Raw genomic sequence first — 55,470 nt, 5'->3', positions numbered from 1 at the left:
GCGTCCTTGCGGCCGAAGGACGAGAACATCACCATCTCGGGATTGTCCCCGATGCCGTTGAAGAACGAGTAGGGCGACAGGTTGAGCGCGCCCGAGGCGCTCAGCGCGCTGACCCAGCCGATCGGGCGCGGCGCCACCAGGGCCTTGAACGGGTTGTGCGGCAGGGTGCGGGTCTCGGCGTCGTAATGCATCGGCGGCCCCGGGATGCTCGAAGATGGATGCTCGTCGGATCGGCGGCCCGTCGTTGCGGGCCGCCGCCGCCAGTTAGAGCAAGCGCGGGGCCCGGCGCCAGCCCGCCGGCGCCGACCGGCCCGTGCTCAGTACCGCGTCACGATCTCAGTCAGCGCCGGCCGCGGCCGGTCGGGCGGCACCTCGCCGGCCCGGCCGACATGGACGAAGCCCGCCAGGCGCTCGGCCGGGTCGAGGCCGAGCGCGTCGAGCACCCGGCGGTCATAGGCCATCCACTCGGTGAGCCAGGCGGTGCGGAAGCCCAGCGCATTGGCGGCGACGATCAGGTTCATCGCGACGGCGCCCGCCGACAGCACCTGCTCCCAGTCCGGGATCTTCACGTGCGGGCCGGCCCGCGACACCACGGCGATCACCAGGGGGGCGTGCGCCAGGCGCCCGGCCTCCAGGGCGAGGCGCTTGTCGTCGGCCTCCGGATGGTCGGACCGGTAGGCCTCGGCCACCACGCGGCCGATGCGGGCCTGCCCCTCGCCCTCGATCACGATGAAGCGCCAGGGCGCGAGCTTGCCGTGGTCCGGTACCCTGGAGGCGGCGGACAGGATCGCGTCCAGCTCCTCAGAGGAAGGGCCGGGGCCGGCGAGTTGGACCGGGGGGACCGAGCGGCGGGTGCGGAGGAGGTCGAGGGTTGCGTTCATCTCGGCTTCAGTGGCTTGAGCTATCACGAGCGGGGCAGGATGGCGGGCTGCCGACGTGGCGAGACGCCGGTAGGGCGGATTGCCATCCTGGCGCCCCGATATCCCCTTTAAGCACCATTCCGCCCCGGACGGCCACGTCCGGGCGCGACGAGAAGCTGAGCGCCGGCGGAGCCGGTGCCGAGGACGCCGACCGCACGATGACGCGCTCCCCCGCCCCCCTCGCCCATCGCTGGACTCCCCGGGAGTTCTGGCTGGCGCTGGCCGCCGTGATGCTGTTCTGGGCCGCCGCCGCCGCGATCTGGCCGCTCACCGGCACGGTGGTGCCGTGGGATTCCAAGAACCATTTCTACCCGATGCTGCGCTACCTCGGCGCCGCCCTCGCCAACGGCGAATTGCCGCTCTGGAACCCCTACCACTTCGCCGGCCACCCCTCGGTCGCCGATCCGCAATCGCTCCTCTTCACCCCGACCATGCTGCTCTTCGCGTGGCTCGACCCGTCGCCGTCGATGGAGCTGTTCGACGCGGTGGTGTTCGCCCACCTGATTCCCGGCGCGGTCGCGATGCTGCTGCTGTTCCGCCGCCGCGGCTGGCACGCCGCCGGCGCGGTCGCGGCCGCGATGGTGTTCGTGCTCGGCGGCTCGGCCTCGGCGCGGCTGCAGCATACCGGCATGATCATCTCCTACGGCTTCGTGCCGCTGGCCTGGTGGCTCCTGGAGGAGGCGCTGGCGCGCCGCTCCTACGCCTACGGCCTCGCCTTCGCGGTCGTGGCCGCCGTGATGACGGTCGGCCGCGACCAGGTGGCGTTCCTGTGCGGCCTGAGCCTGATCGGCGTCGCCGTGCACGCGATCCTGACGGCGCCGGCGCCGCTCTCGTACCTGCGCGCCCGAATCGGCGTGCTCGCCGTGATGGCGCTGGTCGGGGGTGCGCTGCTCGCCGTGCCCTCGCTCCTGACCATGCAGTTCCTGATGACCTCGACCCGGCCGTCCTTCGGCTACGGGGCGGCGATCATGGGCTCGCTGCCGCCCTCGAGCTTCGCCACAGCGCTCTTCGCCGACGTGTTCGGGTCCCTGCGCTGGACCTACGATTACTGGGGGCCGGACTGGCAGTCGATGGACGGCAACACCTGGACCGACCGGGCGGTGAACTACCTGTTCGCCGGAACCCTGCCGGCCGTGCTGATCCTCTGGCACGGCATCGCCGGAGGGCGCCTCGCCGCCCGGGAGATCCGCTATCCGGTCATCGTGCTCGGCGCCGCGATCCTGTACGCGCTCGGGCGCTACACCCCGCTCTTCGCGCCGGTCTTCGACCACATGCCGGGCGTCGACCTCTACCGCCGGCCCGCCGACGCGACCTTCCTCATCAACATCGGGCTCGCGCTCACGGCGGGCTACCTCGTCCACCGCTACGTCACCGAGGGCGCGCCGCGCCTTCCGGCCGGGAATGCGGGGCTCGTACGGGTCCTCCGCCTCGCCCGGCCGGCCGTGGCGCTCGCCATCCTGGCGGGGATCGCATGGGTCTCCTACCGCTACGCAGCCCGGGCCCATCACCTGCCCGACGCCCTGCGCGACGGGCTGATCGGTAGCGGGATCGCGCTCCTCGCCGTCCTCGTGATGCTGCGCGCCGGCCCGCGCCGGCGGGTGGTGGCCGCCTCCTGCCTCGTCGCGCTGCTCGGCGCCGAGCTGGTCTGGCGCAATGCCGGCTCCTCGCTCAACGCCGAGCCGGCGGGCCGCTACGCGGTGTTCCAGCACCTGCCGCCGGAGCAGCTCCAGGGCCTGACGCTCCTGAAGGCCGAACTCGACGCCCGCCACGCCAAGGGCGAGCATCCCCGCGTCGAGATCCTCGGCCTCGGCGGCGCCTGGCAGAACGCCTCGATGGTGCTCGGGCTCGAGGACACGATCGGCTACAATCCCCTGCGGCTCGCCGATTACGAGCGCGCCGTCGGCCCCGGCGAGAACGCCGCCGACCCGAACCTGCGCCAGTTCCCCGGCCTGTTCCGCGGCTATCGCTCGCGGCTGGCGAGCCTGCTCGGCCTCGAATACCTCGTCCTCGACCGTTCGGCCGAGCGGCTGCCGAAGCACTTCCCGCAGCTGACCGGCGCCAAGCTCCTCTACGGCTCGGGCGAGATGTGGATCTACCGCCTCGATCCGGCCAAGCCCCGCGCCTACCTGGCGACCCGCCTGGTCCCGGTCGATTCCGAGAGCGTGCTGAACCAGGACGAGCTGCCCGAGTTCGAAGGCACCGAAACCGCGCTGGTCGACCAGGACAGCGTGCCCAAGATCAAGGGCGAGTTCGGGCTCAAGGACCCGGCCGCCCCGGTCACCGCCGCCAAGGGCACCGCGACGATCCTCGCCTATCGCCGCAATGTCGTCACGGTGGAGGTCGAGACCGACCGCGACAGCGTGCTGGTGCTGCACGACATCTTCTATCCGGGCTGGCAGGCCCGGGTCGACGGCGCCCGCCGCCCGATCCTGCGCACCAACCTGCTCTTCCGCGGGGTCGAGGTGCCGGCGGGCAAGCACGTGGTCGAGTTCAAGTTCCGCCCGCTCTCGGTCGGCAACCTGATGGCGGCGGCGAGTGAGCTCCTGAAGAGGGACGACGATGATGCGGGCGAGACGGCGGTTCGGTAAGGCCCTGGCGCTCGTCGCGCTCTCGGGCGGGGCGGCACTCGCCCAGACCCCCGGCCAGCCGCCGGCCGTCGTATCCCAGGGCGAGCCGCCCCAGGGGATCGCGCCTCAGGGGGTCGCGCCGCAGGGCGTGACCCAGGGCCCTCCCCCGGCGCCGGCCCCCGCCGAGGCCAGCCTGTCCTTGCGGGCGGTGCTGACGAGCGAGGCCAAGCCGCTGCGCGGCGGCCTGACCTGGCGGATCTACGAGGACCGGCCGGAGGGCGGCAAGCCGGTGGTGCTCGCCCGCTCCGAGGAGGCGCAGCCGACCTTCCGGCTGCCCCCCGGCAGCTACCTCGCCAACGTCACCTACGGCTTCGTCAGCACCTCGAAGCGCGTGACCCTGAATTCCGGTGCGGGCAGCGAGCAGCTCACCGTCAATGCCGGGGCCTTGCGCCTCGCCGGCGCGGTCGGCGAGACGAAGATCGCCCCCGGCCAGCTCGCCTTCGCGGTCTTCGTGCCGATCGGCAACAACCCGGAGGGGCGGCTCGTCCGCGACGGCGTCAAGGCCGGTGAGGTCGTGCGCCTGCCGGAGGGCACCTATCACGTCGTCTCGACCTGGGGCGATTCCAACGCGATCCAGCGCGCCGACCTGAAGGTCGAGAACGGCCGCCTCACCGACGCGACCCTGAACCACCGCGCCGCCACCGTGACTCTGAAGCTCGTCGCCTCCCCGGGTACCGAAGCCTTCGCCGGTACCGCCTTCAGCGTGCTGACGCCGGGCGGCGACACGATCCGCGAGGCGATCGGCGCCTTCCCGCAGGTGACCCTCGCGGAGGGCGAGTACCAGCTCATCGCCCGCCACGACGGCAAGGTCTACACCCAGGACTTCAAGGTCGAGAGCGGCGTCGACCGCGACATCGAGGCGATCGCCAAAGATCCGTGACAGCTGGAGCGGCGATGGTGGGACGCACCGTACGCCAAGGCCTCCCGACCGGGCCGAATCGTCGGTGACCGAGAGGTTTCGCCGTCACGGAGCAGCATCACGGCGGATCCCCCGAGTCTCCAGGATCCGATTACCGGGTCTTTAACCGGCTGACCCTACGTTGCCGGCATGCGGTGCGTGCCTAGCCTCATTCGTGACGAGAAGGGATCGACGACCGTCGAGTTCGCCCTGGTCGGCATGATGTTCATCGCGACCATCCTGTTCACGATGGTCGTCGCCGAGATCCTGTACTTCAATCAGAGGTTGGATAACGCCATCGAGCAGGCGTCGCGACAGGTCATCGTCGGCAAAGCCCAGACGACGAACCCGCCGCCGAATCTCTCGACCTTCACCCAGGTGCTGTGCAGTGCCCTGCCGTCGGCGATGTCCTGCGGCGATCTCATCGTCAACCTGTATGTCGTGACCCCGAGCCAGGGCTATTACGCCTTCGTGGCCTCCGACCAGAGCGGGTTGACGCTGCCGGCGCTGACGCCGGGCAACGGCCAGTTCACCCTCGGCACGCAGGGGCAGTACCAGTACCTCCAGGTGATCTATCCGATCACCTTGCTGCCGTCGGTGCTGACGTCCTGGCTCGCTCCCGCGGTGACCTACAAGGGCAAGGCGGCCTACCTGCTGGTCTCGACCGCCGCCTTCCGCGTCGAGCAATACTGATGCGCCGGGCACTCATCCGTCGGATCCGCGCTTTTCGCGCCGCCGAGGACGGTCTCGCGGCCGTCGAACTGGCGATGATCCTGCCCACGCTCCTGATCGTCATGCTCGGCGGGCTTCAGGTCATCTCCTACATCAACGCCGTGCGCAAGGTCGAGCGGGTGGTCGAATCGATCAGCCAGATGATCTCGCAGGCCAGGCCCGTCGGCAATTCGACCATCGCGACCGTGAACGCGAGCGACCTGCATTTCAGCTTCGACGCGGCGATGGTGCTGTTTCCGTACCTGATGGCCGAGGGCAAGCGCCAGAACCGCGCCTGGTCGCAGGTCATCACGATCAACTACGCCGGCATCACCTTCACCCAGACCGCGACCAACTGCGCCGACTCCACCGACCAGAGCGCCTGCTACCGCGCCGACGTGGCCTGGACCAGCACCGGCACCCAGCAGCCGGATGCCGGGCCGGCCTACCGGCCCTGCGGCACCCCCCAGATCGCGGCGGACAACAAGGCCCCCCCGAGCCGGACGGCCCTGCCGCGCTCGCTGTTCGGGCCGGCCGCGATGGTGGTGATCGACGTCCTGTTCACCTTCACGCCGACCTTCGGCGCCCGCTACCTGCCGTCGATCACGATCGCACGCTCGGCCTACGTCCAGCCGCGCTACGCCACCCGCGTCGACTACGACACCACCAACAACGACTGGATCGCCACGAAATGCTGACCTGCGCATCCCGGTTCGCCGCGACCGCGGCGTCGTTCGTCAAGGCCCGCGACGGCAGCATCAACGTGCTGTTCGGGCTCAGCCTGATCCCGATCGTCGGCCTGATCGGCCTCGGCGTCGATTACGGCATGACCGTCACCAACCGGGCGCGGCTCGACCGGGCGGCGGATGCGGCGGCGATGGCCGCCATCGTCACCGCCAAGGCCTACATCGCCGCCCATTCCGGCGAGACCAACGTGGCGGCGGCGGCCAAGAAGGCGGGCGAGACCCAGGCGACCAACACCTTCAACGTCAATGCCGGCAGCGTCCCGCTGTCGACCGTGAGCCTCACGGCTCCCACGGTGACGATCAACGGGCAGACCATCAGTTCGTCCATCTCCTACACGGCGACGATCCAGAACAGCTTCTCGAAGCTGTTCATGGTGGCGACCTCGACGGTGGCGAACACGATCACCGCCTCGGTCGACCTGCCGAGCTACTTCGACTTCTACCTGATGGTCGACGTGTCGGGCTCGATGGGCCTGCCCGCGACGACGGACGGCATGGCGAATCTCGCCAAAAGCAACACCGACATGGTGGGTGACTACAAGCAGGGCTGCCAGTTCGCCTGCCACTTCAAGAGGGATGGACATACCTCGACCGACTTCATCGGCTGGACCTTGGCGGCCGGCAAGATCCAGCTGCGCTCGGATGCCGTGAACAACGCGGTGTGCGACGTGCTCAAGCGGGCCTCGTTCCCGACCGTGCCGAACCAGTATCGGGTCGGGATCTATCCGTTCATCAACCAGTTGGCGACGCTGGCCAGTCTCACCAGCGACATGAATTCCCTCAAAACGTCGGCGCAGTGCTCCGCGACCTGGCCGCTGGCCTTCACCAACCTTCTGGATACCGGGGCGACGCAGCTCTACACCTCCGGCGACCCGACCACCGGCACCGGCTCGGGCGGTACCCATTTCGAGACCGCGTTCCCCCAGATGAAGGGAATCGTCGGTGCGAACGGGTTCGGCGACGGATCGAGCGCCACGAACCGCAGGCCGTTCGTGTTCCTGGTCACCGACGGAATGCAGAACGGCCAGCACTTCTACACGATGAGCAACGGCAAATATGCCTATCCCGGATGGCCGTCGAAGTTCAAGGGTTACGCCAATGCCAACTGGGACGGTTCCCAGCCGTCCGCGATCGACCCGAAGACCTGCGACGCACTGAAGGCGGCCGGGGCGACGATCTCGATCCTCTACATTCCCTACAACCAGATCAGCTTCGTCGACAGGGGCGGCGGCGTGGCCTGGGAGAACAACCGGGTCAACGGCATCAGCCCGACCTTGGCCAAGCCGCTTCAGGATTGCGCCTCGCCGGGCTACTTCACCACCGCCGACGGTCCCGACAAGATCACCGCCGCCCTGAACGCGATGTTCGACCAGGCGCTCAAGATGGCGAGGCTCACGCAGTAGCGGGACGCACGTCCGCGAGAAAAACGCTACGGCGGCCCGGCGGCGCGCGTCCCGCGCCGCCGGGACGATCGACGTCGCATCGACGCCGTGTTCCACGAACAAGAGCGTCTCGCCGCCCTGGCGGCGGGCCTGCACGGCGATATCGCCGATCCGCTCGCCGCGAAGGCCGCGGCAATGGGAATGCTCGCGCAACAGGTCCGGCGGGAGGCCGACGTGATGGCCTGTGCCGACGGGGTCTGGCCCGTCGGGGTGAGCCTGGCGTCGGTCGCGGTGCTGAAGACGCCGCAGAGAGGGTCGGGGCCGGTCGAGGCGCATCGATCCTCCGACCGGTCGACCGGATCGTGCGGGTGTTTCGGGCGGCGCCCGTCATGACGGGCGCGACCTGTCCGGACGCGGTATCCCCTCTCCCGCCCCGCGCACGCGTGCTTTGCACTCGCAGCGGGCCACCCTCCCCGGCATAGGGGGAGGGTTCAGGCATGCCTACGGCACCGGCGTTTCCCCGTGCTGCCCGTCGAGCGTCACGCCCTCGCTCGGCACGCTGTCGGCCACGGCCTCCGCGCGGCGCAGGTCCGGGAAGGTCGCCTCGGCCACCAGCTCGGCCAGGGCCTGGTCGAGCGGCAGGGTGCGGCTCTGCGGGCTGCCGAGGCGGCGGATCGAGACGGTGCGCTCCTCGCCCTCCTTGCGGCCGACGACCAGCATCACCGGCACCTTGGCGTGCGAATGCTCGCGGACCTTGTAGTTGATCTTCTCGTTGCGCAGATCGGCCTCGGCCCTGAGCCCCGCCGCGTCAGCCGCCTTCAAGACCTCGCGGGCATACGGATCGGCCTCGCCGGTGATCGTCGCCACCACGACCTGGAGCGGCGCCAGCCAGAGCGGGAAATGGCCGGCGAAATGCTCGATCAGGATGCCGGTGAAGCGCTCCATCGAGCCGCAGATCGCCCGGTGGACCATCACCGGGGTCTTCTTCTGCCCGTCGGCATCGACGAAGAAGGCGCCGAACCGCTCCGGCAGGTTGAAGTCGACCTGCGTCGTGCCGCATTGCCAGTCGCGGCCGATGGCGTCGCGCAGGACGTATTCGAATTTGGGCCCGTAGAAGGCGCCCTCCCCCGGATTGATCGCGGTCTTGATCCGCCCGCCCGATTGCTCCTCGATCTGGGCCAGCACCCGGGTCATCACCTCCTCGGCGTGGTCCCACAGGGCGTCCGACCCGACCCGCTTCTCCGGCCGCGTCGAGAGCTTCACCACGATCTCGTCGAAGCCGAAATCGGCGTAGGTGCTCAGGATCAGGTCGTTGATCTTCAGGCACTCGGCGGCGAGCTGGTCCTCGGTGCAGAAGACGTGGGCATCGTCCTGCGTGAAGGCGCGCACCCGCATCAGGCCGTGCAGCGCGCCCGACGGCTCGTAGCGCGAGACCGAGCCGAACTCGGCCAGCCGCAGCGGCAGGTCGCGGTAGGACTTCAGCCCGTGCTTGAAGATCTGCACGTGGCCGGGGCAGTTCATCGGCTTGATCGCGAAGACGCGGTCGTCCTCGGTCTTCGTGACGAACATGTTCTCCCGGTACCAGTCCCAGTGGCCCGAAGTCTCCCACAGCGCCTTGTCGAGGATCTGGGGCGCGTTCACCTCGGCATAGTCGCCCTTCAGGCGCCGGCGCATGTAGGCGATCAGCGACTGGAACAGGGTCCAGCCCTTCGGGTGCCAGAACACCACGCCCGGCCCCTCCTCCTGGAAATGGAAGAGGTCCATCTCGCGGCCCAGGCGGCGATGGTCGCGGCGCTCCGCCTCGGCCAGGCGGTGGAGATAGGCGTCGAGATCGGCTTGGTTCGCCCAGGCGGTGGCGTAGATCCGGCTCAGCATCGGCTTCGTCGAATCGCCGCGCCAATAGGCACCGGCTACCTTCATCAGCTTGAAGGCGCTGCCGACCTTGCCCGTCGAGGTCATGTGCGGGCCGCGGCAAAGGTCGAACCACTCGCCCTGGCGGTAGATCCGCAGGTCCTCGCCCGGCGGGATCGCGTCGACCAGCTCGACCTTGAAGGCCTCGCCCTTCTCGGCGAACAGCGTGCGCACGTCGTCGCGGGCCCAGACCTCCTTGGTGAAGGGGGCGTCCCGCGCGATGATCTCGCGCATCCGCGCCTCGATCGCCGGGAAATCGTCCGGCGAGAACGGGGTTTCGCGGTGGAAGTCGTAGTAGAAGCCGTTCTCGATCACCGGGCCGATCGTGACCTGCGTCTCCGGCCACAGCGACTGCACGGCCTCCGCCAGAACGTGGGCGCAATCGTGCCGGATCAGCTCCAGGGCCCGCGGGTCGGTGCGGTCGAGGAACTCGATGCGGGCATCCGCCGCGATGGTGTCGTCGAGGTCGCGGACGGTGCCGTCGAGGGCCATCGCCACGGTGCGCTTGGCCAGCGACTTGGCGATGCCCTCGACGACGGCGCGGCCGGTCACGGCGCCGTCGAAGGACCGCGTGGCGCCATCGGGAAATGTTAGGATCGGCATGGTCTGATGAAGACTCCTCGGGGCTCACTCCTGCGCACGGTGCAGGTAAGCCGGGTGGTGGACGGCGTCCGGCGGGCTTCGCCGCGCACCGGACGGCGCCGTCATAGCAGCCGCGAGGCGAAATGACAGGGGCCTTCAGCCCTCGACGCCCTCGCAGAGCGGCGGCGGCGCGTTGACGCCGCGCCAGCGGGCATAGGCCCAGGGGCGGTGCCAGGCGGCGCCGGCCGGCGGCACCTCCGGCACGAGATCGATGCCGTGGGTGCCGAACGGTCCGCAGCGGCAGATCCGGGCGAAGCCCATCCAGCCGCCGGCCCAGAGGCCGTGGCGCTGGATCGCCTCGTCGGTATAGGCCGAGCAGGAGGGCCAGTGCCGGCACTGGCGCCCGACGAGGCCCGACAGGGTCAGCTGGTAGCCGCGAATCGCCAGATGCGCCGCGCGGCGGGCCGGTCTCACGCCGGCACCGCCTCGGTCTTGGCCTCAGTCCTGGCGGCGATCTGGTCGAGGGCGTCGACCACCGCGTCGAAGGTCAGGAGCGTCGAGGCGTGGCGCGCCTTGAAGTCCCGCACCGGCTCCAGCACCGCGAAATCCGCGAACTTGCCCTCGGGCGCCGGCCCGCCCTCCTTCAGCATCCGCCGCACGGTCTCGCGCAATGCGCGCAGCTCCTCCACGCGCGAGCCGACGACGTGGCGGCCCATCAGCGAGGAGGCGGCCTGGCCGAGCGCACAGGCCTTCACGTCGTGGGCGAAGTCGGTGACGGTACCGCCCTCGGTGACGAGGTCCACCGTCACGGTCGAGCCGCACAGCTTCGAGTGCTTGGACGCGCTCGCCTGCGGGCTCGGCAGCCGGCCGAGGCGGGGGATGTCCGCCGCCAGGGAGAGAATGCGGGCATTGTAGATGTCGTCGAGCATGGCATTCGTACTTTGGACGAGAGGGGCCGCGGGACGGACGAATCGGGCTTGACCGGACGGGTCGGACTTGGGTTTGTCGGGCTCGGGATTGACGTAGGGACGGGCGAGAGAACGCGGTGGCCTGCTGCGCGCCCGGCGCATTGCGTGCCCGGGCTGGATTCCCGATATAGGCAGCATTGCCCGGCTGTGCGAGGCGCGGCCCGACAGGGGCGCATCTCCGGTCCCGGCATGGCTGTCCCGGTCGGACGGTTCTGAGTGGTAGTGGCCGTGATCTTGGAGGCGTGATGGACGCGGTGCTGAAGTCCTTGTCGGTCCGGGCCCCGGAGGCGGCCGACAAGCGCAGCGACGCCCCCCGGCCGGAGCGCGTCACCGAGCGGCCGACCCGCCAGGAGGCCGAGGCCGCCGTGCGCACCCTGCTGCGCTGGGCCGGCGACGACCCGGAGCGCGAGGGCCTGCTCGAGACGCCGCAGCGGGTGGTGAAGGCCTACGAGCAGATCTTCGGGGGCTACCGCCAGGACGCCGACGCCATCCTCGACCGGGTGTTCGAGGAGGTCGAGGGCTATTCCGACATCGTGCTGGTGCGCGACATTCCTTTCCACTCCCATTGCGAGCATCACATGGTGCCGTTCATGGGGCACGCCCACATCGCCTATTACCCGAGGCGTGGCGTCGTCGGCCTGTCGAAGCTCGCCCGCGTCGTCGACGCCTTCGCCCGCCGGCTCCAGACCCAGGAGACGATGACCGCCCAGATCGCCGACACCATCGACTCGGTGCTCCACCCTCGCGGCGTCGCCGTGATGCTGGAGGCCGAGCACCTGTGCATGGCGATGCGCGGCGTGCAGAAATCCGGCGTCTCGACCATCACCACCCAGTTCACCGGCGTGTTCAAGCAGGACCCGACCGAGCAGGTCCGCTTCCTCACCCTGGTCCGCGACCGGCGATGACTGCGCTTCCGGTCTTCGCCCCACCCGGCGACAAGCGGGCGCTGGAAGAGGGCGAGGCCTTCACCCCGCGCTTCGGGCCCGACGGCCTCATCACCGCGCTCGCGGTCGATGCCGATACGGGCACGGTCCTGATGCTCGCCCACATGAACGCTGAGTCGCTCGCCCGGACGCTGGCCACCGGCGAGGTCTGGTACTGGTCGCGCTCGCGCGGTGAGCTCTGGCACAAGGGCGCCACCAGCGGACAGATCCAGACGCTCGTCGAGATGCGGGTCGATTGCGACCAGGATGCCCTGCTGCTGCGGGTGCGCGTCGGCGGCGATGGCGGCTGCTGCCATACCGGGCGACGGGACTGCTTCTATCGCGGCGTCGCTTACGACGCGCAGAGCGGGGCGGTGAGACTGGTTCCCCGCGCTCCGTAAAGCACCGCGGCTCACCCCTTTCCCCTCTGCGGGAGAGGGGCAGCACGACGCTGATCCAGGGAACGCCCTTCACAAAGGTCGCGACCTTTCCGAAAGCGGCGTCCCCTCTCCCGCCCCCCTCCGGCGGCCACCCTCCCCCGCAGACGGGGGAGGATTCGGGCGTCGCGGGTCATCAGCGCTTCAGCGCCGCCAGCCCCTTCAGATACATCTCCGGCAACCCGTTCTCACGGCCCGCCGCGATCACGCCCTCCAGGTAGCCCGGCCGCGGCACCCCGCCGTTGCCGCGCCCGAGATAGACCAGCGCCCGCCGCACCCCGCCCTCGGTCGAGATCGGCTGCTGCGCCTTGACGTAGAGCCCGCTCGCGACGCCCTCGTACCGGTCGAGGGCGGGCACGTCGCTCAAGCTCAGGTCCCAGAGCACGCCCCAGACCGTCCCGGTGGGGAAACGCTCCACCGAGGCGTAGCCCTCGCGCATGATGACGAGGCGGTGGCGGTTGAGCCGGCCGAGGCCGAGCACCCGCGAGGCGGGGCAGCGCCGGGCCATGGCGGCCCGGTCCATGTTGGAGCCGTAGGCGAAGTAGAGCGGCACGGACCGTCGATCCGCCTCAGGCGAATTCGAGGATCACCGCGTCCACCGCCAGGCTGTCGCCCTCCTTGGCCTGGATGGTCTGGACGGTGCCGTCGCGCTCGGCGCGCAGCACGTTCTCCATCTTCATCGCCTCGACGACGGCCAGCGGTTCCCCGGCCTTCACCTCCTGGCCGGGGGTGACCATGATGCTCTTCACCAGGCCCGGCATCGGGCAGAGCAGCTGCTTGCCCGACCCGCCGACCTCCTTGACCGGCATCAGCGCGGCCAGCTCCGCCTCGCGCTTCGTATAGACCCGGGCCTCGGCGGCCGCGCCCGCATGCTGCAGGAACACGCCGTTGAGCAGGGCGCGGACCTGGATCGCCGCCGGCTCACCGTCGATCAAGCCGGTCCAGACCGGCTCGCCCGGGAGCCAGTCGCTGTCGACCTGCCACTCGGTGCCGTCCGCGAAGGCGACCGAGACCCCGTCATTGGTGGTCTCGACGATCGCCTCGAACCGCTGGTCGCCGAGCATCACCACACGCTCGTGCTCGAAGCGCAGCAGGAACGGCTCGCGCATTTGCCCTGAGATACCGCGCTTGCGCTCGTTGAGCAGGTGGTCGATCGCGGCGGCGGCCGCCGCCATCCGGCGTGCCACCTCGCCCGCGGGCTTCGGGGCCTCGAACCCGTTCGGGAATTCCTCCGCGATGAAGCCGGTCGAGAGCCGGCCCTCCTGCCAGCGCGGATGGTGCATCAGCGCCGAAAGAAACGGGATGTTGTGGCGGATGCCGTCGATCGCGAAGGCGTCGAGGGCCTGGGCCTGCGAGGTGATCGCCCCCTGGCGGGTCGGCGCCCAGGTGACGAGCTTGGCGATCATCGGGTCGTAGTGGATCGCGATCTCGCTGCCCTCCTCGACGCCGGTGTCGTTGCGCACGATCGCCTCGCCGAACTCGCCCTCCTCCGGCGGCTGGTAGGTGGTGAGCCGGCCGATCGAGGGCAGGAAGTTGCGGGTCGGATCCTCGGCATAGACGCGGCTCTCCACCGCCCAGCCGTTGAGCTTCACGTCGTCCTGGGCCAGGGGCAGCGTCTCGCCGGCCGCGACCCGGATCATCAGCTCGACGAGGTCGAGGCCGGTGATCATCTCGGTCACCGGATGCTCGACCTGGAGCCGGGTGTTCATCTCGAGGAAGTAGAACGACTTGTCCTGGCCGGCGACGAACTCGACGGTGCCGGCGGAATCGTAGTTCACCGCCTTGGCCAGAGCCACGGCCTGCTCGCCCATCTTGCGCCGGGTCGCCTCGTCGAGGAGCGGGGAAGGCGCCTCTTCGATGACCTTCTGGTTGCGGCGCTGGATCGAGCATTCGCGCTCGCCGAGATAGACGACGTTGCCGTGCTTGTCGCCGATGACCTGGATCTCGATGTGGCGCGGATCGGTGATGAACTTCTCCACGAAGACCCGGTCGTCGCCGAAGGACGAGGCGGCCTCGGAGCGGGCGCGGGCGAAGCCTTCCGCCACCTCGCCGGCCGAGTGCGCGATGCGCATGCCCTTGCCGCCGCCGCCGGCCGAGGCCTTGATCATCACCGGATAGCCGATCTCGTCGGCGATGGTGACGGCGTGTTCCGGGCTCTCGATCACGCCGAGGAAGCCCGGCACGGTCGAGACCTGGGCCGCGGACGCCGCCTTCTTCGACTCGATCTTGTCGCCCATGGCGGCGATGGCGCCCGGGTTCGGGCCGATGAAGACGATGCCGGCGGCTTCCAGCGCCTTCGGGAACGCCTCGCGCTCGGAGAGGAAGCCGTAGCCGGGATGGACCGCCTGCGCGCCGGTCTGCCGGCAGGCCTCCACGATCTTGTCGATGACGAGGTAGGACTGCGCCGCGGCGGCGGGGCCGATATGCACCGCCTCGTCGGCCATGGCGACGTGGAGCGCGTCGCGGTCGGCGTCGGAATAGACCGCCACCGTCTTGATCCCCATCCGGCGCGCCGTCTTGATGATGCGGCAGGCGATCTCGCCGCGGTTGGCGATCAGGATCTTGTCGAACATCGGAGCGCGCACTCGAGCCTTGAGGGGGAAGCCTGGCCGGGGTGGGTCACACCCAAGCTCATCCCCGTTAAAGCATGGCGCGCGCGCCGCAAAGCCGGCTGTTCTCGGCCAAACGGTCGAAACCGGCTCTCATGCGGCCACCGCGTAGGAGAGGATCTCCTCGACCGCGTCCTCGGCGCCGGCCCGGGCCCGGTTGGCCCTGAGGGCGAAGCCGATCAGCGCCGGATCGTTGGTCGCGGCCTCGCGCACCACCTCGACGGCGATGCGGGCGCCCGTCGCGGTCGGGCCGCGGCCGCAGCCCAGCGAGGCGGCGAGCCAATGGGCGGTATCGGCGTCGATATGGCCGGTCGGACGCTCGCCCCATACCGCGAAATCGACGGTCGCGGCGACCAGCCAGTCGCCGAAGGCTTCGTCGGCCGCGTGGATCGCCCGGTCGAGGCCGAACAGCATGTCGGCTTCCTCGCGGTGGGTGAGCCCGTCGGGCAGCACGGCGCGGTTCAGCTCGCGCACGTCCTCCAGGCTGATGGCGCCGGCGGTGAGGATACGGTTGCAGAAGTGTTGCAGCGAAGCGGTGATCATCTGTCTCTGCCTCCCCGGCTTTTGTTGTGCCGGTGCTTGTCCCTGTGTGAGAAGGACTATGCGGGACCGGGGACCTGCGACAGGTTAATGGCGAAATCTGAATCCCGGTTCAGGTTAAAGCCTGGCAACGGGACGGCGTTGCCAAAGGGTTGCCGCGATCCGTCAAAGGCACCGTCGAAGGCTCGGTGCAGGGCCGGTGCGTGAAGGCGGCTCCCGGGCGCCTCGGCCCGCCCCCCCGCCGGCCCGAAAGGCATCGGCGGAAGGCTGGCGGATGGCCGCCGCTTCTCGGCCCGGCGGCATGGCACGAGGGGGCGGGATCCGCTTATTGCGGGAAATAACCGTCGACGCAGATGATGTATTTCATCTGCTTGTCGAATCCTTCTGGAACCTTGTCGCGCAGGTCCGGCAGCCTGAATGTCTTCTCCCCGTCGCCGCCATAGGTCGTGTAGATGAGATTGAAGAGTGCGTAATGATCCCAAACATTCAGCTCCTGGCCTTCGCAGGGCATCCATTTCGACGGGATGATGCTGCCGCTCCAGAGCATGATCATCGAGATATAGGCATCCATAGGATATCCCTTCTGCTCGCTGCAAGGGCGAGGTCGGCTACGGTGCTGATGATGAAAAGCGCAACTATCACCATCCGCATGCCGCAAAGGGTGATCCGACCTCATTGACTATCACGTAAAATGGGGTCTTCGTGTCAAACGATTCGCAATCGTATTTGGACCGCAACTGAAAAATGTGGATCCTTCATAGACTTCCGCCTGCGTTGACACGTCGATGGAGTGAATGTCGAATCGGCCGGCAGCAGCCGATGCGGGCGGCTCCGATCGCCGAGGATGACGAAGCCGGTGGCCGGGCGGGCGGAGAAGCTCGGTCCCCTCGCCCGCGGTCGCCGGCCCTCACGCGGCGACGGCGTAGGACAGGATCTCCTCGACCGCGTCCTCGGCGCCGGCCCGGGCCCGGTTGGCCCTGAGGGCGAAGCCGATCAGCGCCGGATCGTTGGTCTCGGCCTCGCGCACCACCTCGACGGCGATGCGGGCGCCCGTCGCGGTCGGGCCGCGGCCGCAGCCCAGCGAGGCGGCGAGCCAATGGGCGGTATCGGCGTCGATATGGCCGGTCGGACGCTCGCCCCACACCGCGAAATCGACGGTCGCGGCGACCAGCCAGTCGCCGAAGGCTTCGTCGGCCGCGTGGATCGCCCGGTCGAGGCCGAACAGCATGTCGGCTTCCTCGCGGTGGGTGAGCCCGTCGGGCAGCACGGCGCGGTTCAGCTCGCGCACGTCCTCCAGGCTGATGGCGCCGGCGGCAAGGATACGGTTGCAGAAGTGTTGCAGCGAAGCGGTGATCATCTGTCTCTGCCTCCCCGGCTTTTGTTGTGCCGGTGCTTGTCCCTGTGTGAGAAGGACTATGCGGGACCGGGGACCTGCGACAGGTTAATGGCGAAATCTGAATCCCGGTTCAGGTTAAAGCCTGGCAACGGGACGGAGTTGCCAAAGGGTTGCGGGTCGCCTTGGCCTCGAGGCGTCGCAGGCCCGTGCAGGAGACCCGTGAGACGGATCCAGACCGGCAGATCGGCCGTGGACGACGCCCGGCCCCCACGCCGACGGCACCGGCGATCCCGAAGCCGGCCTGGCGGCACCCGCGACGGAGTTGCCGGCGGCTCTCGCGACGCTGGAGCCGACCGAGGAGGAGTCCCCGGATCGCGACGAGGGGCTGCCGCCCTCGCGGGACGATGTCTTGTCGGGGGATCAGGGCCGAGGGAGCGAACCCGCCCGCAGATAGCCGACCATGTGCGGCACGTAATCGGCTTTCCCGAGCGGGACGCCCTGGTTGCGGAGGATCGCGTAGGCGGTCACGAGGTGAAAGTAGAACTGCGGCAGCGCCCAGTCCCGCGCATAGCCGTCTCCCACCATGTCGAAGGTCAGGCCGGGAAGTTCGAGCGTGACGGCCGCGTCCGCCCCGGCATCGAGCGCCTGCGGCTCCAGGGCGTCGAGCCGGGCGAGGGCCTCGGCGATGCAGGCTTGCGCCTCCGCGAGGGAGCCCGGTCGCTCGCCCGCCTCCCGTCCCGCGCGGGCCAGGTCGTCGAGGGCTTGCGGCAGGGGCTCGCCACGGAGCCGGCAGGTCGCCTCCCGGGCCTGCAGGCAGGCGAAGCGCACCTGCGACGCCAGCGGGAACATGTCCGGCGCGAGACGCCGGGAGATCAGCCCGTCGGCCTCCGCGCCATGATGCTCGCGCGCCTTGTCGAGCCACCCCGAGAGGGCCCGCAGCATCTGCGCGTAGGCGGGGACGAGTTGCTGCGTCAGGGACATGGGAGTTCCTCGGGAAGCCGGCTTCCCCGAGACTGCCCCGACGGAATCGTGCCCGGAATGCGACCCGTGGCGCCCTCCTACCGCACGATCACCTTCGCATCCGCGCCGACCCGGTTGTACAGGTCGACCACGTCGATGTTGCGCATCCGGATGCAGCCCGAGGATGCCGCCTGGCCGATCCGCTCCGGCTCGTTGGTGCCGTGGATGCGGTAGAGCGTGTCCTTGCCGGTGCCGTCCGCCAGGTAGAGGGCGCGGGCGCCGAGCGGGTTGGCGGGGCCGCCCTGCATGGCGTGAACGTGGGGCCAGCGCTTGATCATCTCGGCCGGCGGGTGCCAGTCGGGCCAGGCGGCCTTGCGGAAGATCCGCGCCGCGCCGCTCCAGCCATAGGCCTCGTCACCGACGGTGACGCCGTAGCGGATCGCCTTGCGGTCGGGCAGGACGTAGTAGAGCTGGCGCTCGCGCGTCTCGACCACGATGGTGCCGGGGGCCTCCCCGGTCGGATCCTCGATCATGTAGCGGGCGAAGCGCCGGTCGACCTCGGGCTCCGGCACCATCGCCATCCACTCCTTGTCCTTGGCCGACAATTCGGGATCGGGCGTGGCGCGGTACAGGCAGCCCGGGAGCGCCAGGAGGGTCCCCGTGAGAACGGCCCCCGTCAGAACGGTCTTGAGGGCGTGACGGGGGCGGCGCATCGGGGAAGGACCTTGCAAGGCGGCGGGCGGACCCGCGAATCAGTCGTCGTCAGAGCCTAGAGCGTGGCCGTAAGCGCGCGAAGCCGGTGATGACGCTCCCATGCGAGTTGCGGCGCCTGTGTTGCGTCCGGGCCATGGCCCTGCCACGGTGCGGGGTGGGGACGGGCCCGACGGGCCCGACGGGAACGCTTGAAGCGGGCACGATGACGACGCTGTATCTCTGCCATCCGGCCTCCCTCGATCACGACACGCCGCCGGGGCACCCCGAGCGGGCCGACCGCATCCGGGTGATCGAGCGGGTGCTGGAGGACGAGCGCTTCGCCGCCCTGGTGCGCGAGCAGGCGCCCCTCGCCGACCTCGCGGTCGCGGGGCTGGCCCATCCGGAGAACTACGTCGCGGCGATCACCGCGGCGGCGCCGGACGAGGGATTGACCGTGATCGATTCCGACACGGTGATGTCCCGGGGCTCCCTGGAAGCGGCGCGCCGCGCCCTCGGGGCCGCCGTGCGGGCGGTCGACGAGGTGATGGAGGGCCGCGTCGCCAACGCCTTCGCGGCGATGCGGCCGCCCGGCCACCATGCCGAGCGCGAGCGCGCCATGGGCTTCTGCCTGTTCAACACCGCGGCCGTGGCGGCCCGGCACGCCAGGAAGCACCACGGCGCCGCCCGGGTCGCCCTGGTCGACTGGGACGTCCATCACGGCAACGGCTCGCAGGATATCTTCTGGGACGATCCGAACGTCCTCTACGCCTCGACCCACCAGATGCCGCTCTTTCCCGGCACCGGGGCCGCGTCGGAGCGCGGCGACCACGACACCATCGTCAACGTGCCGCTGCATGCGGGCGACGACGGCGACACGTTCCGCGAGGCCTTTTCGCACGGCGTGCTGCCGCGGCTCGACGCGTTCCGGCCCGACCTGATCGTGATCTCGGCCGGATTCGACGCCCATTGGCGCGATCCGCTGGCCAACCTGAAGCTCACCGAGGCCGATTTCGCCTGGGCGACCCGGGAGGTGATGGGGATCGCCGACCGTCGCTGCGGCGGCCGGGTCGTGTCGCTCCTGGAGGGCGGCTACGACCTGATCGGGCTGTCGAAGTCCGTCGCCGCCCATGTCGAGACGCTGATGGGGCGGTGAGGGCCCGGTCGCGAGGGACCCGAGGCGAATTCCGATCCTCACGGTCGTTCCGGAGCCGCGGAAGCGGAGCCCGGACTTCGTCTCACCAGCCCGCGCGGTGGAGCCGGAGGCTCCACACGCCTGAGCGACGCCGATTTCCGCGTGGCGAACGCGATTGCGCAGCAACCGCCGGGCAATCGACCGGAAGTCGTATGGCGCGGCGGGATTCAGCGCCGTCAAGCCAGCGCCGTCGAAGGTACGGCGCGCTGAGGTGGGGCTCGGCGCCCCCTACCCTTCCAGCGGCTCGTCGCCGACCATCTCGATGCCGAAGCCCGACAGGCCGACATAGGAGCGCGCCGCGCTCGAGATGTTGCGGATCGAGACCACGCCGAGGTCGCGCAGGATCTGGGCGCCGAGGCCCACCTCGCGCCACTGGCGCACGCGGGCCGCCTCGGCGCCGTCCTCCCCGGCGCCGTCGGGCAGTTGCGACAGCGGCACGCCGGCGGTGCCGTCGCGCAGGTAGACGAGCACGCCGCGGCCTTCCTGGGCGAAGCGGCGCATCACCGCCTCGATGGTGCGGCCGCCCTCGATCACGTCCGCCACCACGTTCGAGCGGTGCAGCCGCACCAGCACGTCGCGGCCTTCGCCGATGCGGCCGTGCACGAAGGCGAATTGCTGCATCGGCTCGAACGGCGTGGTGTAGGCGTAGCCGGTCATCTCGCCCCACTCGGTCTTCACCGGGAAGGTGCCGACCCGCTCGACCAGCTTCTCGCGCGCCTGACGGTAGGAGATCAGCTCGGCGACCGAGATCTGCTTGAGGTCGTGCTTTTCCGCGAAGGCGGTGATCTGCGGCCCCTTCATCACGGTGCCGTCGTCGTTGGCGAGCTCGCAGATCACCCCGACCGGCGGGAGCTTGGCCAGCCGGCACAGGTCCACCGCCGCCTCGGTATGGCCGGAGCGCATCAGCACGCCGCCATCCTTGGCGATCAGCGGGAAGACGTGGCCCGGGCGCACGAAGTCGGTGGCGCCCATGTTGCCGTTGGCGAGCGCCCGCACGGTGTTGCAGCGCTGCTCGGCCGAGATGCCGGTGGTGAGCCCGTGCTTGACGTCGACGGTGACCGTGAAGGCGGTGCCGAGCGGCGCGTCGTTCGAGGCCACCATCGGCTCGAGGCGCAGGCGCTTGGCTTCCGCGACGGTGATCGGCGCGCAGACGATGCCGCAGGTGTTGCGGATGATGAACGCCATCTTCTCCGGCGTGCAGAGCGAGGCGGCGACGACGAGGTCGCCCTCGTTCTCGCGGTCGTCGTCGTCGGTGACGACCACGATCTCGCCGCGGGCGAAGGCGTCGAGGGCCTCGATGATCGATGCGTGGGTCACGGGCATCTCCTGTCCCGAGGCGAGCGCCAAAAGCTCTGTCCCCAGGAAGTCGTTGGGGGTGACGGCGCCGCCGGTCACGCGCGCCACGGCGGCAGCCGTCTCCCGCGAGAGCCAGGGTTCGGGATTGTTGCACAACCCCGTCACCGCTGCCGGCGAGAGCCCGCAGCGCCGCGCGAAGTCGAGGCGGGTCACGCCCTGCTGTCGGAGCCAGTCGCCGAGTTTCACGCCCCCGTCATAGCCGACCGGCGAATTCAGTCAAACTGAACCGGCCAAGTCATTCATTCGGCCTGAAAGCCGCCCCCTTCCCCGATCTGGCCGCGGTGGCGCAGCCAGTGGTCGGCGAGCACGCAGGCCATCATCGCCTCGCCGACCGGCACCGCCCGGATGCCGACGCACGGGTCGTGGCGGCCCTTGGTCATGACGTCGACCGGCCGGTTGTCGCGGGAGACGCTCGCCCGCGGGGTCAGGATCGACGAGGTCGGCTTGACGGCGAAGCGGCAGACGAGAGGCTGGCCGGTCGAGATACCGCCGAGCACGCCGCCAGCGTGGTTGGCGAGGAAGATCGGGCGACCGTCATTGCCCGGCCGCATCTCGTCGGCATTCTCCTCGCCGCGCAAGGCGGCCGCCGCGAAACCGTCGCCGATCTCGACGCCCTTGACGGCGTTGATCGACATCATGGCCGCCGCGAGATCGGCGTCGAGCTTGCCGTAGACCGGGGCGCCGAGGCCGACGGGCACGCCCTCGGCCACCACCTCGATCACCGCGCCGACCGAGGATCCCGCCTTGCGGATACCGTCGAGATACTCCGCCCACAAGGCTGCGGCGGCGGCGTCCGGGCAGAAGAACGGGTTGTTGTGCACCTCGTCCCAGTCGAGACGGGAGCGGTCGATCGCGTGCGGGCCGATCTGCACCAGGGCGCCGCGGATCGTCACGCCGGGCAGCACCTTGCGGGCGATCGCGCCCGCCGCCACCCGCGCCGCGGTCTCCCGGGCCGAGGAGCGCCCGCCGCCGCGATAGTCGCGGATGCCGTACTTGGCGTCGTAGGCGTAGTCGGCGTGGCCGGGCCGGTAGCTGTCGCGGATCTCCGAGTAGTCCTTCGAGCGCTGGTCGACGTTCTCGATCATCAGCGTGATCGGCGTGCCGGTGGTGAGCGGGCGCCCGCCGGTGCGGTCGTCGGAGAAGACGCCCGAGAGGATGCGGACCTGGTCCGGCTCCTGGCGCTGGGTGGTGAAGCGCGACTGGCCAGGCCGGCGGCGGTCGAGCTCGGCCTGGATCTCCGCCGCCTCGAGCGGGATCCGCGGCGGGCAGCCGTCGACGACGCAGCCGAGGGCCGGGCCGTGGCTCTCGCCGAAGGTGGTGACGCGGAAGAGGTGGCCGAAGCTGTTGTGGGACATGAGTACGACGTGGGCCCTACGAGAGAGAGGGGCGCGACGAGAGAGAATGCCGCCGCTCTAGAGCATTTCGCGCCGGACGGGAAATGCTCTCGCGGGCTCTTCGCGGCCTCTTCGCGGGCTCGTGGCCGGCTCCTGGCGGCGCGGCGCCGGCGGGCCCGGACGGCCCCGGTGGCTTGACATTGGCGCGTTGCGGCTCGTAGATCCCCATGTTTTTGCGCTTGCAATGAAATATTGTTGTCCGACCTCGCGTCGGGATGCCGGTGTGTCGGTGCTTTTGAGTCGCGGAACATCAATCCGACACACTATTCTCGATATCTTTCAAGGCGCGGCGGGCAACGGCGAGGGGTGATATGAATTTTTTCCGGCTACCGCGGCGCCGTATGCGTCGGAAAGACGCCTCGCTCGATATCGTCTTCTACCGGAACTTTTACGACGACATGAGCCGCGCCAGCGACGAGGAGATCGTCCGGCACTGGGAGGAACACGGCCGGTCCGAGGGCCGGTTCGCCAACGAGGCACTCGGGCGCGCGGCGGCGGCGGCGGCGAGCGACGAACTGCCGAGGGATTTCGATGCCCGGGCGTATCTGCGCCTGAATCCGGACGTCGCGGCCGCGATCCGGTGGGATTTCCAGGCAGCCCTGCATTACATCGCGCATGGCCGGGCGGAGGGCCGTGCCTATGCCGACCCGTCTCAGGCCGTCTCGTCCGGGACCGACCTTCCCCGCGGCTTCAACCTGGCGAGCTACCTCGCCTGCAATCCCGATATCGCCGAGGCGATCACCGCGACGTCCGACCGGCTGACGCACTACATCGAGCACGGCCGCGCGGAGAAGCGCAATTACGCGCCGGTCTTCTACGATCCGACCTTCATCTCGCAGCTCTACGGGATCACGGTCCCGTACGGACTGACCCCGGCCGACGCGGTCGTCGCCGTCCGGCAGCGGCTGCGACCGTCCGACGACCAGCTGATCTTCTTCAATGAAGACGAGATCGTGCGGCTCCACGACATCAACATCCCGTATTTCTCGAAATATTTTGATCACAACCTCTACCAGTACCGCTACATCCGAAAGAGCGGAAAATTCTTCAACCGGGCGGAGTGCATCCGACATTTCTGTGAGGTCGGACAGCACGAGCAGTTCGACATCTCGATCGACGGCGCCTTCGACGATGCGTTCTTCTGCGCCGAGTACGGCGACGACGGCGCCCTGTGCGGCCCGACGCGGCGCGACCGCTACGAATCCTGGTTGAGGAGCGACGAGGACGAGCCGCTCTTCCCGAACCTGCGGGTGCTCGCGCACGTCGTCCACAAGGCTTCGCTGCCGCGGGTGGTCGAGGATTTCGTCACGGCCCGCGTCAGGCAGGCGGCAGACGGTGCGGACCCGGTGAAGCCGAGCCGGGTCGTGACGGATCTGCTCGAATGGACGCTCGACCTGGCCGATCCGGCGGTCGCCCCTCTCTTTCTCGACGTTGCCGATGCGCGCGCGGTGGAGGGGCGGAGCGCCGAGGCTGCCGAGCTCTATGCCCGCGCGCTGATCCACGCGCCCGGCCATCCGCGCGCCCTCAACCACCGGGCGGACATGATCCACCGGGGCGGCAACCTCGAACTGGCGACCAGCCTGCGGCGCCACGTCGTGGCGATCGATGCCGGCAACGAATGGACCTTCCGCCACCTCGCCGAGGGCCTGCTGGAACTCGGCGAGCCGCAGGCGGCGAGCCGCGCCATGGCGGCGGGCGTGCGGAAGTACCCGAGCGACGTCGGCCTGCGCCGGCGGCTGCGCGAGATCCAGGAGAAGGCCTTCTACGACGTCTGGGAGCGGAGCACCGACATCGCCCTGGAGGCGGGCTACGACAGCGCCCGCGCCCTCGTGACCGAGGCGGCACGATCCCTGGTCCGCGACGAGGAGCGCCCGGTGAGCGCCGGCCGGGTCCGCCGCGTCGCCCTCTACGCCAATTGCGACCTGATGCAGTGCCGCTTCTACCGCGTCGACCAGCGGGTCGACCAGCTCGCGGCGGCCGGGTACAACGTCACAGTCTACGATTACACCAAGGATCACGACGCCTACATGGCCGACCTCATGAAGATCGACTACACGATCTTCTATCGGGTTCCGGCCTTTCCGAACGTGGTCGATGCCATCACCAAGACGGCCGAACTCGGCATCTCGACAATCTACGACATCGACGACCTGGTGTTCGATCCGGATTATTTCCCGCCGGGGCTCGACACCTATGTCGGCCTGATCGATGAGCGCCAGCACGCATCGATGGCCTGCGGCGTCAGCCTGTTCGCGGAGGCCGCCGCCCTGTGCGACTACGGCATGGCCTCGACGCCGAGCCTCGCCGGACACCTGGAGCGCCGGGTGCGGACCGGCACGGTGTTCCACCAGCCTAACGCGCTGCACGGCGCGCATCTCGCCAGCATGATGCCGGAGCGGGCGACGGCGCCCGGCGACGTCGTCACGATCTTCTACGGCTCCGGCACCAAGGCCCACAAGCTCGACTTCGAGCATCTGATCGAGCCGGCCCTGGCGCGCCTGTTCGAGACCCACGGCAAGCGGATCCGCGTCGTGGTGGTCGGCGACATCGCGGTCTCCGACCGGCTGCGCCCTTGGGCCGAGCTCATCGTCGCGTCGCGGCCGATCGCCAACGTCTCCGCCTTCTGGGACCTCCTGCGCGAGGCCGACATCAACATCTCGGTGCTGGTCCCGGACGCGTTCAACGACTGCAAGAGCGAGATCAAGTGGCTGGAGGCCGCGATGTTCGGCATCCCGTCCGTCGTGAGCAGCACGCAGACGCATCGCGAGGTCATCGTCGAGGGCGAGACCGGCTTCCTGTGCACGTCGAGCGAGGAGTTCTACGTCGCCCTCGATCGCCTGGTCCGCTCAGCCGACGAGCGGCGGCGGATCGGCGCGGCGGCCAAGCGCGCCATGCTCGAGACCTACGGGCTGGAGCGGCAGGCGCAGGGCCTGCGCCGGGTCATCGAGCGGACGATGGCGGGCCAGCTCGCACCGCGGCGCAAGCTCGTCATCGTCAACGTGTTCTACCCGCCCCAGGCGATCGGCGGCGCGACCCGGGTCGTCTACGACAACGTCCGCTCGCTGCGGACGATCCTCGGGGCCGAGTGGCAGATCGACGTGATCTGCACCCTCGAGGGCGGGCCGGTGCCCTACGCCCTCGACTGGTACGCCCGGGACGGCATCCGGGTGTTCTGCATCACCGCCGGCAACCATCCGGCGATCGACAGCCTCGTCGAGGATCCCGAGATGGCGCGCGTCTTCGAGCGCGTCCTCGACCGGATCGAGCCGGACCTGATCCACTTCCACTGCGTCCAGCGGTTCACCACGACCTGCGTCGCCGCCGCGTTCCGGCGCAAGATCCCCTACCTGATCACGATGCATGACGGCTGGTGGATCTCGCCGAACCAGTTCCTAACCAACGGCAACCGCGTGGTCGAGACCTACGACTTCAGCGGCGCCTCCCTCGATGCCTTCATGGGCGAGGATTACGCCCGTGCCCGGACGCTGCTGCGCTGCCTCAAGGGCGCCGCCCGGGTGCTGACCGTGTCCGAGCCGTTCGGCGCGCTGTGCCGCAGCGTCGGCCTCCCGCAGGTCGAGGTGGTCGAGAACGGCGTCTCGCGCCTGCCCGAGGTCGTCCGGACCGCGAGCCCCGACGGCCGGGTGCGCCTCGGCTTCATCGGCGGGCTGGCCGACCACAAGGGCTACGGGCTGATCCGCAACGTGCTCCTCAACGAGCGGTTCGCGAATCTGAGCCTGCTCCTGATCGACCACGCCATGCATCCGAGCGAGCGGGTGACGGAGGAGTGGGGCAGCGTGCCGGTCACGATCCGCGGCAAGTTCCCGCAATCGAGCGTCGGCGGCCTCTACGCCCACATCGACGTGCTGCTGGCGCCCTCGGTCTGGCCGGAGAGCTACGGCCTGGTGACCCGGGAGGCGCTCGCTTCCGGCTGCTGGGTCGTCGCCTCCGACCGGGGCGCGGTGGGCGATTGCGTCGTCGAAGGCCGGAACGGCTACGTCGTCGACGTCGCCGACGAGGCCGGCCTCCTGGCGGCCTTGCGCCTCATCGACGAGAACCCGGCCCGCCACCGGCAGGCGCCCGACCATACGGCGCCGATCCGGACCGCGCACCGCCAGGCGGAGGACCTGGCGGTGATCTACGGCGAGGTTCTCGACGCGGCCGAGGCTTGAGGCACCCGGATCGCCGGAGGTCCGCGGGGGATTTCGCAGGACCCGGGTCGGGAGGGCGCGGGGCGCTCACCCGCCGAGGCAGGGCTCACCCGGGGAAATCGAAGCGCGGGCTTTCCCGCGGACAGCCTTCGTGACGCCGAGCCGTCGCATCAAACGAAGAGGCCCGGCCATCGATCCCGCGATGCCGGGCCTCGTCGTCTCGGCGTGATGAGGAGCGGACGCCTCAGCGCCGCGGCTGGAACAGCGGCTGCGCCAGGGCTTCGGCTCGGGCCATCCACAGGTCGCGCTCGGCGCGCAATTCCTCGGCCTTGTCGACCTCCTGCTGCACGTGGGAGCGCAGTGCCCGCAGCTCCTCGGCGAGCAACGCCTGCAACTCGTCGTAGCGCCCGTGCTCCTGCCGCAGCCGGGCCTTGAGCATCATGTTCTCGGCCATCAGGGCGGCGAGGTCGTCGTCCTCGGCGCGGGGCGCCAGCGGCGCCTCGGGCTGAGCCTGCATCTGGGGCTGGGGCTGAGTCTCGGCCGGGGCGACGATGCGCGGCTCCCAGGCGGCTTGCGGCTCCGTCCGGCGCGGCGCCGCGCGGGCCTGGTCGGCGGCGTCGATCCGCGACAGGGTCGCGAGCCAATCCTGCAGCGGGCCGGAGGGCTGCCGTGCGGCGGCGGGGGTCTGCGTCTTCAAGGCGGGATCGGACACGCCGCGTCTCCTGCGAATCTTGACCCCGAGTTAACACGCCGCATGGTTAAGAACGGGTAAACATTCCGCCGCGCCTGGGTGCGGAGCCGGGCGCGCATTGACAATCCGTTCACGGACCGGTAGGCCCCGGCCTCTCAAGACGAGGTCTCGTCTCGACGCCGACCGGCCCGTGAGGCCGGAGGTCAACGCCCGATAGCGCGATGCGCCCTCGGGCGCGACTTGCGTTGGGCGGATCCTCGCGACCCGCCGCCCCGACGGGTGGCCCGCAGGAGACCGGATGACCAGGATCGACCACGCGCAACTGCGCATCGAGGACGCGGTGAACGAGCTCTGCCCCTGGTCGGGCAAGCCGATCGCGGCCGACTCGCTGACGCTCTACAACGGCGCGGTCGTCGGCTTCTGCAATCCCGGTTGCCGCGACAAGTTCGAGCGGGCGCTGAACCACTTCGAGGGCGCCCTCCAGTCCCGGCGCGCCGCGTCCGCGGGCGTGGACGAGTAGCCTTCCGGAGACGACACGCATGTTCGAAGGCCTCTCCGACCGCCTCTCCGGCATCCTGTCCGGGCTGACCCGCCGCGGCGCCCTGACCGAGGCCGACGTCACCGCCGCCCTGCGCGAGGTGCGCCGCGCCCTGCTGGAGGCCGACGTCGCCCTCGAGGTCGTGCGCTCCTTCACCGAGAAGGTGCGCGAGCAGGCCGTCGGCGCGGTCGTGCTGAAGTCGGTGACGCCCGGCCAGATGGTCGTGAAGATCGTCAACGACCAGCTCGTGGCGATGCTGGGCGGCGAGGCCGGCATCATCGACCTCAATGCCCCGGCCCCGGTCGGCATCCTGATGGTCGGCCTCCAGGGCTCGGGCAAGACCACCACCACGGCCAAGATCGCCCGGCGCCTGACCCAGCGCGACAAGCGCCGGGTGCTGCTCGCCTCCCTCGACACCCGCCGCCCGGCCGCGATGGAGCAGCTGGCGGTTCTCGCCAAGCAGGTCGGCGTCGAGTCGCTGCCGATCGTCGCCGGCCAGTCGGCGGTGCAGATCGCCAGGCGCGCCATGGAGGCCGCCCGCCTCGGCGGCTTCGACGTGGTGATGCTCGACACCGCCGGCCGCGTCACCCTCGACGAGGCGCTGATGCAGGAGGCCGCCGATGTCAAGGCGGCCACCCACCCGCACGAGGTGCTGCTCGTCGCCGACGCGCTGACCGGCCAGGACGCGGTCAACACCGCCCGCGCCTTCGACGACCGGCTCGGCGTCACCGGCATCGTGCTCACCCGCATGGACGGCGATTCCCGCGGCGGCGCGGCGCTGTCGATGCGGGCGGTCACCGGCAAGCCGATCAAGCTCGTCGGCACCGGCGAGAAGGTCGACGCGCTGGAGGAGTTCCATCCGGCCCGCGTCGCCAACCGCATCCTCGGCATGGGCGACATCGTCTCGCTCGTCGAGAAGGCGGCGGAGACGATCGACCAGGAACAGGCCCTTCGCGTCGCCGAGAAGATGCGCAAGGGCAAGTTCGACCTCGACGACCTGTCGATGCAGCTCGCCCAGATGGAGAAGATGGGCGGCATCGGCGGCCTGATGGGCATGCTGCCCGGCATGGGCCAGATCAAGAAGCAGGTCGAGGGCGCCAACCTCGACGAGAAGATGTTCAAGCGCCAGCGCGCCATCATCTCGTCGATGACCCCCGAGGAGCGCCGCAATCCCGACGTGCTCAAGGCCTCGCGCAAGAAGCGCGTGGCGAAGGGCGCCGGCGTCGACGTCTCGGAGATCAACAAGCTCCTCAAGATGCACCGCACCATGGCCGACATGATGAAGGCCATGGGCTCGGGCAAGCGCGGCATCGGCCAGGCGCTCGGCAGCATGTTCGGCCTCGGCGGCGGCGGCATGGGGGGCATGGGCGGCCTGGGCAAGATGATGGGCGGCGGCATGCCCCAGCCCACCCCCGAGATGCTCGCCGAGCTGCAGAAGGCCCTGCCGCCCGGCACCACCCTTCCGCCGATGCCTCCGGGCCTCGGCGGTCCCAAGGCGCCGAGCCCCGGCCCCGGCAAGCCGCCGGCAGGCCCGGCCAAGGCGCCCCCCGCCGCCCCCGGCCTGCCGGGCTTAGGGGCCAAGCTCCCCGGCCTGCCCGGCCTCGGCGGCCTCCCCTTCGGCAAGAAGAAGTAGGCGGGATGGGCCCCAGAAGCCCCTCCCCCGCCCGCATCGTCGAACGATCCTCGAACCCCCCAACAGGAAGAGACCCATGTCCCTCAAGATTCGCCTGACCCGCGGCGGCGCCAAGAAGCGTCCCTACTACCGCATCGTCGTCGCCGACGCCCGCGCTCCCCGCGACGGCCGCTTCATCGAGAAGGTCGGCGCCTACGACCCGATGAAGCCGAAGGACGATCCGGCCCGCGTGATCCTCGAGACCGAGAAGGTCCAGGCCTGGCTTGCCAAGGGCGCCCAGCCGACCGACCGCGTCCTGCGCTTCCTCGACGCCGCCGGCCTCGCCAAGCGTCCGACCCGCAACAACCCGCAGAAGGCCGAGCCCGGCACCAAGTCCAAGGAGCGCGCCGCCGCCCGCGCCGAGAAGGCCGGCGCCGCCGCCGACTCGGCCGAGTAAGCCCAAGACCGTGGCGCGCCGCCCCGACGCCCGCCCCCCAGGCGGCAAGACCCCTCCGGGTCTTGCCCGTGGGGGCCCCGATCAGCGCCGGGGCGCGGGCGCGGGCGCGCCCGCGCCGCTTCGCGCCAACCCAGCGCCCGCGCGCACCGAGACCGGGATCGCCACCGATCCCGCTTTCGTGCTGCTCGGCGAATTCGGTCGCCCCCACGGCCTCAACGGCGAGGTGCGGCTGAAATCCTATACCGCCGACCCGGCGGCGATCGGGTCCTACGGCCCGCTCACCGGGGCCGACGGCCGCGTGATCGAGATCGCGTCCCTGCGCTCCGCCGCGGGCGCCGGCGACATGCTGATCGCCCGCGTCGCGGGCGTGTCCGGCCGGACCGGGGCCGAGAGCCTGAACCGGCTCGCCCTCTACGTCGCCCGCGAGCGCCTTGGCGCGCCGGAGGAGGAGGACGAGTTCTTCGCCGCCGACCTCGTCGGGCTGAGCGTCGTCGATCGCAGCGGCGCCCCCGTCGGCACCGTACGGGCGGTGCCGAATTACGGCGGCGGCGACCTCCTGGAGATCGCGCCGGCCTCCGGCGGCACCCCGGCCCTCCTGCCCTTCACCAAGGCCTTCGTGCCGGAGATCGACGTCGCGGCCCGCCGGATCATCGTCGATCCGCCCGAGGACCTGTTCGCGCCGACCGCGCCGCGGGATCCTGACGAAGGGTGAGGGGCGACGCGGACCCGTGCGTCCCGTCATCGACCACGCCGCAGGCTTCATCCCATTCTCGACCTCGGGACGAGGTCTTGAACAGGAGGAAGAGCCCGAAAACAGCCGGAGCCCGTCCGACGTTGCGTCGAACAGGCTCCGCTTGTCATGGCACCTGAAACGGAAGGCCCGCTGCCCCGTCGGGGCAGCCGCCCTCTCCTACCGTCCGCGATTCTTGCGCTGCTGGCCGAGGCCGGAGCTCTTGGCGAGTTCGGAGCGCTGCGCGGCGTAGGTCGCGGCGACCATCGGGTAGTCGTGCGGCAGGCCCCACTTCTGACGGTACTGGTCGGGTGAGAGCCCGCGGGTCGTCAGGTGGCGCTTGAGCGACTTGTACGGTTTTCCGTCCTCCAGCGAGATGATGTAGTCGGGGGTGACGGTCTTGCGGATCGGGACCGGCGGCGTGGGCTTCTCGGGCTCGGGCGCCGGAGGGGCCGCGACGCGCTCCAGGGAGGCGTGCACGGCGGAGATCAGGCTGCCGAGATCCCCGACCGGCACCGAGTTCTTCGACACGTAGGCCGAGACGATGTCGGCCGTGAGCATGACGAGTCCGCCCGGCTCCTGATCGTGAGTTTCCACGTCTGACATGATGGAGGTTCCGCTTCGAGAGTGAGGTGGACGACGGAGGCTGTGCAGCGGGCCGACCCGGCTTCGCGCCGCCTCTCGATCTTCTTGGGGCCGTCACGCACGAAGTACGCGTGGGCCATCGCCCGGTCCCTCAGACTTGGTGACAAGTCTCATGCCAACCCGCAAGCTGCTTGCAGCAACGCGGCGGTAAAATCAGGTAGTTCCTGTGGATTTCAGCGCTGCACAATCAGGAAAAATATACTCAAGGTTGCAAAATCAGATTCAACGTTGCTGATAATTGCATAAAAAGCTGTCAAAGGCCGAGGTTTGAGCGAGCGAAAGAGGCGACCGTCGGCGGGGTTGAGACAGGCGACGGTCGCCGGACTCGCTCAGGCTGCCCGTTCCGGCTGCCGGTCGGGCCTCGGCGCACGGGAATCGTGGCGGGCCTGGATCTCGATGAAGACGCGGCGGACCTTGGGGCTCGACGCCTTCATCCGCTTCTCCAGACGGCCGACCAGCTGCTCGATCTCGCCGCCGGTGAGGGCGTCGTCCATGTCGAGGCTGACATTGACCAGGATGTCGGCGGGGCCGAGATGCTGCGTCAGCACCTCGTTCACGTGCTGCACCCCCGGCTCCGAGCGCACGATCTCGTGCAGGCGGGCGACCAGTTCCGGCTCCGCCGCCTCGCCGACGAGCAGGCCGTGGGTCTCGATCATCAGGAAGATCGCCATGCCGATCAGGATCAGCCCGATGACGATCGAGGCGGCGCCGTCGAAGGCGGGCTGCTTCAGCGTCTCCGCCAGGATCACGCCGGCAAGCGCCACCATGAGACCGCTGAGCGCCGCCACGTCCTCGACGAGCACGGTGAACAGGGCCGGGTCCTTGCTGCGCCGGATCGCGGTGATCGGCGTCCGCTCGCCCTTCTCGCCCCAGAACGCCTTGAGGGCGACGAAGCAGGAATAGCCCTCGGCGAGGACCGCGAAGATCAGGATCCCGAGGTTGATGTAAAAGCCCGGGATGCTGCGCCCGAAGATCACCGCATCGGCGGCCGGCTCCGGGTGCTGCAGCTTGTGGATGCCCTCGTAGACCGCGAAGGCGCCGCCGCCGAGGAAGATCAGCAGGGCGACCAGGAAGGCGTAGAAATAGACCTCGCGGCCGTAGCCGAACGGGAAGCGGGCATCCGCCGGCCGCTGCGCCCGCTTGAGGCCGACGAGGAGCAGGATCTGGTTGGCGGTATCGACCATCGAGTGGACGCCCTCGGCCAGCATCGCCGAGCTGCCGGTGAAGAAGGCGCCGACGAACTTCGCCGCTGCGATCGCCAGATTCGCCCCGGCGGCGGTGTAGATCGCGCCGCTGCTCTCGTGTGCCATGGTGGTGTCGCGCTCCCGCCGCCCGGCAAGCCTGGCCGTGGCTGACGGACGTAACGCCGCGGGAGGCCGGATGGGTCCGGCGCCCCGCGGCGATCCTCCCGAGTGCCGACGTCTCGGAAACCGACTTGCCGGGAGCTCAGGCCGCGTCGCGGAACGGGGCCGCGGGGGCCGGGAGGCCGAAATGGCCGTGGAGCGCCGCGATCGTCGCCGAGAGCAGGCCGTCGAGGGGCGCGAGCGCCGCCTTGTCGGGCACCCGGCCCTCGACCCGGGCGGCATGCTCGATCGCCCGCAGCCGCCCGGCGAGCGCCGCGGCGCCGACATTGAGGCTCATCGATTTCAGCCCGTGGGCGGCGCGGCCCGCCGCCTCGGCATCGCCGGCGGCGTGCAGGGCCGCCAGGCCGTCGGGGGCGTGGGCGCTGAAGAGCCCGAGCACCCGCTCGACGAAGGCCGACCCCGAGCCCTCGGCCATCTCGGCGAGGCCCGCCAGGGTGTCGGGGTCGAGGAGGGAGGCGCCGCTCTCCGCGGCGGGCGCGTCCGGCTCGAGAACCTCCGGTGAGGGATCTTGCGCCGTGCCGGCCTCGCCGAGGGCGGCCGCCAGGGTGCGGGCGAGGTCGGTGAGGGTGAAGGGCTTGGCGAGCACGCCGTCCATCCCGGCCGCGCGCCAGGCCTCGGCCGCCGTACCCACGACATGGGCGGTCGCCGCGACGATGTGGGTGCGCTTGCACCTCTCCGCCGCCTCCCATTGCCGGATCGCCCGGGCGGCGTCGAACCCGTCGAGGACTGGCATGCTGCCATCCATCAGGATCAGGTCGAACGTGCCCTCGCGGGTCGCCTCCAGGGCGCGGTAGCCGTCCTCGACGGTCGTCACGCGGGTGACGCCGAGGCGGCCGAGCGCCTCGACGGCGACCTCGCGGTTGACCGGGTTGTCGTCCGCCACCAGCACCCGGGCGGCGGGGAAGCGCGGCAGGCTCGCGACCGGGCCGGCCTCGGCGCCGATGCCCGCGAAGGTCCCGCCCGCGGCGAGCGCCGCCAGGGCCGGCCGCCACTCGCCCTGTGCCAGCGGCCAGCGCAGGAGGGCATCGGCGAGGCCTGAGGACAGGACGGTCGCCCCGCTCGGATCGCCCATCGGCGCGAGCGCCAGGACACGGCCGGCGCCGGCCGGGCGGTGCCCGGCCCGGGCGAGATCGGCGGCCTCGACGAGGTGGTGTGCGCCCTCCCCCGCCTCGGCCGGCGCGAAGCCGGCGGCGGCGGCGCCGTCCGCCAGGGCGGCGGCGGTCGCCGGCCCCGACACGCGGATCACCACGGCCGGGACGATGCCCGGCTCCCGCCGCACCGGCTCGGCCGGCGCCAGCACCTCGAGCGGGATCTCGGCCCAGAAGGTCGAGCCGGTCCCGACCTCGCTCTCGACCCCGATGTTGCCGCCCATGGCGGCGACGAGGCGCTCGGCGATCGACAGGCCGAGGCCGGTGCCGCCGAAGCGCCGGGTGGTCGAGCCGTCGGCCTGCGAGAAGGCGGAGAAGATCGTCGGCAGGGTCTCGGCCGGGATGCCGATGCCGGTGTCGGTCACGCTGAGGCGCAGGGTCCCACCGCCGTCGCGCGTCTCGATCCGCACCAGGACATGGCCGGATTCGGTGAACTTGAGGGCGTTGTTGACGAAGTTGCCGAGGATCTGGCCGAGCCGCACCGGGTCGCCGGCGATCGCCCGCGGCACGTCCGGCGCGATGATCGCCGCGAGGTCGAGGTTCTTGGCCCGCGCCCGCTCGCCGAACAGCGTGACGACGGTGTCGGCGACCTCCGCCGGGTCGAGGGCAATGCGCTCCAGGGTGAGCTTGCCGGCCTCGACCTTGGCGAAGTCGAGGATGTCGTTGATGATCGCCAGGAGGCTCTGGCCGGAGCGGGCGATCACCTCGGCATAGCGGCGCTGGCGCGCCGGCAGTTCGGCGGCGGCCAGCAGTTCCGCCATCACCAGCATGCCGTTCATCGGCGTGCGGATCTCGTGGCTCATCGTCGCCAGGAACGACGACTTGGCGCTGTTGGCGGCCTCGGCCGCCTCCTTCGCCTCGCTCAGGTCGTGGGTGCGGTCGCTCACCTCCTGCTCCAGCCGGCCCTGGTGCTCGATCAGGCGGCGGTCGCGCTCGCGTACCGCGTCGATGAGGCCGTTGAAGCTCGTCGCCAGCCGTCCGACCTCGTCGCCGCTGGCGCTGCCCGGAGGCAGGTCGGCGCGGCGGGCGTAGTCGTGGTTCTCGCGCACCGCATCCATCGTGCGGGCGAGCGCGGTCAGCGGCCGGGTCAGGGCGCGGCCGAGGCGCCAGGCCACCGCGAACCCGACCGCCATGGCGAGCAGGGCCGCCAGGACGGCGTTGCGCATGACGGTGACGAGGCGCCCGACGAGGTCCTTCGTCTCGTAGATCAGGGTCACCCGCCCGACGGTCCGGGCATTCTCCACCACCGGCACACTGACCTTGACGGTGCGGGCGAGGACGAGGGCGACCGGCGTGATGTCGTCCCGGTCGAGGTCCAGATCGTCGGCGAGGCGCAGGCCGGTGCCCTGCTCGGCCAGAGCCGAGCCGTCCGGGCGGGTCAGCCCGGCATAGACGATGCCGTCGAGGCGGCCGATCCCCCGCAGGGCCGCGTGGACGCCGGCGGCATCCTCCGCCGCCGCCGCTCCGGCGGAGGCCGAAGCGAAAACGATGGCGAGCCCCTTGAGCGCCTGGCGCGTGTCGACGGCGTAGCGGTTGATCTCGGACCAGGCGCCGAGCGCCGTGCCGGCGGCCAGCGCGACCATCACCGCGCCGAGCACCGCCCGGCCGAGGCGGGCCGCGAGGCTGCCCGCCGCGCGGGCCGGCTCCGGCCGGCCGGCGGGCGATCGGCGCAGGCGCCCCCGTCCGGCCGGCGTCACGGCGCCGGATGGCTCCGGCGGCGCACGCTCCGGGTCTCGCGGCGCCGCGACGGCGTCGTCGCGGATCATCCGGGCGCGAAGGACCCGGTTCTGACCCGGCTCTCCCGAAGCGTCGGCCGGATCCTCGATGCGGATCGTCTCGCTCGTCACGGCAGCGATCAGGCGGCCCGATCCGCGGCGGCCCGGCCGACGAGATCCGCGACGACGTCCCAGCGGGACAGGAAGGCCTCGACCACGGCGGGATCGAAATGCGCGCCGGCCTCGCGCTGCAGGAAGGCGTGGGTGGCGTCCAGCGTCCAGGCCCGCTTGTAGGGCCGGTCGCTGGTCAGCGCGTCGAACACGTCCGCCACCGCGACGATGCGGCCGGGAAGCGGGATGTCGGTGCCCGCCAGGCCGTTGGGATAGCCCTTGCCGTCCCAGCGCTCGTGGTGGCTCACGGCGATCTCGGCGGCGAGCCGCACCACGTCGGAGGAGCTGTTGGCCAGGATGCGGGCGCCGCGCTCGGCGTGGCGCTCCATCTCGCGACGCTCCTCGGCCGAGAGCGGGCCGGGCTTGAGCAGGATCGAGTCGGGAATCGCGATCTTGCCGACGTCGTGCATGGTCGAGGCGAGGCTGATCAGCCGGGTTTGCGCCGGCGGCAGGCCCAGGGCCTCGGCGATCAGCACGGTGTAGGTCGCCACCCGGGCGACGTGGTCGCCGGTATCGGTGTCGCGATGCTCGGCGGCGCGCATCAGCACGGTGACGATCTCGCGCTCTCGCGCCTCGACCAGGGCCACCGCGGCGGCGACCTCCTCGGCGAGCCGCGCGGCATGGGCCCGCTCGGACCGGTAGGCGCGGCGAAGCGCCAGCAGGTTGGTGACGCGGGCGCGGATCTCGACCGGGTCGACCGGCTTGTTGACGAAGTCGGTGGCGCCGGCCTCGAGGGCCGAGCGGCGCAGGGTGCGCTGGTCGAAGCTCGTCACCATCACGATCGGCACGTGCACGAAGCCCGGCATTGCCCTAAGCGCCCGGATCACCGCGAGGCCGTCCATGCCCGGCATCTCGTAATCGGTGAGCACGATGCCGATCTCCTCGGCATGGGCCTCGGCGAAGGCCAGGGCGTCGGCCGGCCGGGTGAAGCTCTGGGGCAGGCAATCCGGGACCGGCCGCAGCGCCTCGAGCATCAGCAGATTGTTCAGCTCCGCATCGTCGAGGACGATCGCACGCATGAAATCCCCTCCGGCGAGTGATCGCCACCGCCGCGCGATCGTGGCGGGGAAACCTTGACAACTCACTCTCCCGGGCGCCGCAATTCCGCCGGATCGGGCGTGGTTCCGGTGATCGCCGGCCCTCCGCGGCGTCTTTGGCTTTGAAACCGGACGCCGTCGGCGCTAGAGCACGTGCGACGGCCTCTCGCCCGAGCGGGCGGCCGGACAGCCCATGACGGATCCCGGCGCGGCCATCACCGACAGGCGCGCCTTCGCACGCAGGACGACGAGACGAACACGATGGCCGGCTTCAAGGACCAGAACTTCAACGATCGGCGGAGCACGTCCGCGGACGCGAAGAAGGCCCTGCTGGAGAAGTTCCGGGCCAAGCCCGCCGCCGACGACCCGGAGGTCCAGGCCCGCCTGGTGGAGCGCCAGAAGATCGCCGAGGCCCGCGCCGCCCGCGCGGCGGAGCGCGAGGCCGCCAAGCAGGCCGAGGCCGAGCGCCGGGCCGCCGAGCAGGCCGAGGCCAAGGCCCGGGCCGAGCGCGAGGAGGCCGAGGCGGCGGAGCGCGAGGCGGCCCTGGAGGCCGAGCGCAAGGCGGCCCGCGACGCCCGCTACGCTGCCCGCAAGGCGCGGCGCAAGTAGAGCGCCGCAACGACGCCGCTATCGAGCGGGCCGCCTCGAGGAGGCGTCGGCCGCTCCGGACCGCGGATTGCGAAATCAGACCCCCGTCGGATCCCGTGCGGCTCGATGAGCGCGGAGTTCGGCGGGGGTTTTTTCGTGACGGCGACGGGTCTTCCGGCGGCCGGGCTGCCGTGCGGCTTGAAAGGGCTCCCTTGGAACGGCAACGGCGCCGGATCCCCTCCCCGTCCGGGGGCAGGAATCCCGCGCCGTTGCCGTGCTTCTAAGCAGATTTCGCAAAAGTCGTTGCCGGTTTTGCGACAAAAATAAAGTCTGAGCGGACAAAGCGTCGGCCGACCAACGCGAGTCTGCTGAGCACTCGATGACTGCCGCGATCAGGGCGGCCCGAAGCCGCCGCCGCGGCAGGGGTTCCTACCAAAGGGCGTTTCCAACGACCTTTGGTATCACTCGCCCTTGCGCGGACGGCCGCGACGGGCCGGCGCCTTCTCGACGTTGCCCTCCCCGCTCTCCGCCGCCAGCCGGGCCGCGGCCGCGCGGTCGCGCCGGATCTGGCCGAGGCCGAGGCTCTTGGCGAGTTCCGAACGCTGCGCCGCATAGCTGGCGGCGACCATCGGATAATCGTGCGGCAGGCCCCACTTCTGGCGGTACTGGTCGGGTGAGAGCCCGCGGGTCGTCAGGTGGCGCTTGAGCGACTTGTACGGTTTTCCGTCTTCCAGCGAGATGATGTGGTCGGGCGTGACCGTCTTGCGGATCGGGACCGGCGGCGCGGGCTTCTCGGGCTCGGGCGCCGGAGGGGCCGCGACGCGCTCGAGGGACGCGTGCACCGAGGCGATCAGGCCCGCGAGATCCCCGACCGGCACCGAGTTCTTCGATACGTAGGCCGACACGATGTCGGCCGAAAGATTGATCAGGTGCGAGATCGGTTCCTGGTCGTCGGCACTCATGAAGGGGCCCCCTTTTGGAATACTTCTTTGCACATGTGACCAAAAAAGCTAACAGTCAATGAAAATTTTTTATCTGCGAGTAGAAAGGGCGGCCTGTAACCCGGAGACACCCGTTAGCCACGGCGGCGCTGCTTTGGCGACAAGTCCTGCCCCGGGCGGTCCGGTTGTATGAGGAATATTTACTCAATTTTTGATTTCGGATCCGCCTCGGACGATCGGCATAAGCCTTCCGAGAGGCGCCTATGACGCCACGACAGTTCGGTCTGCAGCAAACTAGAGAAATAGTTACTTTAGGTTGTGAGAGAGGGCCGTCCCCTCTCCGATGGTGGTAGGCTGGATCCTGGCTCAACCGATCGGATGTACCAACCACAGAGTGTATTCGCGGCAGCCGCTGCGCCAATAAAAAAGGCACCCGCCGCGACCGGCGGGTGCCCTTAGATCGATCCGACGTCACGCCCCGATCCCGGGGCATGACCGTCTTGCCGTCCCGCAACGCGCGAGGCGGCCGCGCCGCATAACCGTTAAGCCGCGGCGGCCCCGCCGGTCACGGCTCGGGTCACGGCTTGGGTGCGGCACCCGTCGCTGCGGCCGGCTTGGCGGTCGCCGACGCCGGGGCGGCGGCCTTCGGTGCCGCGGCCCATTCCGCGTCCGGGCGCGGGCCGTTGGGCGCGCCGGTCGCGGCGGTGAGCTGGCCCGGCACGGTGTCGTTGACGCGGGTCCAGGTCTGCGAGCCGCACAGGAAGCCCATCAGGCAGCCGCGGACGTTGAGCTCGCCCTGCTCCTCGGTCCAGATCGAGACGTCGTAGAGCTTGCCGTCGTCGGCGTTGTAGATCTGTCCCTCGTACCGGTTATCGGCATTCGGCTTCAGGCCCATGATGAGCTGGTGGCCGAGGGAGGGACGGCTGCGCTTCTTGGCGTCGGTGTTCTTGAAGTCGACCCGCGGCTGACCCTTGTCGTCGTTCGGGGTCTTCAGCCAGACGGCGTAGCCGCAGATCCGGTCGGCGCGGCTCGGGCACTTCTCGATCCGGATGCGGGCCCGGCCGTCCTCGGTCAACCACGTCCCGCTCGGGTCTTTCGGGGTGGCGAGCGCCGCTCCCGACGACAGGCCGATGGCGATGAGCGCCCCGGTCAGGACCTTCTTCATACTATACACCCTCGTCTGGTGCGGCCCGCACACAACATTGTCCGTCGCTGATGCCGCATCGCGCGGCCCGATGCCAGAGGCCGACCTATTGCGTCGGAATCGTGGGCGGCCGGCGCGAACACGCCGCCTCACGGCGGGATGTCGCATGCCCTGATGTCACATGGCCTGCCGCTCCCCCGGCGAGCTAGAGCAGCCACGCCGGTCGGCAATCGCCCGTCCGGACAGAACCGCCGATATTTTCGATTGCCGCGCCGCGGCGTCCGCTCACCCCGCCAGGGCTGCCGCATGTTCACGACCGAGCTTCTCGTGATGACTTCCGCCACCCTCGGGGCGATCGTCATCGTGCTCGCCGCCAGGCCGGGCGCCACCCTGCGGGCGAGCCTGCCCCGCCTGCCCCGCACCGCCGGCGTTGCGCGCCTCGCCGGCGCTCCGCGCCGGCCGGCGGGACGCTGAGCCGGCGCCGCCGGCCCCGCCCCGACGCGGAACGGCGGCGGGATTTCGGCGCTCCGCCGCGGTTTTTGGTGCGGCGCGGCACGGCAGGAACCCGGAAAGGCTGCTAGACTTCGGCAACCCGGCTGCCGTCCTCGACGCGCCGCTTTCCCGAGGAGCTGATCCGACCGTGCCGCACGCTTCCGAGCTGATCGCCATCATCGCCCTCGGGCTCGTTTTCGCGTTCGTCGGCGGCATGCTCGCGCAGCGGCTGAAGCTGCCGCCCCTGGTCGGCTATCTCCTGGCGGGCGTCGCGGTCGGGCCGCACACCCCGGGCTTCGTCGGCAATGCGGAGCTGGCCGGGCAGCTGGCCGAGATCGGCGTGATCCTGCTGATGTTCGGGGTCGGCCTGCACTTCTCGATCGGCGACCTGTTGTCGGTGCGCGCCATCGCGCTGCCCGGCGCCGTGGTGCAGATCGCGGTCGCCACCCTGATGGGGCTGGGCTTAAGCGTCGCCTGGGGCTGGGGCCTCGGGGCCGGCCTCGTCTTCGGCCTCGCCCTCTCGGTCGCCTCGACGGTGGTGCTGCTGCGGGCGCTCGAGGAGCGCAGCCTGCTCGATTCCGACAAGGGCCGCATCGCCGTCGGCTGGCTCATCGTCGAGGACCTGGCGATGGTGCTGGCCCTCGTCCTCCTGCCCGCGCTCGCCGGCCCGCTCGGCGGCGAGGGCGCCGGGGCGGCCCACGGCCTCGCCGGCGACGGCAACATCTGGCTCACTCTGGGCCTGACGCTCGCCAAGGTGGCGGCTTTTGCCGGCCTGATGCTGGCCGGCGGGCGCCGGGCGGTGCCCTGGCTCCTCGACCAGGCCGCCCGCACCGGCTCGCGCGAGCTGTTCACCCTGGCGGTGCTGGCGCTGGCCCTGGGCATCGCCTACGGCTCGGCCGAGCTGTTCGGCGTCTCCTTCGCGCTCGGCGCCTTCTTCGCCGGCATGGTGCTGGCCGAATCCGACCTCAGCCATCAGGCCGCCGCCGATTCGCTGCCGTTGCAGGACGCGTTCGCGGTCCTGTTCTTCGTCTCGGTCGGCATGCTGTTCGACCCCACCATCCTGCTGCGCGAGCCCCTGGCGGTCCTCGCCACCCTGGCGGTGATCCTGGTCGGAAAGTCGCTGGCGGCCGTCGCCATCGTGCTGGCCTTCCGCCACCCGCTCTCGACGGCGCTCACCATCGCGGCGAGCCTGGCGCAGATCGGCGAGTTCTCCTTCATCCTGGCGAGCCTCGGCATCGGCCTGAAGCTGCTGCCGCCGGAGGGCCGCGACCTGATCCTGGCCGGCTCGCTCCTCTCCATCACCCTCAATCCGCTGATCTTCGGCGCCCTCGGCCGCCTCAACGGCTTCGTCGAGGCAAAGCCCGGCCTCGCCGCCCGGTTCGTCCGCGGGACCCTCCCGATCGCGGTCGCCCCGCACGCCAAGCGCCGCGAGGGCCACGCGGTGGTGATCGGCTACGGCCGGGTCGGCAGCGCCATCGGCAAGGCGCTGGCGACCTGGGAACTGCCCTTCGTGGTGGTCGAGCGCGACCGCCGCCGGGTCGAGGAGCTGCGTGCCGCCGGCATCGCGACGGTGTTCGGCGATGCCGGGGCGTCGGGCATCCTCGATGCGGCCGATATCGGGCGCGCCCGCCTGCTCGTGGTGGCGAGCCCGGATGCGCACCAGGCCCGCCGCCTGATCGCCATCGCCCGCGAGGCCAATCCGCGGATCGACACGGTGGTGCGCACCCACAGCGACGTCGAACGCCGCAACCTCGAGGAGGAGAAGGTCGGCCTGGTGCTGATGGCCGAGCGCGAGGTCGGGTTCGGCATGGCCCTCTACGCCCTGCGCAGCCTCGGCCTCAGCGAGGGCGAGGCGCGGCTGTTCATCGACACCAGCCGCGCCGAGAGCCGGGCCGAGCCGGCCGCCGAGGCCGAGCCGGAGGTGGGCGCGCCCGAGCTGCGCCCGCACCGCGAGGCGTCGGCGGAATCGTAGCCGGCGCGGGGCATCGGCCCGGTTCATGACCGAACCGTCATGATGCGGCCAGGGTCGCGTCAGCCTGGGCGCGTCATCCTGCCGGGGTTCGTGAGGAGGACTCCGACGATGCCCCAACCCCGGATGGAGCGACCCGCCGAGCTGATGGTGTGGCACGGGGCGCCGGCCGCCCCCGGCCCGCGGGAGATGCGCCGCTTTTCCACCCTGCGTGCCGCCCTCGCGGCGGCGTCCGCCAGCACCGACGATCCCGACACCCTGCCCTGGATCGTCACCGAGGACGGCGACGTGCTCAGCCCGCCCTGGATCGACGACCATGCCCCCCGGATGGCGGCGCGCCGATTCCGCCTGTCGTCGTAACCCGGCCGCCGGTCGGACGACGGGCGGGGCTTTTGCGGCGTTCGGTCGGCTCACGTTCCGCGCCAGCACGTGCTATCGTCCATCGACGAGCACGAATCGCCATGACGAGCCTGCGCAAGACCGCCCCCGCCCGCCCGGCCACGATCGCGGCGGCCACCCACGGCTACGATGCCGCGGCCCTGCGGCTGCGCCGCGCCGCCAACGACAACCGGCCGGAGCGGGGCAGCCGGCGCTATCTGGCGCTGATCGCCGGGGCCTGGCTCGCCGGTCTGCTCACGGCGGCAGTCGCCTTGTGGCGTACCGGAGGATTCTGATCGCGCTCGATCGGGCCGACGGATATCGAACCTACCCTCATCGACCTACGCACCGGGGCGCTTCGCGGCTCCGGTCGCAAACGCGAAGGCGCGCCCGCCGGGCGGACTGTGCCGCCGGACGAACGCGCCGGGCCTTGGACCGAACCGTGTCGAGACGGATCAGCGGGCGTGATGGTGGCGGTGCATGCGGCGGTGCTTCATCATGCGCTTCTTGCGCATGGTCGGCTGCATGGTCGCGCGCGGTGCGGCACCCATGGCCGGGCCGCCGCCCGGAGCGCCCATCTCGCGCTGCTGCCCGGCGAGCGGGCCGCCGGCCTGCGAGCCCGAATTGTTGTAGGGCGAACCGCCCTGGGCGAAGGCCGGAACGGCGGCGGCGGTGAGGACAGCCGCGACCAGGCAGGAAGTCAGGATCTTCATCGGGCACCTCGCGAGAACGCTCAGCCCGTCAGTCGGGCCGTGCTGAGAAGACGCGCACGGCCGCGTTTGGTTTCATGGCTCCGCTTCATTCTGCGTCGCCGCCTGTGGACAAGGTCCGGCCGCCGGCCGGACCCCTGCCCGCGTCGCGCTCACCAGCTGGTGAGCACCGCGCCGCCGAACTTGCCGTCGATGAAGGCCTTCACCTCCGGCGAGCGGTAGGACTCGACCAGGCTCGCGACCCAGGGCTTGTCCTTGTCGGCGGTCCGCACCGCGATCACGTTGACGTAGGGGCCCTTCGGCTCCTCCTTGAGGATCGCGTCGGTGGGCTTGAGGCCGGCGGCGGTGGCGTAGTTGGTGTTGACCGCCGCCGCGTCGACGTCGTCGAGGGAGCGCGGCGTCTGGGCCGCGTCGACCTCGATGATGCGCAGGCGCTTCGGGTTGTCGGTGATGTCGGCGACGCTCGGCTTGAAGCCGACATTCGGCTTCAGCTTGAGCAGCCCCTTGTCCTGCAGCAGCAGGAGCGCCCGGCCGCCATTGGTCGGATCGTTCGGGATCGCCACCGTGCCGCCGGCCGGCACGGCATCGAAGCTCTTGTGGCGCTTCGAGTAGACGCCCATCGGGAAGTTCACCGTCTGGGCGACGCTCTCGATCTTGTAGCCGCGGTCGGCCTTCTGGTTGTCGAGATAGGGCTGGTGCTGGAACGAGTTGGCTTCCAGCTCGCCGGAGGACAGCGCCTCGTTCGGCACGACGTAGTCCGAGAACTCGACGATCTGCAGGTCGAGGCCCTTCTTGGCGGCGATCGGCTTCACCGCCTCCAGGATCTGGGCGTGCGGGCCCGGCGTGACGCCGACGCGCACGCGCTGGCCTTGCGCCAGGGCCGGCAGGCTCGCGGCGGTCAAGAGGACGGCGAGGGTGAGGGTCCGCAGCATGGGGGTACGCTCCGAAGGATGGTCGGGAGAGGAACGGGAAAGGGATCAGCCGTGGCGCAGGCGCTTGTTCATGCGCCGCGCCAGGCGGTCGCCGAGGGTCTGGACTAGCTGCACCAGGACGATGAGCACCACGACAACGGCGAGCATCATCTCGGGCATGAAGCGCTGGTAGCCGTAGCGGATGCCGAGATCGCCCAGGCCCCCGCCGCCGACGGCGCCGACCATCGCCGAGAAGCCGATCAGCGACACCACCGCCAGGGTGAGCCCGAGCACGATGCCGGGCAGGGCCTCGGGGATCAGCACCTTGAGGACGATCTGGAGCGGGCTCGCCCCGAAGGCCCGGGCCGCCTCGACGAGGCCGCCATCGACCTCCCGCACCGCGCCCTCGACGAGGCGGGCGATGAACGGGGTCGCCGCCACGGTCAGCGGCACGGTGGCGGCGGCGGTGCCGATCGAGGTGCCGGCGATCAGCCGGGTGAACGGGATGATCGCCACCACCAGGATGATGAACGGCGTCGAGCGGGTGGCGTTGACGATGAGGCCCAGCACCCGGTTGAGCCAGGGCGCCGCGAGCAATTCGCCCCGGCCGCTGGTGGCCAGGAAGACGCCGAGCGGCAGGCCGATCAGCGTGCCGAGGGAGGCGGCGATCGCCACCATCTGCAGCGTGTCGAGGGTGGCCTGGACGAGGAGGCGGACGAGCTCAGGCGACATCGGACACAACCCGGGGAACATCGGTGGGGGCGGCGCTGCGCTGCCAGCCGGCGAGGTCGAGGGTGCCGAGCAGCTCGACGTCGAGGCCACGGGCGACCAGGAAGTCGGTCGCCCGCCGCACGACCTCGGGGTCGGGCGGGATCCCGACCACCAGGGTGCCGAAGGGACGGCCGGCGATCTCGTCGACGGTGCCCGAGAGGATGCCGGCCGGGATGCCGGCGTCGCGGGTGAGCTGGGCGAGCACCGGGTCGGTGGCGTGCGGGCCGCGGAAGGTGATGCGCAGGACCGCCTGCTTGCCCTCCCCTGCCGCGACCGGGCCCGGGGTGAGGCGGGCGGCGAGGGCCGGCGGCAGGGCGCGGCCGGACTCCTCGTCGAGGAAGGTGCGGGTGATCGCGGCTTTCGGCCGGGTGAAGACCTCGAACACGTCGCCGCTCTCGGCGATGCGGCCGCCGTCGAGCACCGCGACCTCGTGGGCGATCGCACGGATCACCGCCATCTCGTGGGTGATGAGCAGGATCGTCAGGCCGAGCTCCCGGTTGATCCGGCCGAGCAGGTCGAGGATCGAGCGGGTCGTCTCGGGATCGAGGGCCGAGGTCGCCTCGTCGGAGAGCAGCACCTTCGGGTTGGTGGCGAGCGCCCGGGCGATGCCGACGCGCTGCTTCTGGCCGCCCGACAACTCGGCCGGGTAGCGGTCGGCCTGCGCCGACAGCCCGACGAGGTCGAGGAGCTCGGCGACCCGGGTGCGGATCGCGGCCTTGTCGTATCCCGCCACTTCGAGGGGCAGCGCGACGTTGCCGGCGGCGGTGCGGGCCGAGAGCAGGTTGAAGTGCTGGAAGATCATGCCGATGCCGCGGCGCTCGGCGCGCAGGGCGGATTCCGGCAGGCGCGAGATCTCGGCGCCGTCCACCACCACCCGGCCCCGGCTCGGCCGCTCCAGGCCGTTGACGAGACGGATCAGCGTCGACTTGCCGGCACCCGAGCGGCCGATCACCCCGAGCACCCGGCCGCGCGGCACGGAGAGGTCGATATCCTCCAGGGCGGTCACGGCCCCGGCACCCCGGCGCGCGGTGTAGGTCTTGGCCACGCCCTCGATGCGCACGAGGGCATCGGACGGTTCGAGCCGGTCGCTCAGGTCTGCCGGCCCCGGCACGCGGACGGGGGCCGTCACGGCGCGCAGGTCCGGGCGGGCGGGAAGACGGGCGCTGTCATCGCGGTCCTTCGGCGGGCAGGCGAAAGTCATAGGCCTTTCGGCCGGTTGCGGGCCGGCACAAAACCCGGATGCGGACTTTCTGTCAACCGGAATGTTCTTTTTGAAGAACACGTCTGGGGAGAAAGCCATTTTCCCGCCCCGGCCGCCGGTCTTAACCCTCCTGCCCCGCGACGATCCGCAAAAAACCGTGCATTCTCCGGGATCTGCCCTTGCCCTCGCGGTGCCCCACGGCCGAGGACGGCACAGATCGCAGGAGCGCGCGATGCGACGGCAACCCTTCGGACGGACCGGGCCCGCGGTGCCGGTGATCGGTCAGGGAACGTGGTACCTCGACGAGGGCGAGCCGACCGTGGCCGCCGCGGCGCTGAATCGCGGCCTCGATGTCGGGATGAGCCATGTCGACACCGCCGAGATGTACGGCGAGGCCGAACCGCTGATCGCCGAGGCGATCGGCGACCGGCGCGACGAGGTCTTTCTCGTCTCCAAGGTGCTGCCGGGGAACGCCTCGCGCCGCGGCACGATCGAGGCCTGCGAGCGCTCGCTGCGGCGCCTGCGTACCGACCGGCTCGATTGCTACCTGCTGCACTGGCGCGGGCCGCATCCGCTGGAGGAGACCTTCGCGGCCTTCGAGGATCTGGTGCGGGCGGGCAAGATCCTGTCCTGGGGGGTGAGCAACTTCGACGCCGACGACCTCGACGAGGCCCTCGGCGTGGCCGGCCCGGACCGCATCGCCTGCAACCAGGTCCTCTACCACCTGGAGGAGCGGGCGATCGAGCACGCGGTCCTGCCGTGGTGCCGGCGCCACGGCGTCGCCGTCGTCGCCTACAGCCCGTTCGGCCATGACAGCTTCCCGGGATCCGCGACGCCGGGCGGCCGGGTGCTGGCGCAGATCGCCGAAGCGCACGGCGCCACGCCGCGGCAGGTGGCGCTCGCGGCCCTGACCCGGATGCCGGGCGTGCTGGCGATCCCGAAGGCGTCGAGCCCGGCCCACGCGGCGGAGAATGCCGGCGGCGGAACCCTGGACCTCAGCGCGGACGAGTTCGCCCGCATCGACGCCGCCTTCCCGCGCGGGCCGGCGCCGCGGCACCTGCCGATGCTCTAGGCGCCCCGCCGGCGGCAGGATGCCGGCTCGCGGCGAGGGTTTTCAATCTCGCAGGGTCATCCCGGGCTCCGCTTTCGCGAGCCCGGTTCGACGCGGTGGATTTCGCGGGCGCCGTGGAACCCTCTCATGCCGCTCCGCGATCCGGCGCTGCGGTCGCGTGCAGGCTGTCCCGCAGGGCCAGGATCTCGTCGCGCAGGGCCATCAGCCGCTCCACGGGCCGGCCGGCGGCGCAGACGATCTCGTTGGGAAACGGCGTCGCCTTCTCGCGCAGGGCGGCTCCCGCCTCGGTCAGGCTGATGCGCATCAGCCGCTCGTCATGCGCGTCGCGGGCGCGCCGGACCAGCCCCGCCGCCTCCAGGCGCTTGAGCAGGGGCGTCAGGGTGCCGGAATCAAGATAGAGGCGCTGCCCCAAGCTCTTCATCGTCTGCCCGTCGTGTTCCCAGAGCAGCAGCAGCACCAGATATTGCGGATAGGTCAGGCCGAGCCGGTCGAGGAGGGGCTTGTAGATCCGGTTGAAGGCATGTGCCGCGGAATAGACCGCGAAGCAGATCTGACTGGAGAGCTGCAGGTCGGCGGTGGCGTTGGCCGGGGCGTCGCTGTCGGGCTCGGACATGTCCCACTTCCTCGCACTTCGCTCGCTGATCACACATCCGGCCCGGTCTCCACCCGCCGTTTCCCATTCATACGCTCGCGCTGGCGCAAAAACAAATTGCGCACAATCGAAAATCGATCTATGAGGGGTTCAGCGGCGGCGACACGCCGCCCCGACCTCGAGGAGAGACCTATGTCCGTCGACGTGAAGTACACCACCCAGGCCACGGCGAATGGCGGTCGCGACGGTCGCGCCCAGACTCAGGACGGCAGCCTCGACGTCAAGCTGTCGACCCCCAAGGAGCTCGGCGGCGCCGGCGGCGCCGGCAACAACCCCGAGCAGCTCTTCGCGGCCGGCTACGCCGCCTGCTTCCTCGGCGCGATGAAGTTCGTCGGCGGCCAGGAGAAGATCGCCGTCCCGGCCGACACCACCGTGACCGCCAAGGTCGGCATCGGCCCGCGCTCCGAGGGCGGCTTCGGCATCACCACCGACCTAACGATCTCGCTGCCGGGCCTCGACAAGGCGACCGCCGAGAAGCTGGTCGAGAAGGCCCACCAGGTGTGCCCGTACTCGAACGCCACCCGCGGCAACGTCGATGTCGGCCTGACCATCGCGTAAACGTCGAGGGTCGGGCGGCCTGCGCGCCGCCCGACCCTCTGACGGGCGCCCCTCCTCGCGGAGCGGGCGCTTTTTTTTCTGTGTCAGTCGGGTTCTTGTCAGTCGGGCCGGCGCAGGCAGGCGGCGGCGAGCGCCAGGAAGGCGCGGGCGCGGTGCGACAGGGCTTGGGCGCGCGCCCAGTCGATCCCGTGCTTCTCCTCCGAGGACAATTCGCCGAAGGTGAGCGGGCTCTCGTCCGGCTTGAACATCGGGTCGTAGCCGAAGCCCTTGTCGCCCCGGGGCGGCCAGACCAGCTCGCCGAAGACCCGGCCCTCGAACAGCTCCTCGTGCCCGTCCGGCCAGGTCAGGACCAGGGCGGAGACGAAGTGCGAGCGCCGGTTCGTCGCGCCGCGGCTCGCCAGCTCGCGCTCGATGCGCGCCATCGCGCCCGAAAAATCCTTCGAGCCGCCGGACCAGCGCGCCGAGAACAGCCCCGGCGCCCCGTCGAGGGCGTCGACGCAGAGGCCCGAATCGTCCGCGAAGGCCGGCAGGCCGGTGGCCGCCGTCGCCGCCCGCGCCTTGATGGCGGCGTTCTCCGAGAACATCGTGCCGGTCTCGTCCGGCTCGGGCAAGTTCAGCTCGCCGGCCGAGACCGCCTCGACGCCGAAGGGGGCCAGCAGCTCGCGCATCTCGCGCAGCTTGCCGGCATTGTGGGTGGCGATCACGACCCGCCCGGTGAGGAGGCAGGCCATCAGCCGATCGCCTGCTTCTGGAGCGCCACCAGATCGGCGACGCCCGCCTTGGCGAGGCGCAGGAGGCCCAGGAACTCCTCCTCGGAGAACGGCTTTCCTTCTGCGGTGCCCTGCACCTCGACGAGGCCGCCGCCGCCGGTGATGACGAAGTTCGCGTCGGTCTCGGCGCCGGAATCCTCGGCATAGTCGAGGTCGAGGACGGGCATGCCCTTCTGGATGCCGCAGGAGATCGCCGCGACGTGGTCGCGCATCGGGTCGACCGAGATGATCGAGCGGCCGCGCATCCAGGTGAAGCACTCGTGCAGCGCGACCCAGGCGCCGGTGATCGCCGCCGTGCGGGTGCCGCCGTCGGCCTGGAGCACGTCGCAATCGACCACGATCTGGCGCTCGCCCATCGCCGGCAGGTTGACGACGGCGCGCAGCGACCGGCCGATCAGGCGCTGGATCTCCTGGGTGCGGCCGGACGGCTTGCCGGCATTGACCTCGCGCCGGTTGCGGTCGTGGGTGGCGCGCGGCAGCATGCTGTACTCGGCGGTGACCCAGCCCTTGCCGGAGCCGCGCAGCCAGGACGGGCCGCGCTCCTCGAGCGAGGCGGTGCACAGCACCTTGGTCTCGCCAAAGCCGACGAGGCAGGAGCCTTCGGCGTAGCGCGACACGCCCCGCTCCAGCGTGACCTTGCGCAGCTCGTCGGGGGCGCGCTTCGAGGGGCGCATGGGCAACTCCTGTCCAGGGCGCCGCGCCTGACCGGCGCGACGCGGGATCCGCGGGGGCCGCGCGCTCTTAGGCGCTGGCGCCGGGGGCGGCAAGAGGAGCAGCCCGACGCCGGGAAGCCCGATCCGTTCAGGGCTCAGTAATAGCCGTAGCCCCGGTCGTGGTGCCGGTGATGATGGTGGCCCCCGTGACGGTGGTGGTGGTGACCCCAATGCCCGTGGTGGCGGCGGTGATGGCCCCAGCCCCCGCGATGGTGCCGGCCCCAGCCGCCGTGATGGTGATGGCGGTGGCCCCAGCCGTCGTGATGGCCGTACTGCACCTGAACGATGCCGGCCCCGGGCGCGGAGCCCGCGCCGGGCGCGAAGGGCGCCGCCTCGGCCGCGCCGGCCGTGAGAAGCCCGCCCGCCACCAGGGTCGCCGCCGCGAGGAGCCGCTTGCCGGCCGTCATGCCGGCCTTGCTCGGGTTCCGCGTCGTCAGCATGTGCGCCTCCGTTTCGTCTCGCCGCATCGAAGCGGCCATGGGGTCAGAGTGGCGCCGGGGGGCTGAACGCGGTCTGAGACCGCGGGTCGGCTTCCGTTCAGGCTCGGTCGGGCAGGGCGAGGACCGGATTTCCGCGCCTGCGCGGCTTTGCGACCGCTTGCGCCGGGCGCTGCGGCGTCTCACAGTGAGGGGTCGTATGGCTCCCGTAAGGTTGATGAACACGCGCGATCTCCCACCCCTGACCGGCGGCTCCGGGCAGGCCCGTGCCATTGCCGAACTCAACGAGCGCTCGCGGGAAATCTTTCGCCAGATCGTCGAGAGCTATCTCGCCACGGGGGAACCGGTGGGGTCGCGCAATCTCGCCCGCATCCTGCCGATGGCGCTCTCGCCGGCCTCGATCCGCAACGTGATGTCGGATCTGGAGCAGGCCGGGCTGATCTACGCCCCCCATACCAGCGCCGGTCGGCTCCCCACCGAGCACGGCCTGCGCTTCTTCGTCGACGCGCTGCTCGAACTGGGCGATGTGGGCCAGGAGGAGCAGGGCCGGATCGAGGCGCAGATGCGCGCCGCCGCCTCGCGCCACACCTTCGAGAGCGCGCTCACCGAGGCCTCGGTGCTGCTCTCGGGGATCTCGCGCGGGGCCGGCGTCGTCGTCACCGCCAAGCAGAATCCGCGCCTGCGCCACATCGAGTTCGTGCGCCTCGATCCCGGCCGCGCCCTGGTGGTGCTGGTCTCCGACGACGGCTCGGTCGAGAACCGCCTGCTCGACCTGCCCGCCGGCCTGCCGGCGGGCGCGCTCCAGGAGGCCTCGAACTTCCTCAACGCCCGCATCCGCGGCCGGACGCTGGGCGAGGTCCGCACCGAGATCGAGGCCGCTCGGGCGGCGATGAAGCAGGAGCTCGACGAGATCACCGGGCGTCTGGTCGATGCCGGCCTCGCCCGCTCCGTCGGCCCGAGCGAGGAGCGCCAGCTCATCGTGCGCGGCCAGGCCAACCTCCTCGACGACCTGCGCGCGGCGGAGGACCTGGAGCGCATCCGCCTGCTCTTCAGCGACCTGGAGAGCCAGAAGGACGTGATCGACCTCCTGTCCCGCGCCGAGGGCGGCGAAGGCGTGCGGATCTTCATCGGCTCGGAGAACAAGCTCTTCTCGCTCTCCGGCTCGTCGATGATCGCCGCGCCGTTCCGGGACGGCAGCCAGACCATCGTGGGCGTCGTCGGCGTCATCGGGCCGACGCGGCTCAACTACGCCCGCATCGTCCCGATGGTCGATTTCACCGCCCGGGTGGTGTCGCGGATGCTGGAGCGCGGGCGGGTCTGAGCCGCGCCACGGGTGCCGGGCGTTTCCTACGGGTGCCAAGCGCCTTCTACGGGCACCAAGCGTTTTCTGATGTGGGGAACGCGGAAAAGCTGCTTGTCCCCCGGATTCACAAGCAGGGCCCGCTCGGTCATGGTCCGGGGATGGTTCGCGATTCCCTCCCCGCGTGAGCGCCCCGTCCCGTCCCCTGCGCAGCCACCAGCGCAGCCTGTTCGAGCTCGTGGCGTCGCTCGCCCGCGGCGAGGCCTCCGGCATCGCCGACATCCTGGCGGCGGTGACGCCGGGAGGCGGCAAGTCGCTGCTGCCGGTCATCGCGGCCTCCCGGCTGATCGCCGCGGGCCTCGTCGACCGGGTGGTCTGGATCGTGCCGCGGGATTCCCTGCGGCTCCAGGCCGAGGAGGCCTTCGCCGATCCGGCCTGGCGCGCGGCTCTCGGCCATTCGCTCTCGGTGCGGGCCGCCGACAACGCGCCGGACCCGAGCCGGGGCTTGGCGGGCTACGTCACCACCTACCAGGCGGTGGCGGCGGCCCCCGCCCTGCACCTCGCCGAGATGCGGCGCCACCGCACGCTCCTCGTCGTCGACGAGGTCCACCACCTGCCGGCCCTCGCCGACGGCGACAAGGACAGCGAGGCCGCAGCCTGGAGCCAGGCGCTGCTGCCGCTGTTCCGCGAGGCGCGGCTGCGGCTCCTCCTCTCGGGCACCCTGGAGCGGGCCGACGGCCGGCGCATCCTGTGGCTGCCCTACCGCCAGGAGAACGGCGCGCCGGTGCCGGACATCGAGGCGCCGGGCTGGGCGGTGATCGGCTATTCCCGTGCCGAGGCGCTCGCCGAGAAGGCGGTGCTGCCGGTCAATTTCGGGGCGCTCGACGGCGAGGCGAGCTGGCTCGAGGGCGGGCGAACCAGCGGCCAGGCCCGGGTGGGACCGCACCGGCTCTCGGGGCCGGGCCCGAGCGCCACGACGCGGCCGGCGCTGTTCACGGCCTTGCGCACCGGCTTTGCCCGCGACCTCCTGCGGGAGGCCTTCTTCGCCACCCGCCGCCTGCGGGCGGAGCGCCGGCGCCAGCGCGGTCTCACCGCGACGGAGGCCGTGCGGGGCCTCGGCAAGCTCCTCGTCGTCGCCCCCGATCAGGCGAGCGCGCAGAGCTACCACGCGATGATCCAGGCCTGGATGCCGGAGGAGCAGGCGCGGCGCGACGTGCGCATCGCCACCTCGGCCGAGGCCGACGCCCACGCGGCCCTCGCCGCCTTCCGCCTCACCCCCGAGCCCGCCGTGCTGGTGACGGTGGCGATGGCCTATGAGGGGCTGGACGCCCCCGAGGTCGCGGTGGTGGCGGCGCTGACCCATATCCGCTCGCGCCCGTGGCTGGAGCAGATGATCGCCCGGGCGACCCGGGTCGATCCCCATGCCGGCGACTATGCGGACCAGCACGCCCTGGTCTTCCACCCCGACGACCCGCTCTTCGCGCGATTCCGCGCCCGGATCGAGACCGAGCAGGCCACCGCCACCCGCCCGCGCAAGCGACCGACGGGCGCCGCCTCGCCCGAGCCGCGGCCGCTGGCGCGGGAGACCGACGAGGGCATCGTGCCGCTGGAGAGCAACGCGCTGGGCCTGCGCTACGCCATGCTGCGCCCCGGCCCCTCCGTGGCGATGGCGCGCGAGGAGGCCCGGCAGGCGGCGGCCGAGCCCACCCCGGTCCCGCCCTCGCGGGTCGAGCGGGCCCTGCGCGCCCGGGTCGCCGCCATGGTGACCGCGCAGGCGGTGGAGGACGAGGCCGAGTTGCGCGCGGCTCCCGGCGCCCCCCTGCCCCACCGCTACAACGCCGTGCTCAAGCGCCTGTTCGGCAACAAGAGCCGGGCCGCGATGACGGTCGAGGAGCTGGAATCGGCCCTGGCCTGGCTGGAGCGCAACCGCCTGCAGGACCACCTGCACCTCCTCGACGGCGACGCCCGCTATGCCTGGAGCGTGCGGCGGCGCTGGGCGGGGATGGAGCGGCGACCGGGGTAAGCAAACCGCACGAACTCGCCCCAGTACCAGGAAGTCGCGGGATCCCCTCTCTCATGCGGGAGAGGGGTAGAGGTGAGGGTGGCGCGGCTTCAGGACCAAGCTCAGACGGCCGAGCGACCGGCACGACGGTCTGGGTTTACTCAGAAGCGCGCTACCCTCTCCCCCATCCCCTCTCCCACATGGGAGCGGAGAGCATACCGGACTGACTTTCAGAGCGGAGAGAGTTTTCGGCGCCGCTCTCGTTCCCTCCCCTTGCGGGAGCGCCGCGCCACACCATCTCGACGGCTCACACCGGAGGGAGCCCCGATGTTCGACGCCAAGCGCCTGCTCGACCAGTTCCTCGGCGGCTCGCCGAGAGGCGGCTCACCGGGCGGTTATCCGGGGGGCTTCTCGGGCAGCGGCCATCACGCGCCCTCCCCCCTCGAGCAGGTCGCCCGCTCCCTCGGCGGCGGGGGCGGCAAGGCGGCGATCCTCGGCGGCCTCGCCTCGCTGGTCCTCGGCGGACGGCGGCGCCATGGCGGCTTCGGGATGCCCGGCGGGATGCCCGGGATGGGGGCGGGCCGGGTCGGCGGCCTCGCCCTGATCGCCACCCTGGCCTACCAGGCCTACCAAAGCTGGCAGGCGAATCAGGGCAAGCCGGGTCGGAGCCAGCCCGCCGGACGGGCGGCGGGCTTCATCCCCTCCGCCGACGAGGCGAACCGGATGCTCGGGGGCACCCGCTTCGCGCCGACCTCCGCGGCCGACGAGCAGGACCGCGCCCGGGCGCTGCTGATCGCGATGATCACCGCCGCCAAGGCCGACGGCCATATCGACGCCGACGAGCAGGGCCGCATCTTCGGCGAGATGGATCGCCACGCGCTCGACTCCGACGACAAGGCCTTCCTGATGGATGTCCTGCGCGCGCCCGTCGACGTCGAGGCGGTGGCGCGGCTCGCCCGCAACCCGGAGCAGGCGACCGAGCTCTACGCCGCCTCCCTGATGGCGATCACCGTCGATACGCCGCAGGAGCGGGCCTATCTCGATCATCTCGCCCGCTCTTTGCGGCTCGATCCGGGCTTGGTGCGACACATCGAGGCCACGCTCGCCTCCGCGGCGTCGCAAAGGTGAAGACTTCGTTACCGATGTTAACCATTCGCTAACCATCAGGCGCGCCTGATGGGCTGGTAACGAGTCGTAAACCCGTGACCAGCCAGACCCAAACCCGCCCACCGATCCGCTTCCGTGGCCGCTCGTTCCTGGCGGTCGTGCTAGCTCCCGAGGCGCCGATCGAGGATTGGCTCGCCGACCTCGACGCCCTTGCCAAGCGCTCTCCGGCGTTCTTCGCCGGCCGCGCCGTGATCCTGGACGTGACCGCCCTGGCGCCGAGCCGGGAGGCGCTGAAGGACCTGGTGGCCGCCCTCAACGAGCGCGAGATCCCCATCATGGGGATCGAGGGTGCCGGGGGCGGCACGCTGGGACCCGGGATGCCGCCGCCGCTCAACGGCGGCCGGCCCTCCGGCGAGGTGGCGATGCCGGGCGAGGCCCCGGCCGCCGCCCCGGTCGAGCGGGTCACCGGCGCGAAGTCGCTGATGCTGGAGAGCCCGGTCCGTTCCGGCCAGGCGATCCTGTTCCCCGAGGGCGACGTGACCGTGATGGGCTCGGTCGCCTCCGGTGCCGAGATCATCGCCGGCGGCTCGATCCATATCTACGGGGCGTTGCGCGGCCGCGCCATCGCGGGAGCCGCCGGCTCGCCGGGTGCCCGCATCTTCTGCCGCAAGTTCGAGCCCGAGCTCCTCGCGATCGACGGCCTCTACCGCATCGCCGACGACATCGACCCGTCGTTGCGCGGCCGCGCCGTGCAGGTCTGGCTCGAGGGCGACGCGATGCGCACCGCGGCTCTCGACTGAGGTTAGCGCCCCGGGGGCCCTGCGGCAACGATCCGTGGACGGGGCGACGATCAAAGAAAACGCACGCAGCGGCCGCGCCGGCCGCGACTTCGCAATCGACCGATCAAGGGGGCCCAATGGCCAAAGTCATCGTGGTGACATCCGGCAAGGGAGGGGTGGGCAAGACCACCACGACGGCGGCTTTGGGGGCCGCCCTCGCCAAGACCGGCCAGAGCGTCTGCGTCGTCGACTTCGACGTGGGCCTGCGCAACCTCGACCTCATCATGGGCGCCGAGCGCCGCGTCGTCTACGACCTCATCAACGTCGTCCAGGGCGACGCCAAGCTCCCCCAGGCCCTCATCCGCGACAAGCGCCTCGACACCCTCTCGCTCCTCCCCGCCTCCCAGACCCGCGACAAGGACGCCCTCACCGACGACGGCGTCGCCCGCGTGATCGGCGAACTACGCGAGAAGTTCGACTGGGTGATCTGCGACAGCCCCGCCGGCATCGAGCGCGGCGCCACGCTCGCCATGC

At 70.8% G+C, this 55,470-nt stretch carries 55 protein-coding genes (1 of these 55 only partly in view); 26 read left to right on the top strand and 29 right to left on the bottom strand.

Translation table 11 applies throughout. The annotated features are described in order from the left end of the window. Together G4G93_RS30680 and G4G93_RS30675 are read right to left on the bottom strand one after the other, a co-directional pair. Positions 1-191: the 5' end (the start) of a flavin reductase family protein gene (locus G4G93_RS30680; protein ID WP_165090608.1), read on the bottom strand. It extends 436 nt beyond the left edge of the window; the window shows 191 of its 627 coding nt (coding positions 1-191); it begins with the start codon at positions 189-191; its stop codon lies off the left edge, out of view. 126 nt (positions 192-317) lie between these two features. Beyond that, positions 318-881, bottom strand: coding sequence for a nitroreductase (locus G4G93_RS30675; RefSeq protein ID WP_165090606.1), 564 nt, complete (start codon positions 879-881; stop codon positions 318-320). A gap of 197 nt (positions 882-1,078) precedes the next feature. Here G4G93_RS30675 and G4G93_RS30670 point away from each other — a divergent pair, with 197 nt between their 5' ends. The 6 genes from G4G93_RS30670 to G4G93_RS30645 all read left to right on the top strand — a co-directional run bounded on the left by G4G93_RS30670 (position 1,079) and on the right by G4G93_RS30645 (position 7,677). Continuing rightward, positions 1,079-3,508 (top strand): YfhO family protein, encoded by a 2,430-nt coding sequence (locus G4G93_RS30670; protein ID WP_165090604.1) that lies wholly within the window; start codon positions 1,079-1,081, stop codon positions 3,506-3,508. Beyond that, positions 3,480-4,427 (top strand): hypothetical protein, encoded by a 948-nt coding sequence (locus G4G93_RS30665; RefSeq protein ID WP_165090602.1) that lies wholly within the window; start codon positions 3,480-3,482, stop codon positions 4,425-4,427. Before G4G93_RS30670 ends, G4G93_RS30665 begins: the two co-directional genes overlap by 29 nt. Positions 4,428-4,595: 168 nt before the next feature. Continuing rightward, a complete protein-coding gene (locus G4G93_RS30660; protein WP_165090600.1) occupies positions 4,596-5,138 on the top strand; it encodes a TadE/TadG family type IV pilus assembly protein in 543 nt (180 codons plus the stop codon). Next, on the top strand, positions 5,138-5,854 hold the full coding sequence (locus G4G93_RS30655) for a TadE/TadG family type IV pilus assembly protein (RefSeq protein WP_165090598.1): 717 nt from the start codon (positions 5,138-5,140) through the stop codon (positions 5,852-5,854). Before G4G93_RS30660 ends, G4G93_RS30655 begins: the two co-directional genes overlap by 1 nt. Beyond that, the gene (locus G4G93_RS30650) at positions 5,848-7,305 is read left to right on the top strand and encodes a pilus assembly protein TadG-related protein (protein ID WP_165090596.1); all 1,458 of its coding nucleotides are present in this window, start codon (positions 5,848-5,850) and stop codon (positions 7,303-7,305) included. The genes G4G93_RS30655 and G4G93_RS30650 overlap by 7 nt, the downstream gene beginning before the upstream one ends. A gap of 87 nt (positions 7,306-7,392) precedes the next feature. Then, on the top strand, positions 7,393-7,677 hold the full coding sequence (locus G4G93_RS30645) for a hypothetical protein (RefSeq protein ID WP_246737126.1): 285 nt from the start codon (positions 7,393-7,395) through the stop codon (positions 7,675-7,677). Between the two features lie 108 nt (positions 7,678-7,785). On the opposite strand, the gene thrS is transcribed toward G4G93_RS30645, so the two are convergent. From thrS to G4G93_RS30630, 3 genes are all read right to left on the bottom strand, one after another. Further along, a complete protein-coding gene (thrS, locus tag G4G93_RS30640; RefSeq protein ID WP_165090594.1) occupies positions 7,786-9,798 on the bottom strand; it encodes a threonine--tRNA ligase in 2,013 nt (670 codons plus the stop codon). Between the two features lie 135 nt (positions 9,799-9,933). Next, on the bottom strand, positions 9,934-10,251 hold the full coding sequence (gene yidD / locus G4G93_RS30635; protein WP_165090591.1) for a membrane protein insertion efficiency factor YidD: 318 nt from the start codon (positions 10,249-10,251) through the stop codon (positions 9,934-9,936). After that, positions 10,248-10,706 (bottom strand): iron-sulfur cluster assembly scaffold protein, encoded by a 459-nt coding sequence (locus G4G93_RS30630; RefSeq protein ID WP_165090588.1) that lies wholly within the window; start codon positions 10,704-10,706, stop codon positions 10,248-10,250. The genes yidD and G4G93_RS30630 overlap by 4 nt, the downstream gene beginning before the upstream one ends. A 284-nt stretch (positions 10,707-10,990) precedes the next feature. Here G4G93_RS30630 and folE point away from each other — a divergent pair, with 284 nt between their 5' ends. Together folE and hisI are read left to right on the top strand one after the other, a co-directional pair. Then, entirely contained in the window at positions 10,991-11,650 is a 660-nt protein-coding gene (gene folE, locus G4G93_RS30625) for a GTP cyclohydrolase I FolE (RefSeq protein WP_165090586.1), read from the top strand. Next, positions 11,647-12,069, top strand: a complete 423-nt coding sequence (hisI, locus tag G4G93_RS30620) for a phosphoribosyl-AMP cyclohydrolase (protein ID WP_165090584.1) — start codon at positions 11,647-11,649, stop codon at positions 12,067-12,069. The genes folE and hisI overlap by 4 nt, the downstream gene beginning before the upstream one ends. Positions 12,070-12,241: 172 nt before the next feature. On the opposite strand, the gene G4G93_RS30615 is transcribed toward hisI, so the two are convergent. From G4G93_RS30615 to G4G93_RS30585, 7 genes are all read right to left on the bottom strand, one after another. Next, on the bottom strand, positions 12,242-12,658 hold the full coding sequence (locus tag G4G93_RS30615) for a gamma-glutamylcyclotransferase family protein (protein ID WP_165090582.1): 417 nt from the start codon (positions 12,656-12,658) through the stop codon (positions 12,242-12,244). 16 nt (positions 12,659-12,674) lie between these two features. Continuing rightward, on the bottom strand, positions 12,675-14,678 hold the full coding sequence (locus G4G93_RS30610; RefSeq protein ID WP_165090580.1) for an acetyl/propionyl/methylcrotonyl-CoA carboxylase subunit alpha: 2,004 nt from the start codon (positions 14,676-14,678) through the stop codon (positions 12,675-12,677). A gap of 129 nt (positions 14,679-14,807) precedes the next feature. Then, complete coding sequence (locus G4G93_RS30605) at positions 14,808-15,257, bottom strand: hypothetical protein (RefSeq protein ID WP_165090578.1); 450 nt, start codon at positions 15,255-15,257, stop codon at positions 14,808-14,810. Positions 15,258-15,579: 322 nt separating this feature from the next. Continuing rightward, the gene (locus G4G93_RS30600; protein ID WP_165090576.1) at positions 15,580-15,825 is read right to left on the bottom strand and encodes a phage tail protein; all 246 of its coding nucleotides are present in this window, start codon (positions 15,823-15,825) and stop codon (positions 15,580-15,582) included. Positions 15,826-16,161: 336 nt separating this feature from the next. Beyond that, positions 16,162-16,611, bottom strand: coding sequence for a hypothetical protein (locus G4G93_RS30595; protein WP_165090574.1), 450 nt, complete (start codon positions 16,609-16,611; stop codon positions 16,162-16,164). Between the two features lie 399 nt (positions 16,612-17,010). Beyond that, positions 17,011-17,571, bottom strand: a complete 561-nt coding sequence (locus tag G4G93_RS30590; protein ID WP_165090572.1) for a DUF1993 family protein — start codon at positions 17,569-17,571, stop codon at positions 17,011-17,013. A gap of 77 nt (positions 17,572-17,648) precedes the next feature. Further along, positions 17,649-18,263 carry a L,D-transpeptidase gene (locus G4G93_RS30585; protein WP_165090570.1) on the bottom strand — a complete coding sequence of 205 codons (615 nt, stop codon included), beginning with the start codon at positions 18,261-18,263 and terminating at the stop codon, positions 17,649-17,651. Positions 18,264-18,466: 203 nt separating this feature from the next. On the opposite strand from G4G93_RS30585, the gene G4G93_RS30580 reads away from it, so the two are divergent. After that, complete coding sequence (locus tag G4G93_RS30580) at positions 18,467-19,396, top strand: histone deacetylase family protein (RefSeq protein WP_165090568.1); 930 nt, start codon at positions 18,467-18,469, stop codon at positions 19,394-19,396. Positions 19,397-19,663: 267 nt separating this feature from the next. On the opposite strand, the gene ribB is transcribed toward G4G93_RS30580, so the two are convergent. Both ribB and aroC read right to left on the bottom strand, forming a co-directional pair. Continuing rightward, entirely contained in the window at positions 19,664-20,977 is a 1,314-nt protein-coding gene (ribB, locus tag G4G93_RS30575) for a 3,4-dihydroxy-2-butanone-4-phosphate synthase (protein WP_395412886.1), read from the bottom strand. Positions 20,978-21,030: 53 nt separating this feature from the next. Continuing rightward, positions 21,031-22,146, bottom strand: a complete 1,116-nt coding sequence (aroC, locus tag G4G93_RS30570) for a chorismate synthase (protein ID WP_165090566.1) — start codon at positions 22,144-22,146, stop codon at positions 21,031-21,033. Between the two features lie 380 nt (positions 22,147-22,526). Here aroC and G4G93_RS30565 point away from each other — a divergent pair, with 380 nt between their 5' ends. Continuing rightward, a complete protein-coding gene (locus G4G93_RS30565; RefSeq protein WP_165090564.1) occupies positions 22,527-26,354 on the top strand; it encodes a glycosyltransferase in 3,828 nt (1,275 codons plus the stop codon). A gap of 223 nt (positions 26,355-26,577) precedes the next feature. Here the strand turns inward: G4G93_RS30565 and G4G93_RS30560 are convergent, their stop codons facing one another. Beyond that, the gene (locus G4G93_RS30560) at positions 26,578-27,045 is read right to left on the bottom strand and encodes a hypothetical protein (protein WP_165090562.1); all 468 of its coding nucleotides are present in this window, start codon (positions 27,043-27,045) and stop codon (positions 26,578-26,580) included. A gap of 277 nt (positions 27,046-27,322) precedes the next feature. On the opposite strand from G4G93_RS30560, the gene G4G93_RS30555 reads away from it, so the two are divergent. The 4 genes from G4G93_RS30555 (at position 27,323) to rimM (ending at position 30,343) form a co-directional block, all read left to right on the top strand. Next, positions 27,323-27,544: a glutathione S-transferase gene (locus G4G93_RS30555; protein ID WP_165090560.1), complete on the top strand. Its 222-nt coding sequence runs from the start codon at positions 27,323-27,325 to the stop codon at positions 27,542-27,544. A 19-nt stretch (positions 27,545-27,563) separates the two neighbouring features. Beyond that, a complete protein-coding gene (ffh, locus tag G4G93_RS30550; RefSeq protein ID WP_165090557.1) occupies positions 27,564-29,195 on the top strand; it encodes a signal recognition particle protein in 1,632 nt (543 codons plus the stop codon). Between the two features lie 76 nt (positions 29,196-29,271). Further along, positions 29,272-29,631 (top strand): 30S ribosomal protein S16, encoded by a 360-nt coding sequence (rpsP, locus tag G4G93_RS30545; protein WP_139034811.1) that lies wholly within the window; start codon positions 29,272-29,274, stop codon positions 29,629-29,631. Positions 29,632-29,641: 10 nt separating this feature from the next. Next, positions 29,642-30,343, top strand: a complete 702-nt coding sequence (gene rimM / locus G4G93_RS30540; RefSeq protein ID WP_395412877.1) for a ribosome maturation factor RimM — start codon at positions 29,642-29,644, stop codon at positions 30,341-30,343. A 198-nt stretch (positions 30,344-30,541) separates the two neighbouring features. Here rimM and G4G93_RS30535 read toward each other — a convergent pair whose 3' ends face one another. From G4G93_RS30535 to G4G93_RS30520, 4 genes are all read right to left on the bottom strand, one after another. Further along, positions 30,542-30,922, bottom strand: coding sequence for a MucR family transcriptional regulator (locus G4G93_RS30535; protein WP_395412874.1), 381 nt, complete (start codon positions 30,920-30,922; stop codon positions 30,542-30,544). A 413-nt stretch (positions 30,923-31,335) separates the two neighbouring features. Then, positions 31,336-32,316 carry a cation diffusion facilitator family transporter gene (locus G4G93_RS30530; RefSeq protein ID WP_165090553.1) on the bottom strand — a complete coding sequence of 327 codons (981 nt, stop codon included), beginning with the start codon at positions 32,314-32,316 and terminating at the stop codon, positions 31,336-31,338. A gap of 136 nt (positions 32,317-32,452) precedes the next feature. Beyond that, entirely contained in the window at positions 32,453-35,101 is a 2,649-nt protein-coding gene (locus G4G93_RS30525; RefSeq protein ID WP_246737130.1) for an ATP-binding protein, read from the bottom strand. A gap of 272 nt (positions 35,102-35,373) precedes the next feature. Beyond that, a complete protein-coding gene (locus G4G93_RS30520) occupies positions 35,374-36,423 on the bottom strand; it encodes an HD-GYP domain-containing protein (RefSeq protein WP_165090551.1) in 1,050 nt (349 codons plus the stop codon). Between the two features lie 279 nt (positions 36,424-36,702). Between G4G93_RS30520 and G4G93_RS30515 the strand changes: the two genes are divergently transcribed. Continuing rightward, positions 36,703-37,050, top strand: a complete 348-nt coding sequence (locus tag G4G93_RS30515; protein ID WP_165090549.1) for a DUF6481 family protein — start codon at positions 36,703-36,705, stop codon at positions 37,048-37,050. A gap of 440 nt (positions 37,051-37,490) precedes the next feature. Here the strand turns inward: G4G93_RS30515 and G4G93_RS30510 are convergent, their stop codons facing one another. Further along, positions 37,491-37,991, bottom strand: a complete 501-nt coding sequence (locus G4G93_RS30510; RefSeq protein WP_165090547.1) for a MucR family transcriptional regulator — start codon at positions 37,989-37,991, stop codon at positions 37,491-37,493. Between the two features lie 556 nt (positions 37,992-38,547). Further along, entirely contained in the window at positions 38,548-39,135 is a 588-nt protein-coding gene (locus G4G93_RS30505) for a DUF2147 domain-containing protein (RefSeq protein ID WP_165090545.1), read from the bottom strand. Between the two features lie 309 nt (positions 39,136-39,444). Between G4G93_RS30505 and G4G93_RS30500 the strand changes: the two genes are divergently transcribed. The 4 genes from G4G93_RS30500 (at position 39,445) to G4G93_RS30485 (ending at position 42,249) form a co-directional block, all read left to right on the top strand. Then, positions 39,445-39,588, top strand: coding sequence for a hypothetical protein (locus tag G4G93_RS30500; protein WP_165090543.1), 144 nt, complete (start codon positions 39,445-39,447; stop codon positions 39,586-39,588). Between the two features lie 166 nt (positions 39,589-39,754). Then, positions 39,755-41,578, top strand: a complete 1,824-nt coding sequence (gene ybaL, locus G4G93_RS30495) for a YbaL family putative K(+) efflux transporter (RefSeq protein WP_165090541.1) — start codon at positions 39,755-39,757, stop codon at positions 41,576-41,578. A gap of 108 nt (positions 41,579-41,686) precedes the next feature. Then, positions 41,687-41,935: a hypothetical protein gene (locus G4G93_RS30490; RefSeq protein WP_165090539.1), complete on the top strand. Its 249-nt coding sequence runs from the start codon at positions 41,687-41,689 to the stop codon at positions 41,933-41,935. Between the two features lie 101 nt (positions 41,936-42,036). After that, a complete protein-coding gene (locus G4G93_RS30485; RefSeq protein WP_165090536.1) occupies positions 42,037-42,249 on the top strand; it encodes a hypothetical protein in 213 nt (70 codons plus the stop codon). Between the two features lie 159 nt (positions 42,250-42,408). Here the strand turns inward: G4G93_RS30485 and G4G93_RS30480 are convergent, their stop codons facing one another. The 4 genes from G4G93_RS30480 to G4G93_RS30465 form a co-directional block, all read right to left on the bottom strand. Further along, positions 42,409-42,666 carry a hypothetical protein gene (locus G4G93_RS30480; RefSeq protein WP_165090534.1) on the bottom strand — a complete coding sequence of 86 codons (258 nt, stop codon included), beginning with the start codon at positions 42,664-42,666 and terminating at the stop codon, positions 42,409-42,411. Positions 42,667-42,815: 149 nt separating this feature from the next. Next, positions 42,816-43,595 carry a MetQ/NlpA family ABC transporter substrate-binding protein gene (locus tag G4G93_RS30475; RefSeq protein ID WP_165090532.1) on the bottom strand — a complete coding sequence of 260 codons (780 nt, stop codon included), beginning with the start codon at positions 43,593-43,595 and terminating at the stop codon, positions 42,816-42,818. A gap of 45 nt (positions 43,596-43,640) precedes the next feature. Further along, on the bottom strand, positions 43,641-44,306 hold the full coding sequence (locus tag G4G93_RS30470) for a methionine ABC transporter permease (protein ID WP_165090530.1): 666 nt from the start codon (positions 44,304-44,306) through the stop codon (positions 43,641-43,643). Next, on the bottom strand, positions 44,296-45,474 hold the full coding sequence (locus G4G93_RS30465; RefSeq protein WP_165090528.1) for a methionine ABC transporter ATP-binding protein: 1,179 nt from the start codon (positions 45,472-45,474) through the stop codon (positions 44,296-44,298). The genes G4G93_RS30470 and G4G93_RS30465 overlap by 11 nt, the downstream gene beginning before the upstream one ends. A gap of 304 nt (positions 45,475-45,778) precedes the next feature. On the opposite strand from G4G93_RS30465, the gene G4G93_RS30460 reads away from it, so the two are divergent. After that, on the top strand, positions 45,779-46,618 hold the full coding sequence (locus G4G93_RS30460) for an aldo/keto reductase (protein WP_165090526.1): 840 nt from the start codon (positions 45,779-45,781) through the stop codon (positions 46,616-46,618). A gap of 124 nt (positions 46,619-46,742) precedes the next feature. Here the strand turns inward: G4G93_RS30460 and G4G93_RS30455 are convergent, their stop codons facing one another. Continuing rightward, positions 46,743-47,231: a MarR family winged helix-turn-helix transcriptional regulator gene (locus G4G93_RS30455; protein WP_165090524.1), complete on the bottom strand. Its 489-nt coding sequence runs from the start codon at positions 47,229-47,231 to the stop codon at positions 46,743-46,745. Positions 47,232-47,402: 171 nt separating this feature from the next. Between G4G93_RS30455 and G4G93_RS30450 the strand changes: the two genes are divergently transcribed. Continuing rightward, entirely contained in the window at positions 47,403-47,828 is a 426-nt protein-coding gene (locus G4G93_RS30450) for an organic hydroperoxide resistance protein (protein WP_165090522.1), read from the top strand. 98 nt (positions 47,829-47,926) lie between these two features. On the opposite strand, the gene rdgB is transcribed toward G4G93_RS30450, so the two are convergent. From rdgB to G4G93_RS30435, 3 genes are all read right to left on the bottom strand, one after another. Next, complete coding sequence (gene rdgB / locus G4G93_RS30445; protein ID WP_165090520.1) at positions 47,927-48,559, bottom strand: RdgB/HAM1 family non-canonical purine NTP pyrophosphatase; 633 nt, start codon at positions 48,557-48,559, stop codon at positions 47,927-47,929. Beyond that, positions 48,559-49,272, bottom strand: a complete 714-nt coding sequence (rph, locus tag G4G93_RS30440) for a ribonuclease PH (RefSeq protein ID WP_165090518.1) — start codon at positions 49,270-49,272, stop codon at positions 48,559-48,561. Before rph ends, rdgB begins: the two co-directional genes overlap by 1 nt. Positions 49,273-49,406: 134 nt before the next feature. Then, positions 49,407-49,751: a hypothetical protein gene (locus tag G4G93_RS30435; RefSeq protein WP_246737125.1), complete on the bottom strand. Its 345-nt coding sequence runs from the start codon at positions 49,749-49,751 to the stop codon at positions 49,407-49,409. 214 nt (positions 49,752-49,965) lie between these two features. Between G4G93_RS30435 and hrcA the strand changes: the two genes are divergently transcribed. From hrcA to G4G93_RS30410, 5 genes are all read left to right on the top strand, one after another. After that, the gene (hrcA, locus tag G4G93_RS30430; protein ID WP_165090516.1) at positions 49,966-51,069 is read left to right on the top strand and encodes a heat-inducible transcriptional repressor HrcA; all 1,104 of its coding nucleotides are present in this window, start codon (positions 49,966-49,968) and stop codon (positions 51,067-51,069) included. Positions 51,070-51,232: 163 nt separating this feature from the next. Further along, entirely contained in the window at positions 51,233-53,071 is a 1,839-nt protein-coding gene (locus tag G4G93_RS30425) for a DEAD/DEAH box helicase (RefSeq protein WP_165090514.1), read from the top strand. A 306-nt stretch (positions 53,072-53,377) separates the two neighbouring features. After that, positions 53,378-54,178 carry a tellurite resistance TerB family protein gene (locus G4G93_RS30420; protein ID WP_165090512.1) on the top strand — a complete coding sequence of 267 codons (801 nt, stop codon included), beginning with the start codon at positions 53,378-53,380 and terminating at the stop codon, positions 54,176-54,178. A 74-nt stretch (positions 54,179-54,252) separates the two neighbouring features. Continuing rightward, positions 54,253-54,957, top strand: coding sequence for a septum site-determining protein MinC (minC, locus tag G4G93_RS30415; RefSeq protein ID WP_165090510.1), 705 nt, complete (start codon positions 54,253-54,255; stop codon positions 54,955-54,957). A gap of 116 nt (positions 54,958-55,073) precedes the next feature. Next, positions 55,074-55,470: AAA family ATPase (locus G4G93_RS30410; protein WP_165090507.1), on the top strand; the 397-nt coding region annotated here is incomplete at its 3' end.

The sequence above is a fragment of the Methylobacterium sp. DB0501 genome (assembly GCF_011043735.1).
Classification (GTDB): domain Bacteria; phylum Pseudomonadota; class Alphaproteobacteria; order Rhizobiales; family Beijerinckiaceae; genus Methylobacterium; species Methylobacterium alsaeris.
The sequence above is the reverse complement of the archived record's forward strand: the minus strand, read 5'-3'. Positions and strand labels throughout refer to the sequence as shown.

Bases quoted from the DNA above. Each gene is read 5' to 3' on its own strand.
- G4G93_RS30475 (WP_165090532.1), bottom strand. From the start codon at position 43,595: ATGCTGCGGACCCTCACCCTCGCCGTCCTCTTGACCGCCGCGAGCCTG.
- rdgB (WP_165090520.1), bottom strand. From the start codon at position 48,559: ATGGCCTGCCTCCTCACCGGGCGGGTCGTGATCGCCACCCACAATGCC.
- rph (WP_165090518.1), bottom strand. From the start codon at position 49,272: ATGCGCCCCTCGAAGCGCGCCCCCGACGAGCTGCGCAAGGTCACGCTG.
- G4G93_RS30460 (WP_165090526.1), top strand. From the start codon at position 45,779: ATGCGACGGCAACCCTTCGGACGGACCGGGCCCGCGGTGCCGGTGATC.
- G4G93_RS30610 (WP_165090580.1), bottom strand. From the start codon at position 14,678: ATGTTCGACAAGATCCTGATCGCCAACCGCGGCGAGATCGCCTGCCGC.
- G4G93_RS30520 (WP_165090551.1), bottom strand. From the start codon at position 36,423: ATGCGTGCGATCGTCCTCGACGATGCGGAGCTGAACAATCTGCTGATG.
- G4G93_RS30655 (WP_165090598.1), top strand. From the start codon at position 5,138: ATGCGCCGGGCACTCATCCGTCGGATCCGCGCTTTTCGCGCCGCCGAG.
- G4G93_RS30535 (WP_395412874.1), bottom strand. From the start codon at position 30,922: ATGCTCACGGCCGACATCGTCTCGGCCTACGTGTCGAAGAACTCGGTG.
- G4G93_RS30525 (WP_246737130.1), bottom strand. From the start codon at position 35,101: ATGGTCGCGCTGGCCGCCGGCACGGCGCTCGGCGCCTGGTCCGAGATC.
- G4G93_RS30585 (WP_165090570.1), bottom strand. From the start codon at position 18,263: ATGCGCCGCCCCCGTCACGCCCTCAAGACCGTTCTGACGGGGGCCGTT.
- G4G93_RS30660 (WP_165090600.1), top strand. From the start codon at position 4,596: ATGCGGTGCGTGCCTAGCCTCATTCGTGACGAGAAGGGATCGACGACC.
- G4G93_RS30470 (WP_165090530.1), bottom strand. From the start codon at position 44,306: ATGTCGCCTGAGCTCGTCCGCCTCCTCGTCCAGGCCACCCTCGACACG.
- G4G93_RS30485 (WP_165090536.1), top strand. From the start codon at position 42,037: ATGACGAGCCTGCGCAAGACCGCCCCCGCCCGCCCGGCCACGATCGCG.
- ffh (WP_165090557.1), top strand. From the start codon at position 27,564: ATGTTCGAAGGCCTCTCCGACCGCCTCTCCGGCATCCTGTCCGGGCTG.
- G4G93_RS30515 (WP_165090549.1), top strand. From the start codon at position 36,703: ATGGCCGGCTTCAAGGACCAGAACTTCAACGATCGGCGGAGCACGTCC.
- G4G93_RS30600 (WP_165090576.1), bottom strand. From the start codon at position 15,825: ATGGATGCCTATATCTCGATGATCATGCTCTGGAGCGGCAGCATCATC.
- folE (WP_165090586.1), top strand. From the start codon at position 10,991: ATGGACGCGGTGCTGAAGTCCTTGTCGGTCCGGGCCCCGGAGGCGGCC.
- G4G93_RS30605 (WP_165090578.1), bottom strand. From the start codon at position 15,257: ATGATCACCGCTTCGCTGCAACACTTCTGCAACCGTATCCTCACCGCC.
- thrS (WP_165090594.1), bottom strand. From the start codon at position 9,798: ATGCCGATCCTAACATTTCCCGATGGCGCCACGCGGTCCTTCGACGGC.
- G4G93_RS30675 (WP_165090606.1), bottom strand. From the start codon at position 881: ATGAACGCAACCCTCGACCTCCTCCGCACCCGCCGCTCGGTCCCCCCG.
- G4G93_RS30590 (WP_165090572.1), bottom strand. From the start codon at position 17,571: ATGTCCCTGACGCAGCAACTCGTCCCCGCCTACGCGCAGATGCTGCGG.
- G4G93_RS30480 (WP_165090534.1), bottom strand. From the start codon at position 42,666: ATGAAGATCCTGACTTCCTGCCTGGTCGCGGCTGTCCTCACCGCCGCC.
- aroC (WP_165090566.1), bottom strand. From the start codon at position 22,146: ATGTCCCACAACAGCTTCGGCCACCTCTTCCGCGTCACCACCTTCGGC.
- G4G93_RS30490 (WP_165090539.1), top strand. From the start codon at position 41,687: ATGCCCCAACCCCGGATGGAGCGACCCGCCGAGCTGATGGTGTGGCAC.
- G4G93_RS30530 (WP_165090553.1), bottom strand. From the start codon at position 32,316: ATGGCACACGAGAGCAGCGGCGCGATCTACACCGCCGCCGGGGCGAAT.
- G4G93_RS30500 (WP_165090543.1), top strand. From the start codon at position 39,445: ATGACTTCCGCCACCCTCGGGGCGATCGTCATCGTGCTCGCCGCCAGG.
- G4G93_RS30505 (WP_165090545.1), bottom strand. From the start codon at position 39,135: ATGAAGAAGGTCCTGACCGGGGCGCTCATCGCCATCGGCCTGTCGTCG.
- G4G93_RS30595 (WP_165090574.1), bottom strand. From the start codon at position 16,611: ATGATCACCGCTTCGCTGCAACACTTCTGCAACCGTATCCTTGCCGCC.
- G4G93_RS30580 (WP_165090568.1), top strand. From the start codon at position 18,467: ATGACGACGCTGTATCTCTGCCATCCGGCCTCCCTCGATCACGACACG.
- G4G93_RS30510 (WP_165090547.1), bottom strand. From the start codon at position 37,991: ATGAGTGCCGACGACCAGGAACCGATCTCGCACCTGATCAATCTTTCG.
- G4G93_RS30435 (WP_246737125.1), bottom strand. From the start codon at position 49,751: ATGCTGACGACGCGGAACCCGAGCAAGGCCGGCATGACGGCCGGCAAG.
- G4G93_RS30450 (WP_165090522.1), top strand. From the start codon at position 47,403: ATGTCCGTCGACGTGAAGTACACCACCCAGGCCACGGCGAATGGCGGT.
- hisI (WP_165090584.1), top strand. From the start codon at position 11,647: ATGACTGCGCTTCCGGTCTTCGCCCCACCCGGCGACAAGCGGGCGCTG.
- G4G93_RS30555 (WP_165090560.1), top strand. From the start codon at position 27,323: ATGACCAGGATCGACCACGCGCAACTGCGCATCGAGGACGCGGTGAAC.
- rpsP (WP_139034811.1), top strand. From the start codon at position 29,272: ATGTCCCTCAAGATTCGCCTGACCCGCGGCGGCGCCAAGAAGCGTCCC.
- G4G93_RS30630 (WP_165090588.1), bottom strand. From the start codon at position 10,706: ATGCTCGACGACATCTACAATGCCCGCATTCTCTCCCTGGCGGCGGAC.
- G4G93_RS30665 (WP_165090602.1), top strand. From the start codon at position 3,480: ATGATGCGGGCGAGACGGCGGTTCGGTAAGGCCCTGGCGCTCGTCGCG.
- G4G93_RS30650 (WP_165090596.1), top strand. From the start codon at position 5,848: ATGCTGACCTGCGCATCCCGGTTCGCCGCGACCGCGGCGTCGTTCGTC.
- G4G93_RS30670 (WP_165090604.1), top strand. From the start codon at position 1,079: ATGACGCGCTCCCCCGCCCCCCTCGCCCATCGCTGGACTCCCCGGGAG.
- hrcA (WP_165090516.1), top strand. From the start codon at position 49,966: ATGAACACGCGCGATCTCCCACCCCTGACCGGCGGCTCCGGGCAGGCC.
- G4G93_RS30420 (WP_165090512.1), top strand. From the start codon at position 53,378: ATGTTCGACGCCAAGCGCCTGCTCGACCAGTTCCTCGGCGGCTCGCCG.
- G4G93_RS30565 (WP_165090564.1), top strand. From the start codon at position 22,527: ATGCGTCGGAAAGACGCCTCGCTCGATATCGTCTTCTACCGGAACTTT.
- G4G93_RS30455 (WP_165090524.1), bottom strand. From the start codon at position 47,231: ATGTCCGAGCCCGACAGCGACGCCCCGGCCAACGCCACCGCCGACCTG.